Origin of the sequence: Pantoea coffeiphila (genome assembly GCF_016909495.1) — a bacterium.
Classification (GTDB): domain Bacteria; phylum Pseudomonadota; class Gammaproteobacteria; order Enterobacterales; family Enterobacteriaceae; genus Erwinia; species Erwinia coffeiphila.
This window is the reverse complement of record NZ_JAFBFW010000006.1, coordinates 344,224-401,894: the sequence shown is the minus strand read 5'-3', so window position 1 is coordinate 401,894 and position 57,671 is coordinate 344,224. Positions and strand designations below refer to the sequence as shown.

Below are 57,671 nucleotides of genomic sequence, written 5' to 3'. Positions count from 1 at the left end.
ACAGGGTCAATGCGGGGCGCCTTGTGGTGACGATCCCGGTCAGGAAGTTCCCCACCACGCCGGTGATACCATAAACAAGCAGCAGAATACCGATCCACTTCACCTCAAACAGCGCCATATCCAGCAGCAGCGGGCGAACAAAGGTAAAAGCCATAAAATGCCCGGCCACCAGCAGCAGAGTCAGTACCAGACCGGCCCGTACCCGGGGGTTTTGCAGCAGTTGTACAAACTGGCGGAACGAAACGGAATGCGTTACCGGCAACGCCGGAATAAAGATCCAGTGCAGGGTCAGAACTAAAACACTAAACAGCGCCATGCCGCCAAATGCCCAACGCCATCCGACATAATCCCCGATGAATGCGCCAAGCGGAACGCCAAGCACAGAGGCTGCGGCCACACCGCCGAACACAATGGCCGTTGCCAGGCCGACGGATTGTGCGGTAACCAGACGCGAAGATAATCCCCCGGCAATCGCCCAGATCCCTCCCATACAAAATCCCACCAGGGTACGTGCAGCCAGCAGCGAAATGATACCGGACGCCAGCGCCGATGCGATATTGGCAATCGCCAACAGCAGCAATAGCCAGCGTAAAATAATGCGTCTGTCTGTTCCACCGGATGCAATAACGACAAACGGTGCAAACAGGGCGGCAAGCAGAGCGGGCAGTGAAATAGCCATCCCGGCTTTTCCGTTAGAGGTGTTTAAGGATTCTGCCATTGTCGTCAGCAGCCCCACGGGCAGCATTTCTGTGGTAACCACGGCAAACGTTGCCAGGCCAACGCAAATCACCGCCATCCATAAACTGTTTTCCGGGGCTGCCGCAGAGGTATTTAGTTCAGCGCTCATTTTTTTCCTTATTAAAATCAGTCGATTTCGTCGTTAACCCGATCGTAATTATTCACCGGTGACGGCAGGCTCCGGGCGGCGGAAGCCATAAAAAACGACGGTGAGAATCACCCCTGCGGCACCCACCGCTACGCTAAACCCTTGTGAAGGCGTGCCATGATTGAGTACCTGTCCCGCCACTGCCGCGCCGAGTGCGACGCCGATATTCAACCCGGCAAGCAGCCAGGCCATCCCTTCGGTTACACGATGTTCGGGTACGGTTCGCTCAACCAGTGACATCGCGACGATCATCGTTGGGGCGAAAAACAGACCGGAGAGCAGAACCGCCGCGGTCAGGGAAAGGATGCTACCTGCCATTATCAGCGGCAGAGTGGCTAAAGCGGTCCCCAGCCCCCCGAACACCAGCTGTTGATTCAGGGTGGCCCGCAGCTTGAGCGTGCCAAACAGCAGCCCGGCAAAACACGATCCCAACGCATACGCAGACAGAACCAGGCTGGCCAGTGCGGGCTGCCCCTGTTCGGTGGCAAAAGCCACGCTGACGATATCGATGGTGCCAACGATAACGCCCATCGCCATCATTAAAATGGCCAGTAAGCGCACCGTCGGGAGATGGATAAGAGCCTGGCTGCCGCCGTTGATATCCGGTGAGATTCGCGGCGGCTCGGTTACTCGCTGGGCAAGCAGCGCGGCTATGCCGACGATCAGCAGCAACATAGCCACAAGCAAAGCGGCCTGGGGCTGCACAATCACTCCCAGCGCCACCGCCAGCGGCGGGCCCGCGATAAAAGAGAGTTCATCCAGTACCGTTTCCAGTGAATAGGCCGTCTGAAGCAGAGGTCGCCCACGATAGAGAGCCGTCCAGCGGGTGCGGATCATCGCCGAGACCGCAGGCATAAATCCGGTGAGCATTGCGCCAGCGAACATCAGCCATGCCGTATCCTGCCACAGGCTGCTCACTGAGAGCGTTAAAAAACCCAGCGAACTGACTGCCGTGGCAGCAGGCAGCACCCGGCGCTGGCCGTAACGGTCCGCCAGACGGGAAATCTGCGGTGAAATCAACGCATAGGTCAAAACAAAAGTTGCAGATACGGCCCCGGCAAGTGCGTAGCTGCCACCGGACCGCGATAGCATGACGATGATACCAATACCCGTCATCGGCAGCGGAAGCCTTGCTAGTATTCCGGCGAGGGTAAAAGCCCGTGTGCCCGGTGCAGCAAATAACTCACGATAAGTGGCGATCATTTCCTTCTCCATAATGCATCCGCTTGCCACGAAAAACGGCTGCAGACATAATACATACGTGGCGTATGAAAAATCATATATTCATACGCCACGTATGTAAACAATCAAAACTCGTTAGCTGAAGGAGAGGATGATGGTGCGACGTACGCGCGCAGAGATGGAAGAAACCCGTGCTGCGCTGATATCAGCGGCGCGAAAGGTTTTTAGCGAGGTCGGCTATGCTGATACGGTGATGGACGATCTGACCGGACAGGCGGGGCTGACCCGGGGGGCGCTTTATCATCATTTCGGCGATAAAAAGGGACTGCTCGCGGCGGTGGTTGAGCAGATCGATGCAGAAATGGACGCGCGGCTGGAGACGATTTCCAGCACGGCAGAAGACGGCTGGCAGGGGTTCACCCATCGGTGCAATGCCTATCTGACCATGGCGCTGGAGCCGGAGTATCAGCGTATTGTCCTGCGCGATGCCCGTTCCGTGCTGGGTGGGCCGTCTCAGGAATCACAGCGCCACTGCGTTGACGCCATGCAGCGGTTGATTGGCCAACTGATTGCTCAGGGCGTGATAGCCGAAGCGAATCCGCAGGCGCTGGCCTCGCTGATTTACGGCAGCCTGGCCGAAGCCGCATTCTGGATCGCGGAAGGAGAAGATAGTGGCGCCCGCCTGGCGCAGAGTACCGAAGCGCTGGCGCTGCTGCTGCGGGGTTTACTGGCTAAACGTGCCCGCTAATGCGGGCTGTAACAACGATAAAGAATGACAGATGTGGAGCAGGGGAACATGCCCGGCTAATGTGCAGCCAGCTCATCAAAAAAGGCGGGATTTGCCTGAATAGCAGCTAAAACCTTTGCTGCCAGCCCGGTTGGGTTCCGTCGTTTAGACTCCCAGCTTTTAATGGTTTCAACGCTGGTCCCTAATGCTTTCGCCATTTCAGCCTGAGTAACGTTAAGCTGTGCTCTGATTGTACGAACATCTGCAATATCGTATCGGGTAACGGCAGATGGTGCTTTGTTACCTTTTTTTATTTCTACGGCCTCTTCCAGAGAGGTTTTCAGTTCTTCAAAAAAATTCATTTTTTACCTCATCTTTCAGTATTCTGGTCAGCTTTTTCAACTCGGCTTTTTCGGTATCATTCAAACTGTCTTTAACATTTTTTGGGTAAGCCATGACCAGATAAATGACGTCGACTGTGGCAATAAAATAGATAACCCGTACAGAACCACTTTTCCCCTGGCCGGCTGTTGCCATCCTTATTTTTCTCAGCCCGCCGGTTTGTTTAATCAAATCGCCTTTATCAGGTGATCCGATAAGCTCTTTCTGTAACTCCTTGAGTTCATCATCAGTGGCTATCAGTTTTATTTGCCGGGTAAATAGAGAAGTTTCAATAAACGCGATTCCACAACTCATTGTATGACTCTCCTTGTCACGAGCATATTATACACGTGGAGTACAATGTACACCACGCAGTCCAGACAAATCCCTTCATCGGGCATTTTTCGATAAACAGATGACAACCTCAATTGTAATGTTATAACATAACAATTACCCCATAAGGGATACGGTTTAACGCCCGTTCATCTCCGCGTTAACGCACCTGAGGATGTCACTATGTCACAACAACGCATCAACACCGATCGTGATGGTCGCCTGCCGGTTACCGTGCTTTCCGGCTTTCTGGGCGCGGGTAAAACCACGCTGCTCAACCATATTCTCAATAACCGCGAAGGCAGACGCGTCGCGGTTATCGTCAACGATATGTCCGAAGTCAATATCGATGCCGCACTGGTCCGTGATGGCGGAGCCGATCTCTCCCGTACCGATGAGAAACTGGTCGAGATGAGCAACGGCTGTATCTGCTGCACGCTGCGTGAAGACCTGCTGCTGGAGGTCAACCGCCTGGCGCGGGAAAACCGCTTCGACCAGCTGGTGATTGAATCCACCGGCATCTCCGAACCGCTGCCGGTGGCGGAAACCTTTACCTTTGAAGACGACAGCGGCGAAAGCCTGTCGGCGGTGGCACGGCTGGATACCATGGTGACGGTGGTCGATGGTTTTAACTTCCTGCGCGACTATCAATCACGCGACAGCATTGAATCCCGCGGCGAGTCGCTCGGCGAGTTTGACGAACGCTCGGTAGTCGATCTGCTGATTGAACAGATTGAATTCTGTGACGTGCTGATTATCAACAAAACCGATCTGATCAGCGAAAAGCAGCGCGAACAGCTTACCGGTATCCTGCGCAGCCTCAATCCCCGCGCACGTATTGAAATCGCCCGTTTCGGCCAGGTGCCGCTGGATAAAGTATTGAATACCGGCCTGTTTGACTTTGCCGAAGCGTCGCAGGCTCCCGGCTGGATGCAGGAGCTGCGCGGCACCCACGTGCCGGAGACGGAAGAGTACGGGATCAGCAATTTTGTCTGGCGCGCGCGCAGACCGTTCCACCCGCAGCGCTTTTGGGAATTTTTCAGCGGCGAACTGCCGGGGGTTGTGCGCTCCAAAGGCTATTTCTGGCTGGCAAGCAGGCCGGAATTTGCCGGTAGCTGGTCACAGGCCGGTGGTGTGTCGCGCCAGGAGATGGCGGGCCGCTGGTGGGTTGGCGTACCGCGCGATCGCTGGCCGCAGGATGAAGAATCCCTGCGCTGGATTATGCAGCACTGGCAGGATGGGGTGGGCGATGCACGACAGGAACTGGTGTTTATCGGCATGCAGATGGATGAAGGGGAACTGCGCCGCCAGCTGAATGCGGCGCTGCTGACCGACAGCGAACTGGCTGCCGGACCACGTAGCTGGGTTCATTTGCCCGATCCGCTGCCGCACTGGTTTAACTGACCTGCATCCGTCAGGGTAACGAGCCGCTGGCTAAAGGCGGCTCGTCGGGGCCAGATGAATCGCTGGGTCTGGCCCCGGCTTGCTCATTAACTATGATGCGAGCCGCAGAATCACTACGGTAGTTTCCGATCAGCGGCCGTCAAAACCGTCCAGATAGGTTCCCATCGCCTCATTAATAAACAGCGCCCGCTGCTTGTCGCTCAGCGAACTGGTATAGCTGCTGTTAATAAAGGTATGCTGGCTTTCCATCTTTTCTGAGGATTTTTCTTTTCTGAAGTTTTCCGCTTTCAGCAGCGCCTGTTCGCGCGTCATCCCCGCCTGACGATCCTTTACGCCGTCATCATAAAACGTTTTAAAAACAGGCTTCATTAACTGGATAGTGCCGGAAATCTGGGTGGTGTAATTGGGGTCAAAATCGTTTTTGGCTTTAAAAACATAACTTTTGGTGTGGGCGGTGACGCTATCCGTGGACTGACTGCAGGCGGCCAAAGAACCCACTAACATCAGCATAACTCCCTTCAGTACGTAACGACGCATTACAGCTCCTTGAAAAATAACACAGCGATTTTATAAAGATAAAAAATACCGTAGCCGAAAACCGGTCGGTTGAATATGAAAAACCTTACTTTTTTGCAGGTTGTCTGCGGGGCGTAATCGGAGGAGAATCGCCCGCTCATAATATAAGAATTTTCTATGGATTAGTCACCTGCGCTATGAATCAGTCCCCTCCAGATACCTTTATCGCTAAGGTCCGGATCTTCTTCGGTCGCCTGAAACCCCATCCGCTGGCGGTTGCCAGAAAGCAGATGGTTCTTGCCAGTATCGGTGCCGGTATCGGGCTGGCGATCACCAGCCTGTTCAGCCACTGGGTGCTGGGTGAGGTTAACCTATGGTTTGTCGCCCCGGTGGGGGCCTCGGCCGTTTTATTATTTGGCGTACCCAACAGCCCGCTGGCCCAGCCGTGGTCGATCGTTGGCGGTAACTTTGTCTCCGCGCTGACCGGGGTGACCGTCGGGATCTGGATTGATAATCCGGCGATTGCCTGCGGGGTAGCGGCGTGCCTGGCAATTGCACTGATGTTTAAGCTGCGCTGCCTGCATCCGCCCGGTGGAGCCGTGGCGCTGACCGCCGTGCTCGGCGGGCCGGGCATCCACAGCACGGGCTATGAGTTTGCGTTTACCCCGGTCCTGCTGAATTCGGTGTCGCTGGCGCTGCTGGCCATTCTGTTCAACAACCTTGCCGGGCGTCGCTATCCGCACCCGCTGGCCGCTGCGGAACCCGCGCCGCCGCCGGTTGACATCACCGTATCGATCACCCGTGACGACCTGCACGAGGCACTGCTGGCAGGCCAGCTGCTCGATATCGATGAAGGCGATCTGCAGGAAGTGCTGCTGCACGCCGAAAAGATCGCCGAACGTCGGCAGCTAAGCCGCCCCGCTGCGTGACAGAAAGGTATCCCCGCAGTCCGCGGGGATATCCGATCGGACCATCTGTCCGCCACTTTACTGCCAGGCGGGCATCTCACTGCGTACCCCTTCCGATAAACGGCAATACCCTTCTGGTTCACTTTCTAACGCGAAGCGTGAAACCACGGTAATCAGGCTATCGGCAGCAGAATTATCAACCATCACAAAATCTTATTTTCCGGTGACGGGCACTGCCGATGCCGCCCGGTTTTTCAGAATGCGCAGACCACACAGCGCAACAAACGCGCTGTAGCCTGCCAGCAGCCAGAACGGCGTCAGCGGCGGCAGATTTGCCATCACCTGTCCCACAATCAGCGGCCCGGCCACGCCTCCGGCCAGTGCGGCGGTCACGATAATTGAGCCGGTGCGCGGGTCGTTGCCCATTCGCGCCGAACCAAACACAAAGAAGTTCGGGAAGATGCTGCCGATAAAGAAGCCCGCCAGCGGATAGGTCAGCGTCGGGGCGATCCCGCTCCCGGCGCAGGCAAGCAGCACAGCGCCACCGACAAAGCCGCCGATCAGCATCGGCGCGGCCGGCAGACGATGGCCGACAAAGCTCAGCGCAATGCGCCCGCTGAGGAAAAAGACAAAGAACAGTGAAAGCGCGCTGGCCGCCGCCGTGTCGCTGAAATTCCCCGCCACCAGGATCACCGGGCCCAGTCCGATCAGGCAGGCCTCAATCGCCGTACCCGATGCACCTACCAGCAGCGTCGGCACCGAGAGCGTGAAACCGCTGTTGCCCTGAGCCGCTTCTTCTGCCGCGTGCGTTTTTGGAAAACGAAACGACAGCAGCAGCGGCAGGACCAGCCCGACAGCCAGAATGCCGAAGCACAGCTGCGGATTGCGCGCCAGCGCCACAAACACCAGCGGGGCGACAATGGCACCGCCGCCAAACAGGGCGTTGACCAGGCTGACCATCGACGGCCCCTTTTTGCCAAAGGCGTCAAGCAGGCGCGTATTCACCAGCGCCAGGCTGGCACCGTAACCGGCTCCAAACGCCAGCGATCCCAGCAGTGTCAGCGGCCAGTTCAGATGAAACGCCATCAGCGCCGCACCCACCACCAGCAGGGTAAAGGCCAGCGCCGTCCAGTCGCGCTTACCGGCGAAAAACAGTGCGATAACGCCAATTAATGCGCCGACCCACTGAGCAGTCACCACCATGCTGGCTGAAGCAATAGTCAGATCGAACATCTGGCGAAACTCCGGCAGCACCGGCCCCATCAGCGATTGCCCGGCCCCCATCAGTACAAAGGCAATGATGCTTCCGCTCAGCAGCAGCCCGTTATTTTTCACTCTATCCATCATTTCACTCCAAAGTTATGCAGGTTTTCGTTGTTTTTCAGTAGGTAAGAAGAAAAAAACCTGCGGCTGTCGGGTGGTGAAATCCCGCAGGCAGGTGTTTTTTCTTCACATTACTGTTACATCGATATTGACATTAGTCTATCGTTATTGACATATGTAATGCGTACGACGTGTTTAATAATCAAAGTTTCGTGAGGCAGATCGCATGTTGAGTTCTGAAAGTAGGGATCAATCGCAGACTGGCCGTCAGGAAGCCTGGGTAAAGCTGAAAGCGAACCCGGTGCCGGACGTGCTGGTGATTGGTGGGGGTGTCAATGGGGTGGGGTTGCTGCGGGATCTGTCCCTCAACGGCGTTTCGGCAACGCTGATCGACAGCGGGGATTTCTGCGCCGGGGCCAGCAGTGCGTCAAGCCGTATGGCTCACGGCGGACTGCGCTACCTGGAGAACCGCGAGTTCGATCTGGTACGGGAATCGGCGCGGGAGCGTAATATGCTGCTGCACGACGCATCCCATCTGGTGAAACCGCTGGAGGTGGTGGTGCCGGTACGTCACTGGGTGAAAGGGCTGCCGGGCACGGCGCTGCGCTTTTTTGGCTTTTCCCGCAGCCCCGGTCCACTCAGTTTCGTGGCGTTGAAAAGTGGCCTGTTGGCCTATGAACGTTTTGGGGCGATCCGCCGCGCGCTGCCGCATCATAAAGTGGTTCTCAGCGGCAGGAACTTTCCGCCAGGCTTGCCTAAAGCCGTGCGTTCGGTGATCAGCTATTACGACGGGCAAATCACCGGCCCGGAAGCGCTGGTATTTGAAATGCTGGAGGCCGCCAGCCGTATTGAGGGCGTAACCGCAGTGAATCACATCCGCTGGCAATACATGCAGGATGGACGTATTACCGTGACCGATCCGCTGAGCGGCGAGACGGCAGACTTGCGGCCCCGAGTCATTATTAATGCCGCAGGCTCGGCCATTGACCGGGTCAATTCGCAGCTGGGCATCGACGCAACCCGCGTCCGTGGCGTAAAGGGCGCGCATCTGGTGCTGCGTCATCCTCAGCTTCACGGACGTATGGGCGGTCGGTCATTCTATTTTGACGACGGGCGCGGACGGATGGTGGTCTGTATGCCGGTGCAGGACGTCACGCTGATCGGCACCACCGAGGTGGAAACCGACGATCCGCAGGACCGCCAGGTGGTGGATGATGAAGTGAACTATCTGCTGTCGTCACTGAATCACCTGTTTGACGATATCACCCTGACGCGGGAACACATTGTCGCGGTCACCAGCGGCATCCGCCCGTTGCAGGCGGGCAACGGCAGTGCCACACAGGCCGCCCGCGATCATGCTCTCTTTGAAGACCGCGCGGGCAGTACGCCGGTGATCTCGCTGGTCGGGGGAAAATGGACCACCTTCCGCTCGTTTGCCGAAATGGCGGCCAACAGCGTGCTCGATCTGCTGGGGCGGCAGCGAACGGCCAGTACCGCCGATCGCGCCTACCCGGGAGCGGGCGCGCTGGATGTGGTGCAGCTGGCGCAGGATAGCGGACTGACCACCCAGCGAACGAAAGAGCTTTATAGCCGCTACGGCACCGTGGCCCGCGAAGTCGCGGCGTTTTGTGGCCAGCAGGAGGATGCGCCGGTTGCCGATGCGCCGGGCTACTCGCGCCGCGAAATTATCTGGCTGACCCGCAACCGTATGACCCTTAATCTGGAGGATATGATCCTGCGCCGGACAAATATCGTCATGACCGGACGCCTTTCAACCTGCACGCTCGACAACATCGCTGACATTATGGCCGACACGCTGGGCCATGATGATTTATGGGCGCAAACGCAGTCACAGGGCTGCGCCGCCGATCCCCGCATTCTCTGGAATGGAAAATAATAATTATGTCTGCATCCTACTTACCTCTCGTTCTCGCCATCGATGCCGGTGGCACCGCCGTCAAAGTCGCGCTGTTTGACAGTACGGGGCGTCTGGTCAGCCACCGCAACGCCGAAGTGACCACCGAACACTACCCGGATGGCCGGGTAGAACGCGACGGTGATGCGTTCTGGCAGGCCACGCTCACCGCCATCCGCGACGTGCTGGAAGGCGATACCGCCGGACGGGTGGTTGCCGTTGGCTGTACCGGTTTCGGCAACGGCATCTTCCTCGTTGACCAGCACGGACAGCCCACCCGTCCCGGCATTGTCTCGGTGGATCATCGCGCCCAGCCGATCGCCGATCGCACCATTGCCGCAGGGCAGGACCGTGCGTTGAGTGATGAAAACGGCCACCGTCCGTGGGGCGGCCAGACACTGATCCAGCTGGCCGGGCTGGCGGAGAATGAACCGGCGGTGATGGCGAAAACCCGCTGGGGCCTGGCCTGCAAGGATTTCATTCGCTTCTGCCTGACACAGGAGGCGCTGACCGATCCGTCTGATGCCAGCGGCGGCGGACTGATGAATCTCGACAGGCAGGACTATTCCGTGGAGGCATTCGAACTGCTGGGCCATCGACCGCTGACGGAGAAGCTGCCGCCGGTGGTCAACAGCTCCGCCATCGGCGGGCGGATCACCGCCGGGATTGCCCAACTGACCGGGCTGCGCGAGGGCATTCCGGTCGCCGGTAGCATGATGGATGTGTCCTCCTGCGCACTGGGCGCGGGCGTTACTTCGCCGGACCGTATGGTGTTTATTGCCGGTACCTGGGCGATTAACGCCATCGAAGTGCCGCGCCCGATAAGCGAGAACTATCCGCTGCTGAATATGCTCTACCGCGACGGTGCAGCCAGACTGGTCGCCGAAGGCAGCCCGTCATCGGCCGCCAATTTAGGCTGGTATCTCAAACACGCACTGGGCAACCGGATCGGCGTGGACGAAGCGATGAATATCGCAGCAGGCTGCCCGGTTGACACCCAGCGCTGCTTCTTTATGCCGTATATCCACGGCCCCGATCCGTACCAGGGCAGCTTTATGCGCCTGCGCGCCACGGATAACGAGGCTTCGATGATTCGCGCCATCTGCGAAGGTGTGGCGTTTGAGCACCGCCGCCACGCCGAAGCGCTGCTGGTTCACACCGACGGTGCCTGGCCGGAAGCTATCCGTCTGACCGGCGGGGCGGCACGTTCACCGCTGTGGGCGCAGATCTTCGCCGATACCTGTAACCGTCCGGTTGAAGTGGTGGATACGCCAGAGGTCGGCGCGCTGGGCGCGGCGATCTGTGCCGCCGTGGCGGGCGGGATTTATCCCTCGCTGGAGCAGGCTACTGCCGCCATGAGCCGCATTCTGCGCCGCCATGAACCCGTTGCCGAAAATGTGGTGGTACTGCAGGCCCGCTACCGGGAATTCACGCGCCTCGACCAGGGAATCAAAGCGCTGCTTGACGTTCAACCTACCGATTACTGAGAAGGGAAAAAAATGAGTTCGTTACTACCGTTTAAAACCACGCGATTTGCTGGAAAAATCGATCGTATCCGTCGCGGTGAATATCGTTCGGGTGATTTTATGCTGGCCGATGCCAAAGACGGCGATCTGGCCGCAGGCGTTACCGCAATGGGCTATCGCCGCGACGGCAGCGGTGCCGCTGTGGGTTTGCGCACCCGGCCTGAATTCCATCAGCAGATCCGCGATCTGATCCAGCAGGATGCGCTGGATATTATGCTGACCTCCACCGCCACCATGGAGCAGCTGAAGGAAGAGGGCGCTTTCGAGGGCAGCCGGATGCTGGCGGCGTTTCGCGGCAATGAAGCCACGGATGCCTGGGTCGGGCTGCGCGGCGGCCGCTACCGCGAGTTTGCTCCGCTGCCGTATCGCGGCGCGGCGCTGGAGTTTGCCAGCGCGCCGATTTGCCTTTACTCGCTGACGTGGATCAATGATGCACGACACGATGTCGCCTCGCTGGAAGCATACGCACGCTTCCGCGCTGACGCCCGCTCGTACGGGATTATGCACTTCCTGGAGGTGTTTAACCCGAACGTGGATACCGGGCTCAGCGCCCGGGATACTCCAGCGTTTATTAACGACTGCATTATCCGTACGCTGGCCTCGCTGACCCGTGCAGAGCGCCCGGAGTTTCTTAAAGTGGCCTATAACGGCCCGCAGGCGCTGGAAGAGCTGGTCAGCCACGATCCGTCGGTGGTGGTGGGCGTACTCGGCGGCGGGCAGGGGACGCATCGCGATACCTTTGAGCTGCTGGCGCAGGCCGAACGGCGCGGCGGCAGGCTGGCGCTGTTTGGCCGCAAGATCAACGGTGCGGAGCATCAGCCGACCATGGTGAACTGGATGCGCCGGGTGGTGGATCGCGAAGCCACCTCGCTGGAAGCCGTGCGCGGCTATCATGCGGATTTACAACGATTAGGCCTGCGCGCCGATCGTCATCTTGAAACCGATAGCGAGATAACGGAAGATGTGCTCCGGTCAGATTTAACCTAACCAGGAGCAAGGATATCAAGACGCAGCCTAAGAGTACGTCGCCGTCAGACAGGATCATTGCCGAAGCGGCATGGCTCTATTACGTGAAAAACCTGACGCAAAGCGAAATCGCCACCCGCATGAAGCTGTCCCGCCTGACGGTGATTAACTACCTCAGGCTGGCCAAAACGCGGGAGATTGTCTCGGTACGGTTAAGCGGGGAACACTTCCGCACCAACGATCTTGCCGACCGTCTTGCGGAACGTTTCTCTCTGGACGATGCCTTTGTGATCCCCGCTGACGGGCTGTCGGACGAAAGCCGGTTTAACGAAGTCTGCGAAGCGGCTGCGCACGTCCTGCTTGATTTCCTTGAGCCTGGCGATCAGCTCGGCGTGAGCTGGGGCTCAACGCTGAGCCTGATCTCGGATAAGGTGCCGTACTGGCCGATTGAAAATCTGACGGTACGGCAGCTGATTGGGGCGATGTCCAACCCGCTGCTGCCCACCGCCGAACGCTGCTCGATTGAAATAGCCCACCGGCTCAGTGCGTTATGCGTCACTCTCAACGCACCCGCCGTGTGCAGCAACAACGAACTGGCCCGCCTGCTGCGCGAAGAGCCGATTATCGCCGAACAGCTACAGCATCTGACCCGCTGTAATAAAGCCATTTTCACCGTCAGCCCCTGCACCCCGGACGGCCACGTCACCCAGTTTAAAATCGTTACCGAAAAAGAAGTTGAACGCTACGTTGCCCACGGCGCGGCGGGGATTATTGCCGGTCGCTTTATTGACAGTGAAGGGCAGCCGCTGCTCGGCGAGGTGGACGATCGCGTGATCGGTATTGAGCTGGATACCCTGCGCCAGATGAACGGCCTGCTGGTGGCTTCGGGGCTGGATAAGCTTACCGCCATCGTAGCCGCGCTGAAGGGCGGCTTTGCTAACACGCTGGTGATTGATACGCTGCTGGCCGAAGCCATCCTGGCACAGGAGTGAAGCCGTGACGCCACTGCAGGATTTGGATTTAAAGCAGCTGGAAGCCTTCGCCGCGGTGATTTCCGCCGGAAGCGTGACGGCGGCGGCGAAAGCGCTGGATCGTTCACAGCCCGCTGTTTCACGGCTGATTCAGGATCTTGAGCAGTCGCTGGGCTATCCGCTGTTTATCCGCAACGGGCCGCGCATCCACCCCACCTCGGAAGCGCTACAGCTGCATCAGTACGTACAAAAAGCGTTGCTGTCGCTACAGCAGATCCGCCTGCGGGCGCAGGAAATCGGCAGTCAGCAGCATCGTCCGCTGCATATCGCCGCCACGCCCGCCCTGGCGGCGGGGCTGCTGCCGCTGGCGCTGGCCTCGCTGAGCCTGCAAAACAAGGTGCAGATTATCAGTGAATCCGCCGAGCACACGGCGCACGCGGTGATCTCCGGCGAAGCGGACATTGCGCTGTGCAGCCTGCCGCTGGAGCATCACGCGGTGGAGCTGCACTGGATCGGCCAGTCGCGCTGCGCGGTGGCACTGCCGCAGGACGACCCGCTGGCGGCGCAGGCGCAGATCGCGCTTAGCGATCTGGCCGGGCGGCGGCTGATTGCGCCCTGGAATCCGCTGCGCCTGCGCGGCCGCTTTGAAAAAGCGCTTAAAAAGCTGAAAACGCCGCTGCATGAAACCATCGAAACTAACTCCTCCGCCAATATCCTTTCCTGCGTGCGCGCCGGGCTTGGCGTAGCCATTCTGGAGCCGGTTACCGCCTGGGGCATGCCGCTGGCGGGCGTGGCGATTCGCCCGCTTGAGGAAGAAATCCCCTATTTCTTCGGCGTGATCACCCCGCAGGGGCGGCCGCTTTCCAGCGCCGCGCAGTCGCTGGTCAGCGCGCTGGCTGCGGCGGCCGCCACGCTGCTGCCCGGCTTCCAGCAGCTGCCTGCCGCTGAACACCCGCGCGTGATGCGGCTGATCAACCAGGACAGCTGATCGCTACACGGCGCGTCTCCTTCAGGAATGCGCCGCTGCTCTGACCTTGCCAAACCCGCCTATATATCAATTTCGGCATAAGATATAAGAAATCCGTCGTTCGAAATGTAAGCACTTTCTTGACACAAATCATAGCGCGGAGGATTATCCAGCGATTGCGCATGATTATGTGAATATCTAATTCTTACTGCTTAATCATGCTTTTTTTGAATAATAAAAATTGACGCTATCCGGGGTTTTGCAGGCAGGCTGCCCGCCGCTCGGGGAAGATAGCATTCAGGAAAATAACCATGACGCATTATGCTGCATCAGCAACGGCGATCGGCCTTCAGGCTCTGGAAGAGCGGCTTCAATCCGATCTTGAACTGCTTGAGCTTCCGGCAAAATCCTGGGTGCCGCCGCGCACCCTGCACGGTGAAGCCGTGCGCGACGTGGTGGTGATCGGAGCCGGAATGTGCGGCCTGGCGGCCACGGCGAAACTGCTGTTCACCGGCATCAGCAACGTAGTGGCCTATGATGCCGCTCCGGCCGGAGAGGAAGGCCCGTGGATCACCTTCGCCCGCATGGAAACCCTGCGCTCACCAAAAACGCTGCACGGCCCGGCGCTCGGTCTGCCGCAGCTGACGTTCCGCGCCTGGTTTACCGCCCAGTGGGGCACAGAGGCCTGGCAGGAGTTGGATAAAATTCCGAAAGCACAGTGGATGGATTATCTGGTGTGGTATCGCCAGGTGCTGGACCTGCCGGTGCGTAACAACGTTCGTATTACCGCTATCACCCCAATCGACGACCTGATTGCGCTGGACCTCACCGGTGCCGAAACCGGGCGAATTTATACCCGTCGGCTGGTGCTGGCCACCGGACGCTCCGGTCTGGGCGGGGCTGCCGTTCCTGACTTCCTGCAGGGCGTCGATCGCCGCTTCTGGGCGCACTCCGCTGACGATATCGACTTCGCGGCGCTGAGCGGGAAAAGCGTGGCGGTGATCGGTGCGGGCGCATCCTCAATGGATAACGCCGCCACGGCGCTGGAGGCCGGTGCCGCTGCGGTAGATATGCTGATCCGCCGTGCTGAAATGCCGCGCATCAATAAAATGACCGGCATCGGTAGCCAGGGCGTGGTTCACGGTATGCATCGCCTGGCGGACGACTGGAAGTGGAAGTTCGTTGACTACACCTCCGCTTCGCAGACGCCGCCGCCGCGATCCTCCACGCTGCGCGTTTCCCGCCACCCGCAGGCGCACTTCTACCTGAACTGCGGCATCAAGGCGGTGCGGGAAGAAGGTGAAGGCCTGGCGATTACCACCACTCAGGGCGAGAAGCATTACGACTTTTTGATTGCCGCCACCGGTTTTGCCAACGATTTTAACGGCCGGCCTGAGTTCGCCGCCGTTGCCCCGTTTATCCGCAGCTGGTCTGACGGCCGCTACACGCCGGAAATGGGCACCCCGCGCGCCAGCATGCTGGACGCACCCGACCTCGGGCCGGATTTCGAGTTCCGCGAGAAAGTACCGGGAAGCTGCCCGCAGCTTGCCCAGATTTACTGCTTTAACGATGCCGCCATGCTGACGCACGGCAAGGTCTCCGGCGATATTCCGGCGGTCAGCGCCGGGGCCGAGCGGCTGGTGCGCGGGATTACCGCATCGCTGTTTGCCGAAGACATCGCCAGCCATTACGCCAGTTTACAGGCTTACGACACCCCAGAACTGCAGGGCGACGAGTGGGTGGATGCCTCACCTCTGCTGAAAAAGGAGAATGCGTTGTGATCGACGCCATAGATAAAGCCGCCGGTCTGAAGCCGGACGATGCGCTGTTCCACGCCCGTCGCTTCCGTACCGAGTTTGTTGACGGCGCAGAAGCCTGTCGCCGTTCCGTACTGATGCCCGAACACGATCTGGGGCTGAATGCGGCACTGCGCCTGGCGCTGGCCCGCCGCATCGCCGCACTGAATAGCGATAGCCCGCTGATTGCCGAATACGATGCGCTGCTGGCAGAACAGCAACCGGATGGATCGCTGCTGGCGCTGGCCGCCGGGGAGTCTGCGCTGCCTGAACCGCTGGCAACGCTGGGCCGCCACAGCGACCTGATTACCCTGACGCCAGACCGCGCCGACGCCGACGCGATCCGGCGGCTGGAGCAGGCCGGGCTGAACAATCCGCAGATTGTGGCGCTGTCTGAACTGATTGCCTTTGTGAATTTCCAGACGCGCGTCGCCGCAGGTCTGCGTCTGATGAGGTCCGCATGATCCCGTCCGTTACCCTGAAACCGCTGAGCTGGCACCCGTGGATCGCCCCGGTTGAACTGGCCGATGCCACCCCGGAACAGCTGGCCGCGATGCAGGTCACGCCGTCAAACAAGAAGGTGTCGGAGTACGTGCGCACTCTGGCGCACGACCCGGAAAGCTACGTGGCCCGCACGCTGCTGTTTAACGCCATTATGTATGTGGAAGGCGGCCTGGACCGCGCCGACCGCGAGCTGGGTGCGCTGGGCGCATCGCTGGTCAACGGCTGCAAATACTGCGCAGTGGTTCACGCCCGCCGCCACGCACAGCTGCGCAAAGATAACGCGCTGGTCAGCGCCCTGTATTACCACCGCGAAGACCAGCTCGGTCCACGCGATGCGGCAATTTATCGCTTTGCCCGCCGCCTGTCAGTCACGCCGTCTGAAGCCACGCCGGAAGATGTGGCGGCGCTGCGCGAAGTGGGTATGAACGATCGCGAAATTATCGACCTGATCCACGCCACCGCCATTTTTGGCTGGGCGAATCGCCTGATGCACGTCCTCGGCCATGCCGGGGTGGAAAAATAAACCCGTTCTGCGCCCGGCATAGCCGAGAGGACACTGAATTCCATGCTTGAACTTAACGATATTACGCTCTCTTACGGCAGCACCCCGATCCTGAAAGGCGTCAACCTTTCGGTAAATCGTGGCGATGTGGTGTCGATTATCGGCCCGAGCGGCACCGGTAAAACCACGCTGCTGCGCTGCATTAACTATCTGGCGAAACCGTCCTCCGGCACCATCACCTTCGACGATATCCGCATGGATTATCGCGCGGCGGATAAAGCGGCAATTCAGGCTATCCGCCTGCGTACCGCCATGGTGTTCCAGCAGTTCAACGTCTTTAAGAATATGACAGTGCTGGAAAACGTCATGGACCCTCTGATAGTGGTTCAGCGCAAATCGAAGGAGGAAGCGCGGGAAATCGCCCGTCAGGAACTGGATCGGGTTGGCCTGTCGACCAGGCTCGACAATTACCCGTCGCAGCTTTCCGGCGGGCAGCTACAGCGTACCGGCATCGCCCGTGCGCTGGCGGTTCGCCCGGATGTGATTTTGTTTGATGAACCCACCTCATCGCTGGACCCGGAACTGGTGGGTGAAGTGCTGAAGGTGATTAAAGATGTGACGTCTTCCGGCATTACCTCGCTGCTGGTGACGCACGAAATGCAGTTTGCCAAAAATATCTCGAACCGAATTGTATTTATGGATCAGGGCGTGGTGGCCGCAGAAGGCAGCCCGGCGGAGATCTTTGACAACCCGTCAACGCCACGACTTGCGCAATTCCTTAACGCTGAACGCATCATCTAATAATTAAAAGGAAACGAAGACATGCCTGCATTCAAAACTGTTTTACGCCGCCTGGCCCTGCCGGTTGCCGTCACGCTGGCGATGACCGCCGCCGGAGCCAGCTACGCAGAGTCCGTTCGCACCATCAAAATCGCCACCGCCGCAGAATCCAAGCCGCTCTCCTGGGGTGCGATTGGCGTGGAGCCGCAGGGCTACGAGCCGGACGTGCTGAAGGCGGTGAACGCCAGGCTGCCGCAGTACAAGTTTGTGATGGAAGGCGCGGCGGATATTGCGCAGGAAACCGGGCTGGTCACCGGTAAATACGATATGGCCACCGGTGGCTATTACAAAGCGCCCGCGCGCAGCAAGCAGTTCCTGATCCCGGACAACCCGATGGGTGCCAGCCTGATGAAGATCTACAGCCGTAAAGACGACAAGATCGAGGATATGAAAGGGCTGGTCGGCAAGAAAATCGTACCAGTCACCGCCGGTGGCGGCGTGTACAAGTTCATCACCCAGTGGCAGCAGGAAAACCCGGCCGACAAGATTAATATCAAAGCCTCCAGCGCCGGTATCCCTTACCCGGATCGCCTGAAAGAAGTACAGAACGGCAAATACGATGCGCTGATCCTGCCTTCCAACCTCGGCGAGCAGACGGTTATCGACAACCAGAAGCTGAACATCGTGGCCAGCGAGCCGGTGGTGATCAACAACACTTACGCGCTGATCCACAAGTCGGATGAGAACAAAGTTCTGAGCGATGACATCAGCAAGGCGCTGAAAGAGCTGAAGGATGACGGCACGCTGGATAAGCTGTCGGTGAAATGGTTTGGCGAAGACGTCAGCAAGTACATCAAATAACGCCTCCGCTTTAACCCGAGGTTTTCAGCCGGGCATACCGGCTGAAACTGTATTCAGGAGTATTGCAACGTGGATCTCGCTTCCATGATTCCCGAGCTGCTGTCAGCCCTGCCGCTGACACTCGGGATTATGTTCGTCGCCATCATCGTCGGGTTTATCCTCGCGCTGATCGCCACAACCCTTCGGGTTTACCGTATCCCCGTGGTCGGTCAGCTGGCCGATTTGTACGTATCCTATGCGCGCAGCGTACCGGTGGTGCTGCAACTGTTTGTTGCCTTTTACGGGCTGCCGCTGGTGTCATCGCTGCTGGGACTGGGTGATGTGTTCTCCGCCAATATCGCCGCGATGATTGGCCTGAGCCTGTATCACGGAGGCTATCTGTCGGAGGTACTGCGCCCGGCGTATCTGGCCGTTGAGCGCGGACAGCACGATGCGGCGGACAGTCTCGGTTATTCCTTCCGGCAAAAAATATTCCGCGTCATCGGCCCGCAGGCGGTGCACATCGCGCTGCCCGGCTACGGCAACGCGATCATTTACCTGATCCACAACGTGGCACTGGTGATGTATATCGGGGCCGCCGACATTATGGCAACGGCGCATCTGATTATGGAGCGCGACTATAACCAGTATCAGTTCGGCACCTATCTGGTGCTGGCGGTGATCTACTCGCTGCTGTGCCTGGTGGCCTGGCTTATTGTGCGCTTCTTTGAACGCCGCCATGCAAAGTACAGCTCAAAAACGGCCGATTCGAAGGTGAAGTTCACGGCAAGCCTCTGACCGGGAGAGTGTGATGTTTGATATCGATGTATTACTGCCGGACTTCTGGAGCATTCTGGATGCCGTGCCCGTTACGCTGGCGATGGCGGTGCTGATTTTTATCACTTCCACGCTGGTCGGGGGCCTGTTCGCGCTGGTGGAATACCGGCGCATCCCGGTGCTGCGTCAGCTGGTGATCGCCTGGAAGGTGGCCTTCAAAGGGATGCCGATGGTGGTGGTAATTTTCCTCGCCTACTACGGCCTGCCGCCCGCGCTGCACTTTGTTGCCTCGGTGCTGAACGTGGAAGTGAATGCCCATTCCCTGCCGAACTGGGTGATTATCATCGTGGCGCTGACCGCCTGCGTGTCGGCGTTTCAGGCCGAAGTGGTGAAGGGCGCACTGAACGCCTTTGACAGCGGCCAGTCCGATGCCGCGCATGCGCTGGGCTACAGCAACTGGCAGCTGTTCCGCCGGGTGATGTTCCCGCAGATTATCGTCTCGGCAATCCCCGATCTGGCGAACTCGTTTATGGTGATTATGAAGGCGCTGTCGCTGGCCTTTGCGATTGAGGTGGTGGATATCTTCGCCCAGGCGCAGCTGACCGCCGCGCTGAACTTCTACTATCTGGAAGCCTTCGCCATTGCGGTGCTGTTCTATATGGTGATTGCATGGGTGGTGACCAAGGTCGCCGATAAGATCGAAGCCGCGCTGCGGGTCAGGACGTAACGGGTTAGTCGTTCTGCTTAGAAAACACCGCTGGCGTTGTGCTGGCGGTGTTTTTTATCTACACAGTAAAATTCACGACCTCTGGCTGGTGCACCTCAGCAGCAGTTGCATCTGCAACAGTAGCCGTAGCCGTAGCAGAAATTGCTCAGTGAAAAGCCGCCAAAACCGAAAAGATAATCAGCAGCGCCCCACCGGCGATATTCACGGTTTTTTTAATCTTCACAGGATCGGCTTTGCTGGCGGAGAAGATCAGTAAATAGCTGACGGCAATCAGCCATAACACCATCACCGCGATATGCACCGAGGCCAGAACCAGATAATCGGTTATGTCACCCTGCCGCCCGGCAAACTGCGACACCACGGTCAGATAAAACACGATGGCCTTGGGATTCAGCACGTTCGCCAGCCAGGCATTCTTTAGCGTTATCGCTCCTTCAACGCCGCTGAAGTCCATCGCGCCAGCTCGCAGGCCGCTGCGGATCAGCTGCACGCCGAGCCACAGCAGATACAGTGTCCCGGCCACTTTCAGCACGCCGAACATCGCGGGGGAAGCCACCAGAACGGCCGTTACCCCCAGCCCGATAAGTAGCGCGTGGGTATAAATCCCCAGCGCGGTGCCCACCAGCGTGCGAACCAGACCGCTGCGGCCTCCGGCGAGGGCGCTGTTCATCGCCAGCGTAAAGCTGGCTCCGGGGGACAGCGCAACGGGGAGCAGGGCGGGGAGAAAGCCTGCAAGATTAACATCCATCAGAACATCCTGTTATCTCAGGCCACAACCACATTCAGGTGTTTCGGGAACGAGAGCTGCCTGAGTTTACGGTCGGGATCGGTGGTAATCAGCCAGGAAATATCCTTCCACACGGCCACCAGCGCGGTTGCGCGGCTGTTTACCTTATGGCCATCCGCCAGCACCACCGCCTGATTGCTCTGTTTAATCATCTGCCTGGCGATGGCAGCTTCGTTCAGATCCTGGTCCATCACACCGGCTTCCGGGCTGACTGCCCCGGCACCGATAAACGCATAATCGGCGTAGAACGCACTGATGGACTGCAGAGCAATCGGGCCAATGCACTCCATCTTCGACGAACCGAACTCGCCGCCAATCAGAATCAGTTTGATGGTGGCATTATCATGGAACAGGTTGGCGATCACCGGCGAGTTGGTGATCACCGTCAGATTGTTGATTGCGCTAATCTGGCGGGCGAACTCCATGGTGGTGGTGCCAAAGTCGATAAACAGGGAATCTCCCGGCTTCACCAGTTCGGCAGCGCGTGCGGCAATGGATTTTTTCTCTTCCTCCGCCAGCTTTGCCCGTTCCTTAAATTCCAGCTCAAAACCAAACTGCGCGCTGACTGCACCGCCGTGGATCTTCTTGATATAGCGCATTTCTTCAAGCTTGTTGAAGTCGCGACGAATCGTTTCCTGAGAGACGTTGAAGAACTCCGCCAGATCGTTAACAAATACCTGGCCGCTTTCCCTGAGTTTTTCCAGGATGATGTTCCTGCGTTCTGAACCGTTTGAGTGATCCATGTAAATTTCCGGTCGTCCGATCGTAAACAACAATAGTACGCATTCGCTAAATGTCGGACAAGTACGATACCGGACAACAGAAACCACATCTCAATGTTGTTTTCATGTTGTTTTTGTTTGTTGATTTCCCCACCGGCTCGCCGCGATTATCTGTAAATTCCCCCTCAGAACATTTTTCATCTCTGTGAGCGACCGCGCCTCGTTTCCCGTCAGAACCGCGATACTCAAGGGATTGACGGTATCTTTCGCCATCATATGACCCATTTTTATGGCTCGGCTATATCCCTGAAAACTGCTGCAAAATACCCACATGGACATAAGGAAAAAGTATGAGGCATGTCACGTTTGCACAGTGTAATGTGATATTAATGTTGATTTGATGTGTGGTTATGATGCTAAATGGTGGGAAATCGCTTACTGGCAACATTTAAGTAACACATAAGAACTGAGGGTTATATGCTTAACCAACGCTATGCAGCCATTGACCAGGGAACAACAGGAACGCGCGTGGTCGTGTTCAGCGAGGACGGCAAACACTTTTCGCCAGCCGCAATCGCCCACAAACAGCTCACGCCAAACCCGGGATGGGTTGAACACGATCCGATGGAGATCCTGCGTAATATCCGCAACTGCCTGAATCACTGTGGCGTGGTGGATGCTATCGGGCTGGCCCATCAGGGGGAAAGCATTGTTGCCTGGGACGCACGCAGCGGGCTGCCGCTGTGCAATGCGATTATCTGGCAGGATCAGCGCACTGAAGCCACCATTCGTAAACTGCGCGCCGACGGCGTAGAAGAGACGGTGCGTGCGCGCTCCGGACTGCCGCTGGATACCTATTTCTCCGCCAGCAAAATGGGCTGGGTGATGCAGAACGTTGCCGGCGCGCAGGAGCTGCTACGCCGTGGCGATCTGCGGCTCGGGACGATGGATTCCTTCTTTATGTTCCACCTGTGCGGCGTGCATGCCACGGATTACAACTCCGCCTCTCGCACTTCACTGTTCAATATCCACACCCTGCAGTGGGATGAGGAACTGTGCCGCATCTTCGGCGTGCCGATAGAAGCCCTGCCGGAAGTGCGCCACAACATCAGCCACTTTGGCGACGTGCGCTATGAAGGAAATACCACACCGCTGACCGCCTGCATCGTTGACCAGTTTGCCGGAACCTACGGCCACGGCTGTCTGGAACCCGGCCAGATGAAAATCACCTTTGGCACGGGCGCATTTTTACAATCAATTACCGGCGCGGAAGTGCCTGACGCCGCCGGTTCCGGCCTGCTCCCCACGCTGTGCTGGAAGCTGCCGGGTGAAAACCCGCTGTATGGTCTGGACGGCGGCGTCTATAACGCGGCCTCCGCGATCAACTGGGCGGGAAAAATCGGCCTGTACAGCGATCTGGAGGAGTTCTCCGATTTTCCGGACGAACCGGCGATTGCACGCGGCCTGGCGTTTGTTCCGGCGCTTTCCGGGCTGGGGTGCCCACACTGGGATCGCTCGGCGGCAGGCGTCTGGGCCGGGCTGTCGCTGGAAACCGAACGCAAAGACATGCTGCAGTCCATTCTGGAAGGTATTGCCGTGCGCTCCGCCGAAGTGATTCACGCCATGGACAAGGTGCGCAGCATTGGCGACACCATCTCCGTCGATGGCGGGCTGTCCTCCAATGCTTACTTCAAGCAGTTCCTTGCCACCCTGATTCAGAAACGCATTGTCTCACCTTCCAATCGCGAAATTACCGCCCAGGGCGTGGCACTGTTGGCGAGAAGAGGGTTGGGCAATACGCATCCGATGAAAGTCAGAAACCAGCAGTCCATCACTGAGCCACAAAGCAGGGACTTCGCGCCCTATTTTGCACGGTATCAGGACATCATTAATCGCTCACGCAACCTGCGGAACGCATAATAATAAGAGGCTATCATGTCAGAGATTGGAAATATCATTATTTACATCATCATGGCTGGCACGCTGCTAGGAGCAATGGCGTCGATCGTTCGCCCGGAAAGCGGACTGGGGAAAGAATTTGTTAACGGTATTCACTCCATCGGCCCGGTATTTCTGGCGCAGGCGGGGATAATGGCTGCCATTCCGATTATTTCCTACGGTATTACCCATACTATCGGCCCGCTGTTCGAGTCGATGGGGTCGGATGTATCTATTGCCGCACTGTCTATTATTGCCGTGGATATGGGCGGCTACCAGCTGGCGGATGTGATTGCCTCTAACCGCGATCAGTGGATCACCGCGATGCTGATTGGTTACACCTCGGGAGCCAGTATTGTTTATCTGATCCCGGTAGGGTTAATTATGCTGCAAAAGCGCGACCATAAATATCTGGCGCTGGGCGCAATGGCGGGATTAATCAGCATTCCGTTTGGCGTACTGATCTCACTGATGATTATTACCGTAAATAACATCCCGGTACGCGATATCATTTCCACCTCGTCACCGGCCAGTCACTATCTGACGATTGACTTTGTTAATGCACTACAGCTTTTATCACCGCTGTTTGCCTTCTGCTTCCTGCTGGCGCTGGGATTAAAATACCGCACTGAATGGATGGTTCGCGGCTTCCTGATGTTCGGTAAGATCATGGATGCCTTTATTAAGCTGGTACTGGCGGCCTGTATTATTCAGCATTTCACCGGCGTATTTACTAAAGTCTTCGGCGGCTGGGTATTCGACCCGCTGTTCGCCGATGAGAAGGAGCTGTATCGCGCCATTGAGATCGCCGGATATATCGGCATTATGCTGGCCGGAACCTTCCCGATTTGTTATCTGTTCCAGAAGTACTGTCACCGCCCGATGCAGTTTATTGGCCGCCAGCTGAAGCTGACCGAGGCCGGTGCGCTGGGGATTGTGATGGTGCTGGCGAACATTATCGCGGTGTATCATCTCTTTAAAGACATGCGCGCCCGTGACAAAGTGCTTTGCGTGGCCTTCGGGATCTGTGCTCAGGCAACGCTAGGTGACCATCTGGCCTTCACGGCTAACTTCCAGCCGACTCTGGTACTGCCGATTATGGTGGGTAAATTTATGGCCGGGGCCATTGCGGTGGCAATTGCGATATTTATTTCCGTACCAGAAGCGCAGCGAATGGAAAAACGTGATGAATTAAATGAGAGTGAATCATCCGAAACGAAAATGGCCGCGCAGTTAAGCCAGTAACGCGATAGTAAGATAGTCTTCATGAAGTTTACATACTGCCTGTGATGAAAAACGATTAATGGCATCGGATTTTTATCACCCGCGCCATGAGTTGAAGCACTCTTTTAATAAATGAAGTTTTTTCGTGAAGGGTTAAATAACAATCTTTATTCTTTCAGATATTAATTAGCAGGCGGCATTCATCTGGTTGCTACCAGAAAAGGCGCTACCGAATTATTGCAGATGTCCGCTATTTTAAATCAGAGTTAACCGTATTGCTGTCGTAAGCAATCATGGTTTCCCTGTGAATAACTTTTACATTTTTGTTTTTATCAGACTCTTATATTACTGAGGTTTATATGCGTAAAATTTTCCTTGCCTGTCCGTACAGCCACGCAGACGAGAAGGTCGTTCACGAGCGTTTTCTGGCCTGTAATAAAGTCGCCGCGAAAATCGCCGAGTCGGGAAATGTTATTTTCAGCCAGGTCACTATGTCTCATCCGATTAATCTGGTGCTGGAGAAAACGGAGAAAGCGAATATCGGCAAGATGTGGGCGCCGATCGATGCTGTGTTTCTTGATGCCATGAGCGAGTTGATTATTCTGGATCTGGAAGGCTGGGATAAGAGCGCGGGGATTCAGCGCGAGATCGAATTCTATAAAGCAAGAGACCAGCGGGTGAGTTTGTGGTCTGAGGTGGCGGGGGAGTTTAATTAATCCGGTTGGCATAGTGCTTACTCGGGCGGGTGGTGGAGCCTGCGGGCGGTCCTCGCGCCGCTTCGCGGTTCCTTCACTTCGCTCGTCAGCCTCACGGACCGGCACAGACGCGCGTCCTGCGCGGCTGTGCCTTTCGCCCACTTCCCTGTGGGCGAATCCTGGCTTCCTCTCTGCGTTCAGCGCTGTGGATTGCCCGCAGGCTCCGCCACTCGCCCGCGTTTTGATATTTGTGTCATCTGAGAAAACCTTATAAGGCAAAAGTCGATCTGGATTTATGCCCGAATCTGGCTTCCTCTCTGCGTTCAGCGCTGTGGATTGCCCGCAAGCTCCACCACCCGCCCGCGTTTTGATATTTGTGTCATCTGAGAAAACTTTATAAGGCAGAAGTCGATCTGAATTTATGCCCGAATCTGGTTCCCTCTCTCCGTTCGGCGCTACGGATCGACCACACTCCCGTAACTTGCCTGCGTTTTGATAGCTATATCGCTTGAATTTTTCCAAGGGGAACGTCGTGTTAGGCTGATGAACTGAATCGGGATTCCTGACTGTACTCAGCGCTACGGATTATTTTCAGGCAATCTAGCTCGCTCATTTAAGCCCTTGTAGCGTCGAGATAAAAGTCGAGGTGTGGACTAGCAACAGAACACAATTACGAAATCCCCTTTTAAGGTAGCCATAGCGCGTCGGGCAGTTCTGGCAAGTATGGCTTAGCGACTAAACGTATGTGGCAAGAGTAGTCGCATTCACAGGAAAATCAGCAGCTTTGTGGCTGTTCTTTGAAAGAAGCTTATGGCCAGGAGTTCAATACAGCACGCTTCTCACTTCGAATATCATGATGTTTTAACAGCAGGCAGGATCTCTGCAGGCGGCCAGCCTTTGCAGTTGCCGGGTAATTCGCAGCGCGGAGGTGAAGGTAGCAGGACAGGAGACGCCAACAGGGATGTGGGCGTCAGGTGAAGCTGGTGCAGGGAGGCACCATCTTCACCGTTCCGACAGGCCGGATGCCGTAACCGAGGGAACCGCGCAGTCGGCGCGAGGACCGCCCGGCAACTGCAAAGGCTGGCCGCCGTTCACCATTATTCCAGCAACAAAAAAAGCCGCGATCTAATAGACTCGCGGCTTCCTAAACGTTTACTTTGGCTTGAGTCGATAACGACTGCAAACAACCGGCATCGGGTAATAATCAGCGAACAGAGACCGTCAACACGCTCTCCGGCGTCAGCCCCGCCACATCAATATTCTTCAGCAGAACGCGCCGCTCCGGCATACAGCGATGACGTTTACGATAAAGCTCTTTCTGACCATCGCGAATCACAATATCTCCGCTGTACGCTGCGTTGACACGCACGTTCAGCGTCACCGCATCACGGCAGTCCTCACCACAGCGAATCACATTCGGCGCAGAAATACGGAACACCTCGGCCAGTGAAACCGGCACGCTGAAACTTCCTGCATCCTCACTCTTCAGTGAATTCGCTACCGCATGCCCGACCTGCTGCCCTTCCTGATAACACTGATCGCCCATGTCCGCCGGGTGGGTCATATTGCCGACCGCGTAATAGCAGGGATCGGAACAGCGCCCGGACTGGTCGAACAGCGGCCGACCGCTGTTCGGTTCAAAGGCCAGATGGCTTTTACGGATCAGCGTGTACTCGCCGGTGAAGCGCCCGGTGAAGATAATACTGTCACACTCCACTAACTGCGTCCGGCCTTTCGCATCGGTGAACTCCACGCTCTCCACCCGCTCAGCGCCGTTAATTTTGCTGATGTGCGCTCCCAGATGCAGCGGCACCCCCATCAGTTTTGCGTACAGCGCGCTGGGGCGAAACGCCACCGGACGGGAATTCTCATCAATCAGCGCCAGCGCTTTGATTCCGGCGTTGCGCAATGTCCAGATAGTCGAGAAGCTCACCAGTTCGGAACCCACAATCACCGGACGATTGCAGGGTTTCAGCTTCTTCAGATAGATAAACTGTTGCAGCGCACCGGCAGTGAGTACGCCCTGCGGACGAAGTCCGCTGACAAGGCGAGCGTGGCGGGGCGTTTCCCGCACGCCGGTGGCGATAATCACCCGCTTCGCCTTCAGCGTTTCAAAACCGCGATCGGACGACACGTCAACTTCACCGCCGGGCTTAATATTCACCACGGTGGTGCTGGTGCGGATTTCATATTTTCCGGCAACACGTTTGAGAATGCGCGCCGCCCAGTTATGGCCGTTCATCGGACGGAAAAAGGTTTGCATACCGAAAGTAGGATGGCGGCAATGACGGGGAACGCCACCGGCTTCGGCTTCGCGTTCAATCAACAGAACGTTGCGAATGCCGTCCTCATGCAGAGAGCGGGCTGCGGCAAGCCCGGATGGGCCCGCGCCGATAATAATAACTTCATACTGATTGCTCATTCGACTTTCCCGACGACCAGTGTGTTTTCAAAACGATGACCGATGATTTCAGCGACGTTATTACTGCAAAAGAAGCCGTTGCAGCGCCCCATCATTACCCGGGTGCGGCGTCGTAACGCACCAATGCATTCCGGCGGGATGGCGGAGTCAAACGTCGCTTCCAGCTCACGTCGCGTGACCAGTTCGCAGTGGCAGACAATTCCGCCGTTACCCGGGCAGGCGTAATCCCGCTTTTCATACTCTGAGAGCATCGGCATACGTGGCCATTGCAGCTCGGTGGGCGGGTTCAGTGTAAATAACGCCGGGAAGTGCTGCTGATAAAGCGATTCCACGTGGCTGGCGATCCCCAACGCGGCGGTTAACCCGGTGGAACGAATTCCCCCGACGGTGATCCAGGTGTCCTGCGGGTAATGAAAAATGCGGTACTCTTTTTTCTCGGTGGCAGGGCGCAGACCGGCGTAGGTCGCTGTGACCGGATAGTCTGTCAGCGTAGGTAGCATCAGGCTGCCTTTCTCAATCAGCCCCTGCATGACCGTTTCATCCACGTCCGCACGATGACGGTCCTGCTGTTCCTCCGCAGTGGGGCCGAGGATCATGTTGCCAAAAATGGTTTTACACAGCAGTACGCCTTTGGTGGTCGGGGTAGGAACCGGAAGAATAATGGCGTTAATCTGTGATGCCGAAGCCTTGTCATACACCAGGAACTGCCCCTTGCGCGGGCGGATTTCAAATTCCGGGGTGCGCCACATGCCGTCAATCAGATCGCCGTGATTACCGGCGCAGTTGATCACCAGTCGGGTCTGTACACGGCCTCTGCTGGTCGTCAGCTCCCAGCCGTCATCGGTGGATTTCACACGCTGTACTTCACAGTTGAAAGCATATTGACCGCCGTGCATCACCGCCTGAGTCATATAGGCCAGCGGCGAGCTCCACGGATCGATGACGTATTCTCCCGGAACGTAAACGCCGCCGAGTGCGCCTTTTGCCAGGTGCGGCTCGCGGCGATAGACTTCCTCAGAAGAAATCTGTTCGACGTCGAACACGCCATTGTTATGGGCCTGCTGCACAATTCCCGGCAGGGCCTCCAGCTGCTCCTGACTCCAGGCAACGACGATGGCCGTCGTTTTCAGCAGCGGCAAATTCATCTGCTGATGAATGGCCATATATTCTTCGTAGCCAGCCTGCATACATTGCAGCTCCAGGCTCCCGGTAGGGGCGTCAAAGCCCGTGTGGAGGATGGCGCTATTCGCCTTACTGGCACCGGAAAGAATATCTCCCCCTTTTTCCAGCAGCATCGTGCGTGCGCCCATCAGCGTGAAGCGCCGGAATACCGCACATCCGACAACGCCACCGCCGATCACCACCACATCAACATTTTCATTCAACTGTGTCATAAACATCATCCCGGCTTCAGGTTCTGTCATTATCTAAACATAAAAACCACACAACCACAACAACAAAACAATGTATTAGCCACACTAAAACCACATCAAAATTTTCCGGAAAATTGCCCATTAACGGCGGAAACCCACAGGTAACTGGCTGTTATAAAGATAAAATACATCAATTCCCGACCAAAGCAGGCGGCCTTAACGCGACCCATTCGCCTTCCAGGCATCAGAAACCAACATGTGGTTTTAGTGTGAGTTTCATTATGCTGGAGGGATGAGCGGCTCTGCGGGCTCGCGTCGGCTTAAACTTTTAGTGAATTAATATTTTCGCTTGATATATAAAGCGGAAGAAAAATTCCATACAATTTACCGGTATCACGATTCATCCTGGCAGAGAACGAGCGAAAGCCAGCATCGCCGCACCAGCAAAGCAGACATCATTTTTCAACGACTTAAGGACTTAACATGTCGTCACGGCAGGGCCACGCAGATATCTTTTTGGTTTGCACCACTATGATTGCCGCATTTGGCTGGATCTGTTCCAGAGAGGCGGTGTCCGGTATGCCCACCATGGCATTTCTTGGTTTGCGTTTCCTGCTGGCCGGCCTGCTGCTGCTCTGCTTTTGCAAACGTAGCGAATTAAGACAGGCTCTGCATCATCGCTGGCCGGTCCTGATCAGCGGCCTGCTGCTGGCCTGCTGCATGCTGCTGTGGATATATGGCGTCGCCACCACCCGATCGCTGGGGGAGGGGGCGTTTATTATGAGCCTGTCGATGTTGTTTGTTCCGATTGTCGCATGGGTGATTTTACAGGCTCGTCCTTCGGCGTCATTCTGGGTTTCCCTGCCCGTGGGGATGGTGGGTCTGGGCCTGCTGACCCTCAAAAAGAACATTGTGTTTGAGCCAAGCCAGTTCTTTTTCCTCGGCTCGGCCATCCTGCAGGCCATCTACTTTTGCTATAACACCAAATACGCCAGCTTTGTTTCCGTACGTCCGCTGGCTTCCTTCCAGCTGATCTGTACCGGCGTGATTGCTTCCGTACTCTCCCTGCTGCTGGAAACCTGGCCGCCGCAGGTTGCTCTGTCCACATGGGGATGGCTGGCCGCCAGCGTGCTGATCGCCACCAGCCTGCGCTTCTGGCTACAGCTGAAAGGCCAGAGCATGACCAGCGCCGCCAACGCCGCGCTGATTATGCTGCTGGAACCGCTGCTGACCGTGGTCGCCGCCGCGCTGTGGTTTACGGAGATGATGAGCCTGCAGCAGATGCTGGGCTGTGCGCTGATCCTGCTGTCGCTTTTATACTATCGGGTGAGGGCAGGCAAAACAAAATAAGGAAGCCCGGATTCGCCCTCAGGGAAGAGGGCGAACAAGTGAATCAGAGCGCCTTCTCAATAAACAACGGCACCTTGCTCAGCGCAGAAACCTTCTGCAAATAGGCCAAACAGGCCGGGCTGAACGGGAAATCTTTCACAATGCTCAGGCTGTTCAGCACGGGGAAAAGAATAAACTCGGTGGTTGATACCTTACTGAAGTTTTGCAGATAAGGTTCAATCTGAGTCAGCTTTTCCACCGTCTCAGCAATAAACGCCTCGCTCTGCGCCTGCAACTCTTCCAGATTACCGAAAGCGGCGATTTCGCGCTGGGTATAGGCCGCGCGGGCTTCCGGCGTTGCCAGCTCGGCAAAATCAGAGCGGGTGAAGCGGGGAATAGCCAGTTTATAAATCGTACCGGACGCCTGCTTGCTCCACTCAACGATCGCCTGATCCGCTGGCTCTGCCGCCACGCGATCGCCCTGCAGGCCATCAACGTAGTGGACGATATCCATGCTCTCCGGCATATAGGTGCCATCATCTTTCTCAAGGATCGGCACCACTTTTTTACCCACCATCCGCGTTGGCGTTTCCACATCGCCTTCCATAATCACCGAAAGCTCAACGGGCTGATTTTTAAAACCAAAAATCATGCGCGCGCGGTTACAGAAAGGGCAGTGCTGATAGATATGTAGCTTCATCGTGTTTCCCATGTTTGATTCAGAAAAATGTCTGCGGTCCGGTAATTCAACATCACCGCCGCACTGAGCTAAGTTATACGAGGTTCGGGTGGCTGATATAAACCGTTTTTTGATCGTTAACGGCGATTTCTTCCGCAAAGCCTTCACGAACGATCGCTCGTAGATCATTTCTGGCGGTATTATCAGAGATCCCCAACGCCTGGCTCACGTCTGCTGCGGTGTATTCCTTGCCCTCGCTCGACAGCATCACGTTCAGCAGCGTAACCTGCCTTGGGCTGAGGCGGGTTAGCGCACCTGATTGAAAAAGCTGGCGGTCCAATGCCGCAGCGCGCTGGGTCAACTTATCAACGTGCTGCAGCAAATGCTCCAGCGCTCGCGCAATAATACGGGCCTGATACTCAAGGAAATAGGTCAAATCCATGCCGTCAGTCTCACTGTACTGATAGCTCAACGCATATTTTACCGGGGCCGAATGGAGCAGGCTGCTGATCGAGATATATCTGAAGGTGTCGTAATCTGCTTTCAGCATAAACCAGTAAAATAGTGCTCTGCTGGTACGCCCGTTGCCATCCCTGAACGGATGTTCGTGAGCAATCATAAAATGCAGAATGCATGCTTTGATCAACGGATGGATATATACCGCCCTGTCATTAACCCAGTCACAGATGGCTTCAAGGCGTTCCGGCAGCAGAACGGCAGCAGGTGGCTGATGCACAATGTTGCCGTCATAGTCGGCAATGACAATGTCGTCGGTGGTGCGGAATTCACCGGGTTGGTACTTTTCATCATCAATACCCGCCATACCCGTTGCGTGGAAACGCCGAATTAAATCAGGCGTTAAGGGCTCACTTATCCAGTCGGGTATTTCAGCCATCAGGCGGGCATTACCGGCGATCATATGTTCATCAGCAGTACGAGGCTCGCGACCACTTTCCAGCATATTTCGCGCAACCAGCGTAGTGGTGTTCGCGCCTTCCAACTGGCTACTGGTAATAGGTTCATCCAGCCGTAGCTGGCTCAGTTCAGCTCCCGCGCCTTTAAGACGCTGCGTCAGTTCCTTCAGCGCAAGCCGGGTTGCATGCTTATCGACCCTCTCGCACACTGCGGCCATGGCTGGCGTAATAATCAACCCGGCCTGCTGACCGGCTTCATCATGATAGTTAATCCATTGCATTGCAGCGTTACGGGCGCGACGCGTCATCGACCAGGCAAGATCCACGTTAGCGCGGCGCGAAACGCGATGTCGAAATTCATCAAAGGGCAGATAACGGCCTCTTTCATCGACCACCCGGTTATACTGCTGGTAAGCGGCGAAGTCAGCACCGGAGAGCGACTCCAGCGGGATTAATGCAGGCGGTCGTTTAATTGACATAGTGACTACCTCAAAATTATTCAGTTTTGCGATAGTATAGTACAGCTGGTGGAATCTATCTCAAATTAATTTTTTTTTGAGATAGATATAACGATTGATTCTCCAAATCGATAACACGCTGTGCTTAAATAGCAGCAATGACACCGCTCTGAGTGATCTGGTTCTACTACGCACGTCGGGTCGCCAGTGCCGCCGACCACAGCGTATTTTTGCAGCGGGGGCAGGGAGGGCTTTCACCGCCGGTGATTTGCAGAGTTTGTCCGCAGCGGGTGCAGGCATATAACCCCACATCTGGCACCCGGGTAAACGCGGGTCGATGTTCCGGCGGCAGCACGCTGAGGCCGGGTCGCACGTCCCGATCGTCGAAATAATACAGACTCAGCTGCCCGTCCAGTTCAATCAGCGCCAGCCGCACCTGTCCCAGGTGCTCAACCCCACTCTGGCGCAGCTCCATAAAGAATTCATCTTCGGAGATGTTTAGCCCGTCCAGGCTTTTCAGTTCGTAGAGGCCGTTAACGATTAGCGTAATGACTTCGCCCTCGATTAGCTTCGACAGCTTTTCACTGTGGGCAATGCCCCAGGTGGTCAGGCGATACAGCAGCAGCAGAACCAGGAAAACCACCAGTACCGGCAGCACCGGCACGTCGTCATAAAAAGTGACATCACCCGACGCCGAACCCAGGGTTAAAATCACCACCAGCTCGAACAGGGAAAGCTGCTTGATACCTCGTCGGCCGGACACCTTGAGAAAAACAAACACCACCACATAGGCAATCAGCACCCGCAGGCTGACCTCAATCAGGAACGAAAGCGGTTTATCATCAAGAAGGAATCGATGCCAGTCGAAAGCGTCCATTTAGAGTCGTCACTTTGCTGTGTCGGAGTAGGGGGAGTGACATAAGCATAGTTGAGGGAGTGTTCAGCGGTTTATTGCATTAAAAATACACGGCAATTATCGCCGTGTATTTATCGCGATATAAACCCTAGCGGCCGTCGCCATCAGGCCGATGGTGAACGTATTCCACGACCGTGCCATCAGGATGAACGGCATTAAACGCTGCACCGGTCGGCACGACCTGAAGTGGAAAAACGATCGTTGCACCGGCAGCAATCAGTTTGTCGTACCAGGGCTGAACATCGTCTACCAGCAGCGTACCGGTTGTGGACGTGAACGGGGCCAGCGCATCCTCGCTGCCTTCAATCAGCAAAAACGCACCGACCATCGCCAGCCTTAAGCCTGCTTCCGGGAACGGGAATCCGCCATCCGCTCGGGTTGATTGCAGATGCTCGTAAAAGGTCACGCTGCTTTCCAGTTCACCGGGTTTAACAAAAACCCGGATCAGCACGCGCGGCGTTTTAAGTGCAGAGGTGTCGTTGCGGTCACGCCAGAGATGATTGAAATCACGTAGTGTCGTCATCGATTTTTTTCCACCTTAGCCGCTCATCGCCGCCGTATAACCCTGGGCGACGACCCGGCCATCAGAAGTTTTTATCCAGCGAAATACTGATATTGCGCTGATGGTAGTCGTAAAAATCGATGTTACTGTTTACCCGTTTATAGGTGAAATTCAACTTTGGCATAAGACCAAACAGGTCGAGATCGCGGTGCCAGACGGCCAGGCTGTAATACTGCTCGTTGTCCCTGCGCCGAAGGGAAAAGATATCGCTGTCCGCCTCGTACTGACGGCGGGAAAACGCCCCCATCGCGGAGAAAGAGAGTTTCCAGGGCAGATCAACCTGGGCGCCGGTGCGCAGCCCGATGCGGCGGTTATTTTCGCTCTGCGTCAGCGTTTGCTGATCCAGCAAATCCACCCCGCCAAACAGGGAAACCCGCGAATTCAGCGCATGGGAAAGCGTGGTGGAGGAAAGCCGGTTATGCCCGCGCAGGAACGCATAGTCGCCGTTGTCATAGCCGAGTTTCTGATACTCCAGCGCCTGGCTTATCTGCCAGCGGGGAGAGAGCAGATAACTGTATTCCGCCCGCACGCCGGGGCCAGAGGAGTAGCTTTCGGTGCCGTACCAGCGCTGCTCATAGAACGGTAGAACGGCAAACTGCTGACGGAAATCCCGCCACTGATAGCCGGCGTAAACGCGGCCAGTGACGTCATCAAAGCGGTGGTTGTTCCAGTAGCTTTTGCCATACACCGTGCCGAGGAAGCGCAGGCCGTGCTGGTTATACAGCTGCACGTCTTTTTGCAGCGCGCCGCTGAACTGCACGCCCTCACCGCGCTGCGGCAGGCTGTCTTTATTGCGGATAAACAGGCGATCGCCGATGCGCACGGTGTCGCCCGACGAGGCGTTATTCACGTTGCTGTCGTTAAGATAGCTGAGGCTGAAACTCCCGGTGAGCGGGCTGCCGCGGTGAATACGGTCCAGGTACTGCGCGATAATCTGCTGAACATTCTCCGGCGGATTGCTGCTCAGTACCCGGCGGAACTGATATTCCGCGGCGTCGGTTTGCCGGTTTTCATACATTGCCCGCGCCAGTTCCAGCCGCACCGCAGCAAAATCGGGGTGGGCACTGAGTATCGCGCGATAGTGTTTTATCGCCCGATCGTAATGGCCTTCGCTGCGGGCCAGACCGGCGCGGGCAAAGTGAATCAGTATCTCGTCCGGCTGCGGGGAAGCGGCGTAAACCGGTAAAATCGCGCGCACGATCGGCCACTGGCCTTCACTGACGGCACGGTCCAGCATCGCTTTGGCCAACTCAGGCTGCGCCGCAAGATCGCTATTGTTAATGTGCTGCGTACGGCGGCTGTCGCCGGTGGCGGTCGGCTGTTCAAGCCGGTCTAAATGACTGGCGGCGGGAAGATACTGGGTTTCAGGTGGTGCAGCAAAAAGCGTGCTGACCGGGCACAATAATCCCAGTACAGCTAAAGCCCGGACTTTCATAGACATTACCATTGCAGGAAAACCGGCCAGGCTGGCTGGCCGGAAAGGGATTATTTTTTCGTCGCACCAAACGAGGTGTTCTTGGTGCTATCGCTGAACTGCGCGATGCCACCCAGCTCTTCGGCTGCCGGGCCGTTGAAGTGGCCGATAAAGGTGCCGTTCTCGCCGCCGGACTGGGCGTCACCGCTGAAGCCACCGTTGCTGATCTTGCCCTGCATGGCGACCGCACTGCCGTAATCGTCACCAGCGGCGATACTGCCGTTAATGGTTTTCGCCGCGAAATCCACGTTGAAGGTGGCGTCGCTGCGGGTACTTTCGCGCATGCCGCTACCGGCATAGGTCGCCGTGCCCTGAGTCGGTACGTTGGCCGCCAGCGTGGCATCGCCGGTGTAGAACACGTCATGCGTGCCCTTTTCAAAATGCGTCCAGGTGCCGTAGGTGGTGTAGCTCATCGTGCCGCAGCACCAGGACGTGGCGGAAACCTGGGTGCCGTCGGTGCGGGTCAGCATCTGGGTGAATACGCCAGTCACGACAAGGCCCGGTTGGCGCATGGTGTATTTACTGCCGTCCGGCGTGGTGTAGGTGTAGCCGGAAACAGTCCCGCCGGTGGCGTAGCTGGCTGCCGGTGACGTGGGCAGCGTTGGAGTGGTGCCGCCGTTATTCTCGCCGCCGCTGCCGCTGCCGCCGTCGGTTTCGCCCGGCGAGGTGGTGACCGGCGGTGCGCTGTCGTCGCCACCGCCACCGCCGCCTCCACCGCAGGCAGTCAGTGCAATAACGGAAAGTAACAAGGTCGTTTTAAAGTTGAACATTAATGAAAGCCCTTTGTTTGTAATAATCCATGTCTTTTTGCGTATTTTTGTATACATAAAGTTACACGGAAAAATTAAGCGCCCTCTATAAATAATCCTTACCTGACAGCATTATGAGAATTATCCGAACCAACATTCGTGGTTAATTCGTCAGAGGTCCGATAATTAAAGAAAAAGTGAATGAGTTGATGATGTTGAAGATAAATACAAGTCAGGAATAATCTTATTTCCTGTTTAATAAAATAAACAATTCCGCCGGGGAAGATATATTATCCATAACCTTCAGAAATCAATTTCCCATTCCGCTTCACCCGCCAGCCGCGAAGAAACACCGCCTTCAGCTCCTTAATCCCGACAGTTTGTGACGGATTGTAATCATCTTGACACCCGGTCCACGCGCGCCCTAGACTGCGCCTTGTTCCAAGGGGTGCCCTGTCAGGGGGCTGAGATTCCACCCGTTTGATGCGTTCAAACAGCGTGGTGACCCTCCGAACCTGATCCGGCTAATACCGGCGTAGGGATGCGGGACAATGGGTGCCCACACGCCCTTTTTCCATCTTTGTGCTTTGCAGCGGACAGATCTCGCTCTCCATGCGTTACCGGGGAGCCGTTGCACAATACCTCGATGGAAACGGACATGACCGAAGCGGCAATCATTTCAGCCTTACTGACCTTTCTGCAGCGCGACGATACCACCGACGCCGACTTCAACCGGCTGGCGCTGGAGATATTCGCTTATCAGTTTGAACACAATCTTTCCTATCGCCGCTTCGCCATCCAGCGAGGGCGCACCCCGCTGACGGTAAAAAGCTGGCAGAAAATTCCCGCCGTGCCGATCACCGCCTTTAAGGATCTGACGCTCAGCTGCCGCCCGGTGGAGGAGATCTCCGCGGTGTTTATGACCAGCGGCACCACTGGCAGCGTGCGGGGCCGCAGCTACCATCCCACGCTGGACGTGTGGAAGCAGTCAATGCGCCTGAACTTCCGCCGCCGTTTTATGGCCGGAACGGAACGCATCCGCATGGGTATCCTTTTCCCCGATAACCGCGCGCTGCCCAACTCTTCGCTGGCGCACTATCTGACCCTGGCGGTGGCGGAATTTGGCACAGCGAACAGCGAGGTGCTGGTCAGCGCCGACAGCGGGCTGGAACTGCCGCGCCTGTTCGCCGCGCTGGAACATGCGGAAAGCACCGGCGAACCCTATGCGCTGCTGGGGGCCAGCTACAGCTTTGTCCACCTGCTGGATGAGATGCAGCGCCAGCAGCGCCGCTTCCGCCTGCCCGCAGGCAGCCGAATTCTCGATACCGGCGGGTTTAAAGGCCAGTCGCGGGAAATTCAGCCGGATGAATTCTACGATGCGCTGACGGACATGCTGGGCGTACCGCGCAGCCGCTGCATCAATATGTACGGCATGACCGAGCTGAGCAGCCAGTACTACGATGACGGCAACGCCGTCTGCCCGCCGGTGAAATCCGGCCCGCACTGGGTCCGATCGCGGGTGGTCAATCCGCTGACCGGAGAGGATGTCCCGGAAGGGGAGGTCGGCGTGCTGGTGCATCACGATCTGGCGCACTTTAACTGCGCGGCCGCCATCCTGACCGAAGATGCGGGCGTGAGAGTGGAGGGCGGTTTCCGGCTGCTGGGCCGGGTGGCCGGCGCGGATGCCCGGGGTTGTTCGCTGGCGATGGAAGATTTTCTCCGCGCGGCGCAGGTGACGCAGTGAGGGAAGTCGCCGGTTATCTGCCGGGCATGGACCCCAGAGAAGTGCAGTGGCGCAGCCTGCACTTCCGCCGCGATGGCGAAAGCCTGGAGGTCTGCGTACCGGAGCTGACCGAAACGCAGATTGAGGCGCTGTCCACGCACATCCGCCGCCATGCCCGCGACTACCTCAGCACGCTCAGCGTGGTGCAGATCGTGAGCATCATCGACCGGGCGGTGGCGAAGCTGCTGGACCGCAGCCATCCGCTGCGTATCCGTGCCGAACGGCTGCTGCCGCTGGTTACCGGCTATGACGCGGAGACGATCCGGCTCGGGCTGACCGGCTATCTGAAAACCTTTCGCCAGCCGCAGCTGAAGCGGTTTCTGGCCGAGGATTTTGCCGATCCGCAAATGCTCGACGATTTCCAGCCACGGCCGAAAGGCGGCTTTGCCCGCGCGTACGGCCCACCGCTGCTGCTGCATATCTGGGCCGGAAATATTCCGGGCCTGCCGCTGTGGAGCCTGATCGGCGGCCTGCTGGTCAAGGCCGGAACCCTCGGTAAGCTGCCCGGCAGCGAGCCGCTGATGGCGGGATGGTTCGCGCAGCTGCTGGCGGAAGTCGACCCGAAACTCGGCGAGTGCCTGGCGGTAGCCTGGTGGAAGGGCGGCGAAACGGCCACGGAAAATGCCTGGCTGCGTCAGGCGGATACCGTACTTGCCTACGGCAGCAACCCGACCCTGGCGGCCATCCGGCAGCGGCTGCCGGTCACCACGCGATTCTTGCCCCACGGTCACAAAATCAGCTTCGGGCTGGTTTCACGCTCGGCGCTGGACAGCCGTAAAGGCCCGGATCTGGCCCGCCGCGCAGCTTTTGATGTGATGCGCTACGACCAGGCAGGCTGTTATTCCCCGCAGATGCTGTTCGTGGAGCGCGGAGGCACGCTGTCGCCCGAAGAATTTGCTGCCCGTGTCGCCCATGCGCTGTCCGCGCTGGAGCGCAAATACCCGCGTGGCGCACTGACGCTGGCTGAACAGAACGCCGTCGCCGCCTGGCGCAGCGCGGAGGAAATGCGCGCGCTGAGCGGCGACCGCACGCTGTTTGGCGATCCGGCCGACGGCTGGGCGGTGGTGTATGCCCATCAGGCTGAACCGCTGTCGCCCTCTGCACTCGCCCGCACGGTGAAAATCGTGCCTGTTGACTCGCTGGATGAGGTGACGGGCCTGATCGCCCCGCAGCGCCGATTTTTGCAGACTGCAGGCGTGGCAGCCTCGCCGGAGGAGCTGTTCACTATTGCCTGGCGGCTGGGGCAGGCTGGCGTTACCCGCATCGCCGCGCTGGGTGCCATGACCTCGCCGGAGGCGGGCTGGCATCACGATGGCCGTTTCAGCCTGCTCGACCTGGTCACCTTCACCGAGATCGACGGGGCCGCCGACGCTGCCAGCGAGGAGTACGCCGCCTATGCCGACTGAAGCTGACGCTGCGCCATTTGTCACGATTGACGAGGTGCATTTTTCCCACGGCAGGGCGCAGCCGGTAGTCGATCGGGTCAGCTGGCGCATCCCGCGCGGTGCCTTTCACTGCCTGGTTGGCCGCAGCGGCTGCGGCAAAACGACGCTGCTGAAACTGGCGGCCGGGCTGCTTTCGCCGGACGATGGCCGTATCCGCGTGGACGGACGGACGCTGTACGGACCCGATCCCGCAACCGGCTTTGTGTTTCAGTCACCGACACTGCTGTCGTGGCTGAGCGTGCTGGACAACGTGCTGCTGCCGCTGGCCCTTAAACGGCAGCAGAAGCAGGGGGGTGAGAAGGCCAGAGAACTGCTGAACCTGCTGGGTATTGGCGAACTGGCCGAGCGCTTCCCACACCAGCTGTCCGGCGGGCAGCAAAGCCGGGTTGCCATCGCCCGCGCGCTGATCGGCGACCCTCACCTGCTGTTGCTGGATGAGCCGTTTGCCGCGCTGGATGCCCTGACCCGCGAACAGCTGCAGGACGACCTGCTGGTGCTCTGCAACAGGCAGCAGATCACCGCGCTGTTTGTCACGCACGATATTGGCGAAGCGGTGTATATGGCGGACCGCGTTGCCGTGATGGACGAGGGGCGGGTGATCGACATGCTGGATATCGACCTGCCGAGGCCGCGCACTGGCGATATTCGCTACGGTCAGCCCTTTAACGCTCTGAGCCGACAGCTGCGGCACGCCATGGACAGTCTGCGATGAGGGCCAGGCTCTGTGCGATCCTGCTGCTGCTGATCCTGCTGGCGGGCTGGGAACTGGCCTGTCGCGTGGGTGGGATCTCCCCGCTGGTGGTCCCCGCCCCCGGCCAGGTTTTCCAGACCCTGTGGCAGGAACTCGCCAGCGGACGGCTGTGGCCGCATATTTTCACCACCGCGCTGGAGATGTCCTTCGGCCTGGCGCTGGGCTGCGCCATCGGCCTGCCGGTCGGTATCGTGCTGGCTGAGGTTGGCTTTCTGCGGCGGCTGCTGCACCCGTATATCGTCGCCTGCCAGGTGATCCCCAAACTGGCGCTCGGCCCGCTGTTTATCATCTGGTTCGGCTTTGGCATGACCTCAACGGTGGTGATTACCGCTCTGATCTGCTTCTTCCCGCTGATGGAAAACACCATTGCTGGCCTGACGCGGGTCGATCCCGCCCGCCTTGAACTGTTCCGCATGCTCGGTGCTACGCGCCTGCAAACGCTCTGGCGGCTGAAGCTACCCACCGCGCTGCCGGTGATTCTCGCCGGTCTGCGGGTGTCGGTCGTGCTGGCGCTGGTCGGGGCCGTCGTCGGTGAATTTATCGGCGGCCGCGCCGGGCTGGGAGCATCCATCATTGCCGCACAGGGGGTGATGGATTCGGCGCTGATGTTTGCCCTGCTGGTCGTTATTACCCTTCTCGGAATGCTTTTTTATCACGCCGCGCTGACGCTGGAACGCGTTCTGCTGCGCCATCACAGGAATCATTAAAATGTCCCGATCGTTCTGCCGTCTTTGTTCGTCGATCCCCCTCGTTTTAGCCCTGCTGTTCGGCAGCCTGCCCGCGCTGGCGCACGGCGAAGAAACCGTCACCGTGGCGGGCTGGAGCCAGCCGATTAGCGAAATCACCAATCTGCTGGCCGAGCCGGATAAAGAGTTCTTTAAAAAGCAGGGCATCGCACTGGACTACGTGCCCGGCACCGGCGGTGCTTCGGCCATCCAGACCATGCTGACCGGCAGGGCGGACGTTGCCTTCACCGATCCGGCCTCTTTCTATCACGCGCTGGATAAAGGGGAGAAACTGATCGCGATCTACAACATCTATCCGCAGAACGTGTTTAACGTGGTGGCACCGAAAGCGTCCGGCATCACTAAGCCTGCCGATCTGAAGGGCAAGCGGATTGGCGTTTACAGCCTGTCCAGCGGCACGCGGCAGAACCTGCAGGTGCTGCTGAACCAGGCGGGAATGAGCGAAGCCGACGTGAAGCTGGAAGTCACCGGGCTGCTGAACTTCGCGCCGCTGATCCAGGGGCAGGTGGATGCCACCGCCGCCACCGATACTGGCCTGCTGATGGGCCGCCTCAAGGGGTTGCCGGAAGTGAATGTGATCGAAGTGAAAGACTACCTTAACGTGCCCAGCGATATTTTTGTGGTCACCGAGCAGACATGGCGGACGAAAAAACCGCTGCTGACGCGCTTTCTGAGTGCGTATCGCGACAGCGCCGCGTGGATGATTGCCGAACCGCAGGAAGCGGCAAAAGTTGCCGTAACGCGGGCGATAAACGGACGGGATGAGGCGGTAAACCTCGAGGTGATTAAGCTGCGCAACCTCTCCAGCGTTTCCGCCACCACGCAAAAAGCGGGGCTGGGGCATTTCGATATGGCGCTGATGCAGCAGGGTGCGGATGCCTTTACCCGCCTGGGAATCATTTCACGCTCGCTGGATATGAGTCAGGTGGTGAAATCAGACCTGATCCCGAACGGAGCCGCCCAGTGAAATTTGCCAACCGTACCGTACTGGTCACTGGTGCCAGCCGGGGAATAGGCGCGGCGATTGCCAAAGCCTTTGCCGCCGAAGGGGCGCTGGTGGTGGTGAACTACCTGCGTAATGAAGCCGCCGCCGGACACGTGGTGGCAGAATGCCGGGCGCTGGGCGGGGAAGCGCTGGCCGTCCAGGCCGATGTCACCTCGGCGGAACAGGTGGCCGCGCTGATGGATCGCATCGCCACGTCTTGCGGCCGCCTGGATGCGGTGGTCAATAACGCCTTTGCGCCTTACGTTTTCGATACCGATAACCGCCCGCGCTTCTGGGAAACGCCGTGGTCCAACTGGCAGACGCAGTTCGACGGCGCGGTCGGCGCGGCGTATCAGGTTTGCCAGGCGGCGCTGCCGCTGATGCGGCCCCGCGCGCGCGGCAGCATCGTCAATCTGGTCAGTGATCTGGTCGCCCGCCCGTCCGTTCCCTATCACGACTACATCACCGCCAAGGCGGCGCTGATCGGCTTCAGCCGCACGCTGGCTGCCGAGCTGGGTCCGCTGGGTATTCGCGTCAACTGCGTGGCACCCGGGCTGGTCTACCCGACAGATGCCAGCCGCACCACGCGTCAGGACGTTCGCGCAGCGCTGGAGGCACAAACCCCGCTCGGGCGAGTGGCAGGTGTGGAGGATATTACCGGCCCGGTGCTGTTCCTGGCGTCGGACTGGAGCGAATTTGTTACCGGACAAACGCTGAATGTGGATGGCGGGCTGGTGATGAATTGAAGAGAAAGCACGCGGCAGAACGCCGCGTGCGGGGGGCTTTAGATATCCGGGAAGGTCAGGTTGTTGCCCGGCGCTTCGCGGTTGAGGTGGATAAAGTTCAGGTGACGCTCGTACTGATCGAGAATATCAATAATCACCTGTTCCTTGCTGTAATCCATCAGGTCGTTGCCCTGACTGCCCTCCAGCAGGAAGGTTTCCAGGCGGAAGTAGCTGGATTTCCCGCTGCGGGCGCGGTAGGTGAAGCCCGGCACCGAGTATTTCTGCGGCCACACCTGATAGACGAAGTCCTGCTCGTCGCCCAGATGCACGCGAAGCTCCAGATGGCCGAGATCTTCCCCTTCCTGGGCCGGCAGGCTTTCCAGCATCACTTTGCCGCCGCGCAGCTCCAGCTCCTTCGCCACATCCTGCATCGCCGGATAAACCACCGTCTGCATCATCTGCTCGGTATAGCGCGAACCAGGATAGTTCATCAGGCGCGACAGGCGTTTCTTCCAACTTAACCGATCGTGTGCGCTGGCCAGATACGGGGCGGTATCGCGGTTGGCGCTCACCCGGCGGTAATCTTCAACCTTCAGCGATTTATACAGACCGGCCATCACAAAGAAGATCACAAAGCTGAACGGCAGCCCCATAATCACCGTCGCGTTTTGCAGCGCGGAAATGCCGTTGGTCATCAGCATACCGAGCGTCAGCAGACCGATGGTGACCGACCAGAAAATACGTATCCAGTTCGGCGCATCACTGTTGATGTCCTTCAGTTTGCAGGTGAAATTACCCAACACCAGCGATCCCGAATCCGCCGAGGTGACGTAGAACAGCATACCGGTAATGGTGGCAACCGAAGCGCTGAATTTAAAGGCCGGATACTGTGCCAGCAGGCTGTAGAAACCGCGCTCGGCATGGCTCATCACTTCCTGCGCGAACCCTGCATCGCCGTGAATGATTTCATACAGTGCGGCATTACCAAACACCGACAGCCACAGCAGGGTAAAGGTGAAGGGGATAATCAGCGTGCCGAGCACGAATTCACGAATGGTACGGCCGCGTGAGATACGCGCGAGGAACAGTCCGACAAACGGCGACCAGGCCACCCACCACGCCCAGAAAAACAGCGTCCAGCTGTTCATCCACTCAACGGGGCGATCGAAGGCAAAGGTGTTGAGCGTCATGCCGGTAAAGCGGTTGATATAGTCACCGACGTTCAGCACCAGCGCGTTCAGTAAGAATTCAGTGTTGCCGAAGAACAGCACGAACAGGATCAGGAACAGCGCCAGCGCCACATTCAGCTCGGATAAAATACGGATGCCTTTATCGACGCCGGAGGTAACGGAAATCGTGGCAATCACGACCGACAGCACGATTAACGCCGTCTGGGCACCCAGCCCTTCCGGGATATCAAACAGCACCTTCAGCCCGTAATTCAGCTGAACCACGCCGATACCCAGCGTGGTAGCGATGCCGAAGATGGTGCCGATAACGGCGGCGATATCCACGGTGTGGCCGATGGGGCCGTTAATGCGTTTACCAAAGATGGGATACAGTGCGGAGCGAATGGTCAGCGGCAGGTTGTAGCGGTAACTGAAGTAGCCCAGCGCGATGCCCATCAGGGCGTACATCGACCAGCCGGTCAGGCCATAATGGAACAGCGTCCAGACCATCGCCTGACGGGCCGCTTCGAACGTTTGCCCCTGGCCTTCCGGTGGCTGCATATACTGCGTTACCGGTTCAGCAACGGAGAAGAACATCAGATCGATACCGATGCCTGCGGCGAACAGCATCGCCGCCCAGCTCAGGATACTGAACTCCGGTTTCGACTGCTCGGGCCCGAGTTTGATCGCGCCAAATCGCGAACAGGCCATAAAAATCACAAACACCACATACAACGTGGCAGCCAGCATGTAATACCAGCCAAATGTGGCGGAAACCCAGTTAACGGCGCGCAGTATCCAGCTCGCCATGAGGTCGCTGTAGAGAATCGTCATCAGGGAAAACAACAAAATCAGCCCGGCGGACGTGTAAAACACCACGGGATTGATTTTGTCCTTTTCACTGGCAGGTGGATTATTCATCAATTACCTCAGGTTTTGACTCAACAAAAGAATTAACAACAATTACTTGCGGTTCGTAACGAATCGCCTGCAACACATACATACTAGCAACAAAACATTTTATATTGAACGTTCAATCAATAAAAAGTTACACTAGCGTCTCGTTTTACTCGTGGAGTTGAGGTTATGCCAAAGGTAGGGATGCAGCCAATCAGGCGGAGACAGTTAATAGATGCCACGCTGAACACCATCAATGAAGTCGGCATTAACGATGCGACCATTGTGCAGATTGCCAGGCGGGCTGGCGTGTCTACCGGCATCATCAGCCATTACTTCAAAGACAAGAACGGTCTGCTGGAAGCGACCATGCGCGATGTCACCCGTCAGCTGCGCGACGCCGTCGCGTCGCGGTTGGAAAAACTGATCGATGCCGGGGCAGAAGCCCGCTTGTGCGCGATCGTTGAAGGGAATTTCGATAAAACGCAGGTCCACAGCGCCGCCATGAAGGCCTGGCTGGATTTCTGGTCCAGCAGCATGCATCAGCCTTCTTTACACCGCCTGGAGCGGGTCAGCAGCGGCCGACTGTTCAGCATGTTAGTGGTGGAATTTCGCAGGGAACTGCCGCGAGAAGCGGCGCGCATTGCCGGGCACGGACTGGCCTCGCTGATTGATGGCCTCTGGCTACGTGCCGCGCTCAGCGGCAAACCGTTTGATGAAGATCTGGCGCTGGCGCTGACCCGCCAGTTTATTCGTCAACAGCTTGCACGAACCGAATAACCTGAGAAAGGAGATACCATGTCACGATTCCCGGAGCAGAAACTCTATATTGATGGCGGCTACGTCGCAGCAGAAAGCGGTGAGCGTTTCGACACCATCAACCCCGCGAACGGTGAAGTGCTGGCCCAGGTTCACGCCGCCGGTGCCGCCGACGTCAACCGCGCCGTCGAATCCGCGCGCAAAGGCCAGAAGATCTGGGCCGCGATGACCGCCATGGAACGCTCACGTATTTTACGCCGTGCGGTCGACATCCTGCGCGAGCGCAACGACGCGCTGGCAGAATTAGAAACGCTGGATACCGGTAAACCGCTGAGCGAAACCGCCAGCGTTGATATCGTCACCGGTGCGGACGTGCTGGAGTATTACGCCGGGCTGGCACCTTCACTGGAAGGTCAGCAGATCCCGCTGCGCGAAACGTCCTTCGTTTACACCCGCCGCGAGCCGCTGGGCGTGGTGGCCGGTATCGGCGCGTGGAACTACCCAATCCAGATCGCCCTGTGGAAATCCGCTCCGGCGCTGGCCGCCGGTAATGCGATGATCTTCAAACCGAGCGAAGTCACCCCACTGACCGCGCTGAAGCTGGCTGAAATCTACACCGAGGCGGGCGTGCCGGACGGCGTGTTTAACGTACTGCCTGGCATCGGTGCGGTCACCGGACAGCTGCTGACCGAGCATCCGGGTATCGACAAAGTCTCCTTTACCGGTGGCGTCGTGAGCGGCAAGAAGGTGATGGCCAACGCCGCAGGCTCAACGTTGAAAGAAGTGACGATGGAGCTGGGCGGTAAATCGCCGCTGATTATCTTCGACGATGCCGATCTGGATCTGGCAGCGGATATCGCCATGATGGCCAACTTCTACAGCTCCGGCCAGGTCTGTACCAACGGCACCCGGGTGTTTATTCCGTCGGCGCTGAAGAGCGCGTTTGAAGCCAAAATCCGCTTCCGCGTTTCCCGTATTCGCGCCGGTGACCTCAACGATCCGCAAACCAACTTCGGCCCGCTGGTCAGCTTCGCCCACCGCGACAACGTGATGCGTTTTATCGACAGCGGCAAAGCCGAAGGCGCACGCGTGCTGTGCGGCGGTGAGCGCTTAACCGGCGAAGGCTTCGACAACGGTGCGTGGGTGGCACCAACGGTGTTTACCGACTGCCACGACGAGATGACCATCGTCCGCGAAGAGATCTTCGGCCCGGTGATGTCGATCCTCAGTTACGACGATGAAGAAGAAGTGATTCGCCGCGCCAACAACACCGAGTTCGGCCTGGCCGCCGGTGTGGTCACCCGCGACCTGAACCGCGCGCACCGCGTGATCCACCAGCTTGAGGCCGGTATCTGCTGGATTAATACCTGGGGCGAATCCGCCGCTGAAATGCCGGTGGGCGGCTACAAGCATTCAGGCATCGGCCGCGAAAACGGCGTGATGACGCTGCAAAACTACACGCAGTTGAAGTCAGTACAGATTGAGATGGCCACCTTCCAGTCGGTGTTTTAATCCCAGCTTAAAGGAGCAACTCATGGAATTTGATTACATTATTATCGGTGCGGGTTCGGCAGGTAACGTGCTGGCCACCCGCCTGACCGAAGACGCCAACATTAACGTGCTGCTGCTGGAAGCGGGCGGCCCGGACTATCGCTTTGATTTCCGTACGCAGATGCCGGCGGCGCTGGCCTTCCCGCTACAGGGAAAACGCTATAACTGGGCGTATGAAACCGACCCTGAGCCGCACATGAACAACCGCCGTATGGAGTGCGGGCGCGGTAAAGGCCTGGGCGGTTCTTCACTGATTAACGGCATGTGCTATATCCGCGGCAACGCGCTGGATCTCGACGGCTGGGCGCAGCAGCCCGGCCTGGAGAACTGGAGCTACCTGGACTGCCTGCCGTACTACCGCAAGCTGGAAAACCGCGACACCGGTGCCAACGACTGGCATGGCGCAGATGGCCCGGTGAGCATCACCACGCCGAAAGCGGGCAATAATCCGCTGTTCGCGGCAATGGTGGAAGCGGGGGTGCAGGCAGGCTATCCGCGCACCGACGATCTGAACGGCTATCAGCAGGAAGGGTTCGGCCCGATGGATCGCTTCGTGACGCCGAAAGGCCGCCGCTCCAGCACCGCACGCGGCTACCTGGACCAGGCCAAACCGCGCCCGAACCTAAAAATCATCACTCACGCGCTGACCAACCGCATTGTGTTTGAAGGCAAGCGCGCCGTGGGCGTGGAATATCTGGTGGGTGACGGCGATACGCTGCATCGCGCCAGCGCCCGCAAAGAGGTGTTGCTCTCCGCCGGGGCGATTGCCTCGCCGCAGATCCTCCAGCGCTCTGGCGTGGGCCCGGCCGAGCTGTTAAAGCAGTTTGATATCCCGCTGGTGCACGACCTGCCCGGCGTGGGTGAGAACTTGCAGGATCACCTGGAAATGTACCTGCAGTACGAGTGTAAAGAACCGGTTTCGCTTTACCCGGCGCTCAAATGGTGGAACCAGCCGAAAATCGGCGCGGAGTGGCTGTTCAACGGCACCGGTATTGGTGCCAGCAACCAGTTTGAAGCCGGTGGCTTTATCCGCAGCGATGCCGCGTTTGCCTGGCCGAATATTCAGTATCACTTCCTGCCGGTGGCGATTAACTACAACGGCTCCAACGCGGTAGAAGCTCACGGCTTCCAGTGCCACGTCGGTTCAATGCGCTCCAAAAGCCGGGGCCGCGTGCAGCTGAAATCCCGCGATCCGCGCCAGCATCCGAGCATTCTGTTTAACTACATGGCAGATGAAGAGGACTGGATTGAGTTCCGTGCGGCAATCCGCATCACCCGTGAGATTATCAATCAGCCTGCGCTGGATGCCTTCCGTGGCAAAGAGATCAGCCCCGGTGACGCGTACCAGACGGACGAAGAGCTGGATGAGTTTGTGCGCAATCACGGCGAAACGGCGTATCACCCGTGCGGCACCTGTAAAATGGGCACCGACGAGATGGCGGTGGTCGACGGAGAAGGGCGCGTGCACGGCCTGGACGGCCTGCGCGTAGTGGATGCCTCGATTATGCCGCTGATTATCACCGGTAATCTGAATGCCACCACCATTATGATCGGTGAAAAGATTGCCGACTCCGTTCGCGGCCGCGCGCCGCTGCCGCGCAGCACCGCCGACTACTACGTGGCGGGCGATGCGCCGGTTCGCGGCAAGCCTTTGCGTTAATTCTCTTCCGTTCATACTCCGGATGGCGTGGAGCAGGGATGCTACGCCACGGGGTTTACTCGCTAAACGACTATCTCAAACTTAAAAACGCTCGATGCGGTTTCTGCCGTTACCCTTCGCGGTGTACAACGCGGCATCAGCGTTTTTCAATAACAGGTTATAGTCAGGATGGCCGTTATGGATCGCATAGCCGATACTGACGGTGATCTGGATAGTTTCCCCCGGCAGCACTTCAAACGGTGTACTGGTGATCGTTCTTCTTATCCGCTCCAGCGAGGTGCGGGCGTCGAACTCGCCGGCCTCTACCAGGATCAGCAAAAACTCTTCGCCGCCGTAGCGGAACAGATAATCGCTTGAGCGGATATTATCGCCCAGCAGCCCGGCAATATGCATCAGCGCACGGTCGCCAACCGGATGACCCCATTTATCATTTATTTTCTTAAAGTAGTCGGCGTCAATTATCGCCACGCTGAGCGGCAATTTATTTTCAATTGCCAGGCTCACCTCGTGTTTTAATATTGTTGGCAGATAGCGTTTGTTGAGCAGATTAGTCAGCGCATCTTTACCGTCCTTCATATTAGAAGCATCGCTGAATAACATCTCCAGATTCATATGTATCTGCTGGCAGTTGGAATGAATAACGCGTAACAGTTCCTGCGTTTTTTTCACTTCCAGCTCCACGCTGGTATCAATAGCCAGTATTTCCCGGTCGATAACATCGATTAACTGGCGAATTTCACTAACCTTACGATCTTCACCGAAATTCTTAACGCATTTATGCCGAAACCACAGGCCAAATCCGGAACTGGACAGGCTGATTAACGATTCCGTCTTCCTGGCTCCGCTCACCAGGTCGTACATCACGGTGTTTTCCCAGCTGGACAGGGCCGCCTGCTGCTTGCCCTGCTCCAGGTCAGAATTGTTCATCAGCACGTGCAGACGATAGGACTCCTCGTTCTGCGTAGCGCGGTGATGCGACATCGCATAAGCATGACTCATGAGTTCTATCGCCATATCAATAGCCATTGATGAGTAATGCTTCACTTCAAAAATGACCGCACGATCGGCGTCATACTCTTTCAGATAGTGGTAGATGCCGTATTTAATCTGGCGGGAGCCGCGCTGAACAAACTGGATGGGAATGCCGATTCGCGCATGCACGCCGCCGATGTGGTACTGCTGTTTAGCCAGCGGTTCCAGCTCATCGGTCTTCACGCAAAGTACGGCTTTTAGCCATTTGATCAGTGAGCGACTCAGCTGCACCTGAACCAGTTCATAAGAAAGATGCGAGGCGGTATCAGGATCTTTCAGCATGCTGTCGTAGAATTTGCTGGTCAGTTTTTCCGACTCGCATTCAGCTATCTGAGATAATAACGCCACGGTATCTTCGCGTAGGCTCTTTCTTAAAGGAATCCATTCATTAAGAATGACTGATATGTACTGATCGATCTCATGTTGCATAATTCTACACCAGTGGGAATACAGACGATTTTAACAACAACTTTATCATGGCTTTAGCAGAAAACACTAATGAATATCATTCATTTCACGGGGTAGAATTTATGATAATAACGTTAAATTAAGGTCATAAAATCTAATTTCCAGTCAGAAAACTGACATAATAATTACCTGGTAATGTCGTTTGGCAAATTAAAATTATTACCCCGAAAATATATAGCAATCGTAAACAGGGATTTATTTATCCAGCGCTGTCCTTTGTCATAAACGGACGATCTCTCTGCGAGTTTTTAGATCTTTGTGGCCGACATGGCGCAAACCACCCATGCGATCGTAGGGGCGAAATCGAGCAGCAGGTGCAGGGGCACCAACTACGGCATGATTTGCGCGAATGCCTGATGAGGCTATTCGGTACTTTTCTGATGACATTGCCGCCTGTTAACGCAGGCGGCTTTCTGAATCGGACGAATGGTCATCAGAAGGCAATCCATCGGCGGATCGCCCGGCGGTTATTTCACCTTAAACTTTCCCTGCTTCCACTGTTTTACCGTATTGGCTTTTGCTGCCGGGCTTTGAATATAACCAATCCCCCATGAGCCCACGCCATACTGGTAAATCTGGTTTTTATACGCGCCCTCAGCACTGGCTTCTTTCGCATAGGGTGCCACGGTATCCTGGAATGCCATAATACCTTCATTGGTGCCAAAATCGGGCCAGTCGGTAATAAACTTTTTAATATCCGCTGCGCCTTTCTTGCAGGCTTCAATCAGGTCGTTATAGGGGGTTTTTGCCTCTTCTTTGATTAAAGACTTGGCATTGTAATCGCAGTTATATTCAATATAGGCACTGACCGCTTTATCGTAATCCGTTTCGGCAAGGACGGGCTGGGACAGCATCGCTGTGGCGATAAAAACCCTGTATTTCATCTGGTTACCTCTCCATAAACCTGTCATAACGCACGCTAAGTTGCGTTTCCATGTTCCTAACCTGCGTAACATTCAGGCTCTGCCTGACGCGTTCAGATTGAGGATATCCACCGTTCTGCTTATTAAGATATCGGTGTCTGATAATTATCAAGTGTGACGACACATCCTGACATCAGGTTATTTTTAACACAACATGAAAGTTATTCATTGGAAAAATAAACTCAGTGACAAATTTCATTACGCGAAATAAGACGGTGGATTTTTAAAATCAACTACGAATCATCCCATCACCATATCACCCGCATGATTCCGATTTCAACTTAATAGAATCCTTACACTTGCTTTACAATTTGTCATGTTTTAATCTGCGCGCGCAGTTTAAGGATTAATATAATTACCCACAGGAAATATAATGAAAAAAAGTATTATCTGCATGATGGTGATGGCTGGGATTTCCGGAACGGCTTCCGCTGAGTCTTCACAATATATACCGAATTTATCCTCTGACAGCCTCAGCGTTTCCACCTCCGTGGGCCTGCTGAGCGGCAAATCAACCGAGCTGGTTTATGACGAAACGACCGGCCGTAAACTCAGCCAGCTGGACTGGAAAATCAAAAATGTGGCGATCCTGAAAGCGGATTTCTCCTGGGATGCCTACTCATTCCTGACGCTGAACGCGCGCGGCTGGACATCGCTGGCATCCGGTTCCGGTCATATGGATGATTACGACTGGGACAACAGCAATCAGTCAGGCTGGACCGACCATTCGTCTCACCCGAGCACCGACGTCAACTACGCCAACGAGTATGACCTGAACGTGAAGGGCTGGCTGCTGCGTGGCGAGGACTACAAAGCCGGGATCGTGGCCGGTTATCAGGAAACGCGCTTTAGCTGGACAGCGACCGGCGGGTCTTACAACTACGATAACGGCAGTACCGTGGGTAACTTCCCGAATGATCAGGTCGGCATTGGCTACAGCCAGCGCTTCACCCTGCCGTATATCGGTCTGGTGGGTCAGTACCGCTTCAATGACTTTGAATTCAATACTCAGTTCAAATTCAGCGACTGGGTCCGCGCGCACGATAACGACGAACACTATGTTCGCGAACTGACCTTCCGTGAGAAGACGTCCGGCTCCCGTTATTACGGCGTGTCCGTTGATGCCGGTTACTACGTGACGCCGAACGCCAAAGTCTTCGCTGAATTCAGCTACAGCAAATACGAAGAAGGTAAGGGCGGCACGCAGATTATCGACAACAGCACCGGTGAGTCTGGCTCAATCGGCGGTGATGCGGCCGGTATTGCTAACAAAAACTACACCGTGACCGCGGGTCTGCAGTATCGCTTCTGATCCTGACATCGCGAGAGGGAAGCCGTCAGCGACGGCTTCCCACATCCCTTACTGCTTCTCCAGCCAGACCTGCGAAAGATTCCCCTCCACGCCGTCGGCGGTCACCGAATGATCGTGAACCTTGCGGTTGTAGATAGTAATAAACTGCGGTGATATCAGATTAATATCGGGCAGTTCCTGTTCAACGATTTTCTGGAAGGCTTTAAACTCCTCAACGCGCTTCTGCGGATCGTTTTCCACCTGAGCGGCTTCCAGCAGACGGTCAACTTCCGGGTTGTGATAATCCGATGCATTAGAGAACGGCACGCCCTTGCGGAAGTTTTTCGACCAGTACACGCGCTGCACGCCCACCGTCGGGTCGTACAGATTGCTGTGCCCGTTTATGGTGAAAGAGAAGTCCCTGTCGGTATAGATGCGGCGCACAAAGCTGGAGAGATCCTGAGCGCGCAGTGTGACTTTAATACCGATTTTCGCCAGCGCCGAGCGGGTGTATTCCGCCGTTTTGCGCAGATCCTCTGAGATTGGGTTGTAATCCAGCGTCACGCTAAACCGCGTACCGTCGCTGCCTTTGGCAAAGCCCGCCTGATCTAACAGCGCATTGGCTTTCTTGATATCAAAGTCATAAGGAGACGGAGAAGGGTCGTGATACGCCTTAATCCCCGGCGCAATCGGTGACGCTGTCACCTGGCCCAGACCAAAGTAGGCCACCTGCAAAATCACATTACGGTTAATGGCATGGGCGACGGCCTGCCGCACCCGCAAATCTTTGAAATGCGCATCGTCGAGGTTGAACTGTAACGAACTGACGTTGTAGGAGTAGCTGTTGCCCTTTGTTTCAAAGCCCAGCTGCGGCAGCGTTTTCAGCCGCGCCACATCATTCAGCGCCACCGGGGTACGATAGCCCAGATCCGCATCACCGGTTTCAAACGCCACCGAGCGCGCTGCCGCATCGGGAATAAACTTCACCACCAGCTGATCCAGGTACGGGCGATTGTTATCCCAGTAGTGAGGATTCCGCTTATAGAGGATGTAGCTGCCACGCACCCACTTGTCGAAGACATACGGACCGGTGCCAATCGGTGCGTTGTTGTGCGGATTGGTCAGTGCGTCAGTACCGTCGTAAATGTGTTTGGGCACAATCGGTGACTCGGCGGCGGCAAACGCTTTAATCAGATAGGGGGCGGGTTTCGACAGCACCAGCACCGCCGTCAGCGGGTCGGGCGTCTCCACTTTCGTGACGTTGGCGAAGGTACTGGAGGCACGCGGATGCACCTTTTTCAGCAGCTCAATGGAAAACGCCACATCGGCAGAGGTGAAATCCTGCCCGTCGTGCCACTTCACGCCAGGGCGCAGATGGAAGGTGTATCGCGTGCCGTCCGGGCTGACCTCCCAGCTCGTTGCCAGCTGGGGTTGAGGATTGAGCTCATAATCATAGCTCAGCAGCCCTTCGGTAACCTTGGCGCTGACGCTGAGCGCAGGCGTGGCGACCGTGGTCAGCGCAATCAGTGCGGGTGGCTCATAGTTCAGCACCAGATTTAACGTACCGCCCTTTTGCGGCTCGGCGGCCTGCGCGCCACCGCCGATCAGGCTGGCTCCTAATGCCAGCGCCAGCAGCGAGCGGCGAAATGTCTCAAGCATGTTTTACTCCGTTTTATTCGTTGATTGAGCCGAATGGCCGTACGCTGTCGCAGCGGCCTGGGGGCTGATAAGCTGGTGGGTGAGGTCGCGGGCAACGCTGGCGACATGGCGTTCGCGGGGATTCCCCAGCCCGCCGCCGCCGGGCGTTTCCACAATCAGATGACTGCCCGGCGGCACAATCTGCCGACCTTTACCGGACAGCGTCTCGCCGGTGGAGAGCGTCACCCGGCCCGGTGCACCGGCCAGACCGCCCTCGGCACCCTGTGCAGGGAAGTGGATGCGATCCCAGGCAGCACCCAGCTCCATGGGCAGATCCTGGCCGTGAGACAGTTCGATCACCTGGCCCAGACCGCCGCGCTGCTGGCCCGCTCCGCCGGAATCCTGACGGTATTCTTTGCGCCAGAACACCACCGGGCTGATCGACTCCAGGATCTCCAGCGACACGTTACGTACCCCGCTGGGGAACGACGTGGTGGACAGCCCGTCAAGCCGGGGACGCGCGCCGGTGCCGCCGGTTGAAAAACTGGTGATGGAAAAACGAGGCTGCGTCAGGGTATTAACGGCATCGTACTCCGGCAAAATATGGCCGCCGGAGAGCTGAATATTCCACAGGCAGGATGCCCCCTCGGCCGGGACTTCGCCCGGACGCGCCTGCCGCAGACAGTTGAACACCACATCGGGCAGCATCTGGCCAATAATATGGCGAGAGGTGACCGCCGCCGGATAAGGCGCATTGAGTATCGACCCCTCCGGCGCATCAATTTTAATCACGCCGAGAGAACCGGCATTATTGGGAATATCGGCACCGATCAGGCAACGAATGCCGAAGGAGGTATAGGCGTCGGTATAGGCCTTGACGACGTTAATCCCTTTAGCAACGAAGCCCGCACTGCCGGCGAAATCAACGTGAATGCCGTCGTGGCCGAGGGTCAGTTTCGCCTGTAGCCGCAGCGGCTGGTCGTAGCCGTCAACCCACAGTTCACTTTCCCAGCTGCCGGCAGGCCAGCTTCTGACCGCTTCCAGCATCGCCTGCTCGGAGCGCGTTAAAATATACTCGCCCACCTCCAGCAGATCGGTCAGGGCAAACTCGTCCAGCAGCGTCAGCAGACGGCGGGCACCCACATCGTTACAGGCCACCAGCGCCAGAAAATCGCCCTCCACCTGCGCCGGTTCCCGAACGTTGGCCTTCACGATATTCAGCACGGTCTGGTCGAGCCGTCCGGCATGGATAAATTTGAGGATCGGCAGGAATAATCCCTCATGCCAGATCTGCTGACCGTCCGGCCCCGGGCCTAACCCGCCGATATCAATCACGTGCAGCGTAGAGGCAAACAGCGCCACCGGGCGCTGGTGATGAAATACCGGCGTAACCATGGTGATATCGTACAGGTGTCCGGTGCCTTTCCAGGGGTCGTTGGTCAGCAGCACATCCCCAGGCTGTAGGGTATCCAGCGGGAATTCACGCAGGAAATGCTTAACCGACTCCGCCATCGAATTGACGTGCCCCGGCGTGCCGGTAACCGCCTGAGCGATCATCCGCCCGTCGGGTAAAAATACCCCGGCGGACAGATCGCCCGCTTCGCGCGTGGCAGTACCGAATGCGGTGCGGATCAGCGCCTGCGCCTGCTCTTCTACCACCGAAATCAAACGATTCCAGATCACCTGAGACTGAATAACCTGTTGGCTCATTGTGCCGCTCCTGACAGGGGTTGACGTTCCAGCAGCAGATGGCCTTCGCGGGTGCTGCTGACCGTAAAGCGTTCATCCACCAGCGTGGTGGTTTCGGGATCGACCACGACCAGTGGACCGGGACGTTGGCCCGTTTGCTCAATATCGGCACGGGTCACGACCGGCACCTGAATTCGCTGCTGCTGTTGCAGGGAGTAGATCGTGCGTTCGGCCGCACCGGCAGTCGGCACGGTCGGTTCGCCGGGAGCAGGGAAGGCAATTTCCGGCGCGGCCGTGGTGGCGGTGACCGTCCAGCTGATGGCTTCCACCGCTACGTGATCGAGGCTGCGGCCGTAGAGCTGGCGATAGGTCCGGGTGAAGCGTTCATGCAGTGCGGTCAGCTCCTGCTCATCAACGTGCTGCCCCTCAAGCGGTATCGCCACCTCATGTCCCTGACCGGCATAGCGCAGATAAACGCTGCGCTGCAGCGTAACTTCCGCCGTTTCATCGGCCTGCTGAACGATGCGGTGGGCCTGCTCGCTCAGTGTTTCCAGTAGCGTATTGACGGCAGGATAGTCGGGGTTATCCAGTCGCTGATAAAAGCTGCGCACGGCCTGATAGGACGCCGGTGCCCACAGAAAACCGAGCGCCGACCCCACGCCTGCGGCATGCGGGATCACCACGCGATCGATGCCCAGCTTGCCGGCCAGTCGGGCGGCGTGCAGCGGTGCCGCACCGCCAAAGGCAATCAGCGTGTAGCTGTCCACCTGCTTACCGGATTCCGTGGCGTGAACACGCGCAGCGTTAGCCATGTTCTCGGCAATAATTTCAGTGACCGCCAGTGCGGCTTCATCCGTTGCCAGCCCCAGCGGTTTGCCGATCTGCTGCGTCAGCGCCGCAGCCGCTTTACCGACGTTCAGCTCCACTTTACCCCCGGCAAAACTGGCCGGATCGAGTAGCCCCAGCTGCGCATTGGCATCGGTAATCGTGACCAGTTCACCACCAAGGTTGTAGCTGACCGGGCCGGGGGCAGAACCGGCGCTGTCTGGCCCCACCTGCAGGCGCTGCAAATGATCGATGCGGGCAATCGATCCCCCTCCGGCACCGATTTCCACCAGGTCGATCACCGGAATACGAATCGGTAAGCCGGAGCCTTTCTGATGACGATGCACGCGGCCAAACTCGAAGCTGCGGGAGATTTGCGGCTGGAAACGATCGATAAAGCAAATTTTGGCCGTTGTACCGCCCATATCGAATGACAGAACCTTTTGCAGACCGAGCTGGCTGGCGATATTACTCGCCAGAATCGCACCGCCCGCCGGGCCGGATTCCACCAGACGGACCGGCTCGCGGATGCCGTTTTCCAGGGTGGTAATGCCGCCGCCGGAGGTCATCAGATAGGGCGGAACCCGCAGACCGCGCGTTGCCAATTGCTGTTGCAGGCGGTGCAGATAACCCGCGACCAGCGGCTGCACGTAGGCATTGGCTGAAACCGTTGACAGCCGCTCGTACTCACGGATTTCAGGGCAGACCTCGCTGGAAAGTGACACGGTCACACCGGGCAGCAAATCACGCAGGATCTCAGCCGTGCGCTGCTCATGCTGCGGATTGATAAAGCTCTGCAGATAGCCAATCGCCACGCTCTCGAACTGCTGCGCTCGCAGCTCTGCCGCCAGCGCGACAACCTGCTCTTCGTTTAGCGGAATGCGCACCTGTCCCTGGGCATCGATGCGTTCTTCTACGGTGAAGCGCCATTCGCGCTCAACCAGCGGCCGGGGCTTTTGCAGAAAGACGTCATACTGGGCAAAGCGGTCTTCCTGGCCGATTTCGACCAGGTCGCGGAATCCGGCGGTGGTAATCAATGCCGTACGCGCGCCTTTGCGTTCAATCAGCGCATTGGTGGCTAGTGTTGTCCCCAGAATCAGCGCATCGATATCGTTGAAGGTTAATTTCGCCTGATCCAACACGTCGCTGATGCCGGTAATC

Annotated in this window: 52 protein-coding genes and 1 riboswitch (2 of these 53 only partly in view); of the genes, 29 read left to right on the top strand and 23 right to left on the bottom strand. The window is 57.3% G+C overall.

Going from position 1 to position 57,671, the window contains the following annotated elements:
- A protein-coding gene (locus JOE09_RS20605; protein WP_205067086.1) for an MFS transporter crosses the window boundary here: on the bottom strand, window positions 1-847 show its 5' portion. The gene continues 362 nt to the left of window position 1, outside the view; only the first 847 of its 1,209 coding nucleotides appear in the window; its start codon is at window positions 845-847; its stop codon lies off the left edge, out of view.
- A gap of 48 nt (window positions 848-895) precedes the next feature.
- Entirely contained in the window at window positions 896-2,089 is a 1,194-nt protein-coding gene (locus tag JOE09_RS20600; protein ID WP_205067085.1) for an MFS transporter, read from the bottom strand.
- A gap of 133 nt (window positions 2,090-2,222) precedes the next feature.
- Between JOE09_RS20600 and JOE09_RS20595 the strand changes: the two genes are divergently transcribed.
- On the top strand, window positions 2,223-2,816 hold the full coding sequence (locus tag JOE09_RS20595) for a TetR/AcrR family transcriptional regulator (protein ID WP_205067149.1): 594 nt from the start codon (window positions 2,223-2,225) through the stop codon (window positions 2,814-2,816).
- A gap of 56 nt (window positions 2,817-2,872) precedes the next feature.
- Here the strand turns inward: JOE09_RS20595 and nadS are convergent, their stop codons facing one another.
- A complete protein-coding gene (gene nadS, locus JOE09_RS20590; RefSeq protein WP_205067084.1) occupies window positions 2,873-3,157 on the bottom strand; it encodes a NadS family protein in 285 nt (94 codons plus the stop codon).
- Window positions 3,144-3,491: a type II toxin-antitoxin system RelE/ParE family toxin gene (locus JOE09_RS20585; RefSeq protein WP_205067083.1), complete on the bottom strand. Its 348-nt coding sequence runs from the start codon at window positions 3,489-3,491 to the stop codon at window positions 3,144-3,146. Before JOE09_RS20585 ends, nadS begins: the two co-directional genes overlap by 14 nt.
- Before the next feature lie 201 nt (window positions 3,492-3,692).
- Between JOE09_RS20585 and zigA the strand changes: the two genes are divergently transcribed.
- Window positions 3,693-4,913, top strand: coding sequence for a zinc metallochaperone GTPase ZigA (zigA, locus tag JOE09_RS20580; RefSeq protein WP_205067082.1), 1,221 nt, complete (start codon window positions 3,693-3,695; stop codon window positions 4,911-4,913).
- A 129-nt stretch (window positions 4,914-5,042) separates the two neighbouring features.
- On the opposite strand, the gene JOE09_RS20575 is transcribed toward zigA, so the two are convergent.
- Complete coding sequence (locus JOE09_RS20575) at window positions 5,043-5,450, bottom strand: Exc2 family lipoprotein (protein ID WP_205067081.1); 408 nt, start codon at window positions 5,448-5,450, stop codon at window positions 5,043-5,045.
- Between the two features lie 176 nt (window positions 5,451-5,626).
- Here JOE09_RS20575 and JOE09_RS20570 point away from each other — a divergent pair, with 176 nt between their 5' ends.
- Entirely contained in the window at window positions 5,627-6,358 is a 732-nt protein-coding gene (locus JOE09_RS20570; protein ID WP_205067080.1) for an HPP family protein, read from the top strand.
- Window positions 6,359-6,415: 57 nt separating this feature from the next.
- Here the strand turns inward: JOE09_RS20570 and JOE09_RS26345 are convergent, their stop codons facing one another.
- On the bottom strand, window positions 6,416-6,544 hold the full coding sequence (locus tag JOE09_RS26345) for a hypothetical protein (RefSeq protein WP_275584441.1): 129 nt from the start codon (window positions 6,542-6,544) through the stop codon (window positions 6,416-6,418).
- A gap of 6 nt (window positions 6,545-6,550) precedes the next feature.
- Window positions 6,551-7,684, bottom strand: a complete 1,134-nt coding sequence (locus JOE09_RS20565) for an MFS transporter (protein WP_205067079.1) — start codon at window positions 7,682-7,684, stop codon at window positions 6,551-6,553.
- A gap of 202 nt (window positions 7,685-7,886) precedes the next feature.
- Between JOE09_RS20565 and JOE09_RS20560 the strand changes: the two genes are divergently transcribed.
- The 12 genes from JOE09_RS20560 (at window position 7,887) to JOE09_RS20505 (ending at window position 19,931) form a co-directional block, all read left to right on the top strand.
- Window positions 7,887-9,557: a glycerol-3-phosphate dehydrogenase/oxidase gene (locus tag JOE09_RS20560; protein WP_205067078.1), complete on the top strand. Its 1,671-nt coding sequence runs from the start codon at window positions 7,887-7,889 to the stop codon at window positions 9,555-9,557.
- A 5-nt stretch (window positions 9,558-9,562) separates the two neighbouring features.
- The gene (locus JOE09_RS20555) at window positions 9,563-11,062 is read left to right on the top strand and encodes an FGGY-family carbohydrate kinase (RefSeq protein WP_205067077.1); all 1,500 of its coding nucleotides are present in this window, start codon (window positions 9,563-9,565) and stop codon (window positions 11,060-11,062) included.
- A 12-nt stretch (window positions 11,063-11,074) separates the two neighbouring features.
- Window positions 11,075-12,088 carry a hypothetical protein gene (locus JOE09_RS20550; RefSeq protein WP_205067076.1) on the top strand — a complete coding sequence of 338 codons (1,014 nt, stop codon included), beginning with the start codon at window positions 11,075-11,077 and terminating at the stop codon, window positions 12,086-12,088.
- A gap of 83 nt (window positions 12,089-12,171) precedes the next feature.
- Window positions 12,172-13,059 carry a sugar-binding transcriptional regulator gene (locus tag JOE09_RS20545; RefSeq protein WP_200544953.1) on the top strand — a complete coding sequence of 296 codons (888 nt, stop codon included), beginning with the start codon at window positions 12,172-12,174 and terminating at the stop codon, window positions 13,057-13,059.
- A 4-nt stretch (window positions 13,060-13,063) separates the two neighbouring features.
- Window positions 13,064-14,026 (top strand): LysR substrate-binding domain-containing protein, encoded by a 963-nt coding sequence (locus JOE09_RS20540; protein ID WP_205067075.1) that lies wholly within the window; start codon window positions 13,064-13,066, stop codon window positions 14,024-14,026.
- A gap of 290 nt (window positions 14,027-14,316) precedes the next feature.
- Entirely contained in the window at window positions 14,317-15,786 is a 1,470-nt protein-coding gene (locus JOE09_RS20535; protein WP_205067074.1) for an NAD(P)-binding domain-containing protein, read from the top strand.
- Window positions 15,783-16,265, top strand: a complete 483-nt coding sequence (locus JOE09_RS20530; RefSeq protein ID WP_205067073.1) for a hypothetical protein — start codon at window positions 15,783-15,785, stop codon at window positions 16,263-16,265. The genes JOE09_RS20535 and JOE09_RS20530 overlap by 4 nt, the downstream gene beginning before the upstream one ends.
- Window positions 16,262-16,828, top strand: a complete 567-nt coding sequence (locus tag JOE09_RS20525) for a peroxidase-related enzyme (protein WP_105591740.1) — start codon at window positions 16,262-16,264, stop codon at window positions 16,826-16,828. The genes JOE09_RS20530 and JOE09_RS20525 overlap by 4 nt, the downstream gene beginning before the upstream one ends.
- A gap of 42 nt (window positions 16,829-16,870) precedes the next feature.
- Window positions 16,871-17,608, top strand: a complete 738-nt coding sequence (locus JOE09_RS20520) for an amino acid ABC transporter ATP-binding protein (RefSeq protein ID WP_105591741.1) — start codon at window positions 16,871-16,873, stop codon at window positions 17,606-17,608.
- 21 nt (window positions 17,609-17,629) lie between these two features.
- Window positions 17,630-18,448 carry a transporter substrate-binding domain-containing protein gene (locus JOE09_RS20515; protein WP_205067072.1) on the top strand — a complete coding sequence of 273 codons (819 nt, stop codon included), beginning with the start codon at window positions 17,630-17,632 and terminating at the stop codon, window positions 18,446-18,448.
- 84 nt (window positions 18,449-18,532) lie between these two features.
- Window positions 18,533-19,225 (top strand): amino acid ABC transporter permease, encoded by a 693-nt coding sequence (locus JOE09_RS20510; protein ID WP_205067148.1) that lies wholly within the window; start codon window positions 18,533-18,535, stop codon window positions 19,223-19,225.
- Window positions 19,226-19,238: 13 nt separating this feature from the next.
- A complete protein-coding gene (locus tag JOE09_RS20505) occupies window positions 19,239-19,931 on the top strand; it encodes an amino acid ABC transporter permease (RefSeq protein WP_105591744.1) in 693 nt (230 codons plus the stop codon).
- Between the two features lie 145 nt (window positions 19,932-20,076).
- Here JOE09_RS20505 and JOE09_RS20500 read toward each other — a convergent pair whose 3' ends face one another.
- Together JOE09_RS20500 and JOE09_RS20495 are read right to left on the bottom strand one after the other, a co-directional pair.
- Complete coding sequence (locus JOE09_RS20500; protein ID WP_205067071.1) at window positions 20,077-20,679, bottom strand: LysE family translocator; 603 nt, start codon at window positions 20,677-20,679, stop codon at window positions 20,077-20,079.
- Between the two features lie 17 nt (window positions 20,680-20,696).
- Window positions 20,697-21,461: a DeoR/GlpR family DNA-binding transcription regulator gene (locus JOE09_RS20495; protein ID WP_200559021.1), complete on the bottom strand. Its 765-nt coding sequence runs from the start codon at window positions 21,459-21,461 to the stop codon at window positions 20,697-20,699.
- 456 nt (window positions 21,462-21,917) lie between these two features.
- Here JOE09_RS20495 and JOE09_RS20490 point away from each other — a divergent pair, with 456 nt between their 5' ends.
- The 3 genes from JOE09_RS20490 (at window position 21,918) to JOE09_RS20480 (ending at window position 25,318) form a co-directional block, all read left to right on the top strand.
- The gene (locus JOE09_RS20490; protein WP_205067070.1) at window positions 21,918-23,360 is read left to right on the top strand and encodes a glycerol kinase; all 1,443 of its coding nucleotides are present in this window, start codon (window positions 21,918-21,920) and stop codon (window positions 23,358-23,360) included.
- Between the two features lie 15 nt (window positions 23,361-23,375).
- Window positions 23,376-24,623 carry an ethanolamine utilization protein EutH gene (gene eutH / locus JOE09_RS20485; RefSeq protein WP_105591747.1) on the top strand — a complete coding sequence of 416 codons (1,248 nt, stop codon included), beginning with the start codon at window positions 23,376-23,378 and terminating at the stop codon, window positions 24,621-24,623.
- A gap of 338 nt (window positions 24,624-24,961) precedes the next feature.
- Window positions 24,962-25,318, top strand: coding sequence for a DUF1937 family protein (locus JOE09_RS20480; protein ID WP_205067069.1), 357 nt, complete (start codon window positions 24,962-24,964; stop codon window positions 25,316-25,318).
- Between the two features lie 1,183 nt (window positions 25,319-26,501).
- On the opposite strand, the gene JOE09_RS20475 is transcribed toward JOE09_RS20480, so the two are convergent.
- Together JOE09_RS20475 and JOE09_RS20470 are read right to left on the bottom strand one after the other, a co-directional pair.
- The gene (locus JOE09_RS20475) at window positions 26,502-27,719 is read right to left on the bottom strand and encodes an NAD(P)/FAD-dependent oxidoreductase (RefSeq protein WP_205067068.1); all 1,218 of its coding nucleotides are present in this window, start codon (window positions 27,717-27,719) and stop codon (window positions 26,502-26,504) included.
- On the bottom strand, window positions 27,716-29,113 hold the full coding sequence (locus tag JOE09_RS20470) for an NAD(P)/FAD-dependent oxidoreductase (RefSeq protein ID WP_205067067.1): 1,398 nt from the start codon (window positions 29,111-29,113) through the stop codon (window positions 27,716-27,718). The genes JOE09_RS20475 and JOE09_RS20470 overlap by 4 nt, the downstream gene beginning before the upstream one ends.
- A gap of 462 nt (window positions 29,114-29,575) precedes the next feature.
- Here JOE09_RS20470 and JOE09_RS20465 point away from each other — a divergent pair, with 462 nt between their 5' ends.
- Window positions 29,576-30,442, top strand: a complete 867-nt coding sequence (locus tag JOE09_RS20465) for a DMT family transporter (RefSeq protein ID WP_205067066.1) — start codon at window positions 29,576-29,578, stop codon at window positions 30,440-30,442.
- 43 nt (window positions 30,443-30,485) lie between these two features.
- On the opposite strand, the gene grxB is transcribed toward JOE09_RS20465, so the two are convergent.
- The 6 genes from grxB to JOE09_RS20435 form a co-directional block, all read right to left on the bottom strand.
- A complete protein-coding gene (gene grxB / locus JOE09_RS20460; RefSeq protein ID WP_205067065.1) occupies window positions 30,486-31,121 on the bottom strand; it encodes a glutaredoxin 2 in 636 nt (211 codons plus the stop codon).
- 73 nt (window positions 31,122-31,194) lie between these two features.
- The gene (locus tag JOE09_RS20455) at window positions 31,195-32,493 is read right to left on the bottom strand and encodes a Fic family protein (protein WP_205067064.1); all 1,299 of its coding nucleotides are present in this window, start codon (window positions 32,491-32,493) and stop codon (window positions 31,195-31,197) included.
- 166 nt (window positions 32,494-32,659) lie between these two features.
- Window positions 32,660-33,349, bottom strand: coding sequence for a DUF421 domain-containing protein (locus JOE09_RS20450; protein WP_205067063.1), 690 nt, complete (start codon window positions 33,347-33,349; stop codon window positions 32,660-32,662).
- 127 nt (window positions 33,350-33,476) lie between these two features.
- The gene (locus JOE09_RS20445) at window positions 33,477-33,911 is read right to left on the bottom strand and encodes a VOC family protein (protein WP_205067062.1); all 435 of its coding nucleotides are present in this window, start codon (window positions 33,909-33,911) and stop codon (window positions 33,477-33,479) included.
- Between the two features lie 61 nt (window positions 33,912-33,972).
- Window positions 33,973-35,391: a porin family protein gene (locus tag JOE09_RS20440; RefSeq protein ID WP_205067061.1), complete on the bottom strand. Its 1,419-nt coding sequence runs from the start codon at window positions 35,389-35,391 to the stop codon at window positions 33,973-33,975.
- Between the two features lie 44 nt (window positions 35,392-35,435).
- The gene (locus JOE09_RS20435; RefSeq protein WP_205067060.1) at window positions 35,436-36,194 is read right to left on the bottom strand and encodes a Slam-dependent surface lipoprotein; all 759 of its coding nucleotides are present in this window, start codon (window positions 36,192-36,194) and stop codon (window positions 35,436-35,438) included.
- Window positions 36,195-36,607: 413 nt separating this feature from the next.
- Window positions 36,608-36,732, top strand: a riboswitch (TPP riboswitch).
- A gap of 99 nt (window positions 36,733-36,831) precedes the next feature.
- On the opposite strand from JOE09_RS20435, the gene JOE09_RS20430 reads away from it, so the two are divergent.
- From JOE09_RS20430 to JOE09_RS20405, 6 genes are read left to right on the top strand one after another with little or no spacing between them, the layout of a single operon-like run.
- Window positions 36,832-37,917: a LuxE/PaaK family acyltransferase gene (locus JOE09_RS20430; RefSeq protein WP_205067059.1), complete on the top strand. Its 1,086-nt coding sequence runs from the start codon at window positions 36,832-36,834 to the stop codon at window positions 37,915-37,917.
- Complete coding sequence (locus JOE09_RS20425) at window positions 37,914-39,362, top strand: acyl-CoA reductase (protein WP_205067058.1); 1,449 nt, start codon at window positions 37,914-37,916, stop codon at window positions 39,360-39,362. Before JOE09_RS20430 ends, JOE09_RS20425 begins: the two co-directional genes overlap by 4 nt.
- A complete protein-coding gene (locus JOE09_RS20420) occupies window positions 39,352-40,113 on the top strand; it encodes an ABC transporter ATP-binding protein (RefSeq protein ID WP_205067057.1) in 762 nt (253 codons plus the stop codon). Before JOE09_RS20425 ends, JOE09_RS20420 begins: the two co-directional genes overlap by 11 nt.
- Entirely contained in the window at window positions 40,110-40,859 is a 750-nt protein-coding gene (locus JOE09_RS20415; protein WP_205067056.1) for an ABC transporter permease, read from the top strand. Before JOE09_RS20420 ends, JOE09_RS20415 begins: the two co-directional genes overlap by 4 nt.
- Before the next feature lies 1 nt (window position 40,860).
- Window positions 40,861-41,865 (top strand): ABC transporter substrate-binding protein, encoded by a 1,005-nt coding sequence (locus JOE09_RS20410; RefSeq protein ID WP_205067055.1) that lies wholly within the window; start codon window positions 40,861-40,863, stop codon window positions 41,863-41,865.
- Window positions 41,862-42,629 carry an SDR family oxidoreductase gene (locus JOE09_RS20405; protein WP_205067054.1) on the top strand — a complete coding sequence of 256 codons (768 nt, stop codon included), beginning with the start codon at window positions 41,862-41,864 and terminating at the stop codon, window positions 42,627-42,629. Before JOE09_RS20410 ends, JOE09_RS20405 begins: the two co-directional genes overlap by 4 nt.
- Before the next feature lie 38 nt (window positions 42,630-42,667).
- Here the strand turns inward: JOE09_RS20405 and JOE09_RS20400 are convergent, their stop codons facing one another.
- Window positions 42,668-44,698 carry a choline transporter gene (locus tag JOE09_RS20400; RefSeq protein WP_105591758.1) on the bottom strand — a complete coding sequence of 677 codons (2,031 nt, stop codon included), beginning with the start codon at window positions 44,696-44,698 and terminating at the stop codon, window positions 42,668-42,670.
- 165 nt (window positions 44,699-44,863) lie between these two features.
- Between JOE09_RS20400 and betI the strand changes: the two genes are divergently transcribed.
- From betI to betA, 3 genes are read left to right on the top strand one after another with little or no spacing between them, the layout of a single operon-like run.
- Complete coding sequence (gene betI, locus JOE09_RS20395) at window positions 44,864-45,454, top strand: transcriptional regulator BetI (protein ID WP_205067053.1); 591 nt, start codon at window positions 44,864-44,866, stop codon at window positions 45,452-45,454.
- A gap of 18 nt (window positions 45,455-45,472) precedes the next feature.
- Window positions 45,473-46,945 (top strand): betaine-aldehyde dehydrogenase, encoded by a 1,473-nt coding sequence (gene betB / locus JOE09_RS20390; protein WP_205067052.1) that lies wholly within the window; start codon window positions 45,473-45,475, stop codon window positions 46,943-46,945.
- Between the two features lie 22 nt (window positions 46,946-46,967).
- Window positions 46,968-48,644: a choline dehydrogenase gene (betA, locus tag JOE09_RS20385; protein WP_205067051.1), complete on the top strand. Its 1,677-nt coding sequence runs from the start codon at window positions 46,968-46,970 to the stop codon at window positions 48,642-48,644.
- Window positions 48,645-48,725: 81 nt separating this feature from the next.
- Here the strand turns inward: betA and JOE09_RS20380 are convergent, their stop codons facing one another.
- Window positions 48,726-50,105, bottom strand: coding sequence for a GGDEF domain-containing protein (locus tag JOE09_RS20380; protein ID WP_205067050.1), 1,380 nt, complete (start codon window positions 50,103-50,105; stop codon window positions 48,726-48,728).
- A gap of 506 nt (window positions 50,106-50,611) precedes the next feature.
- Entirely contained in the window at window positions 50,612-51,028 is a 417-nt protein-coding gene (locus tag JOE09_RS20375; protein WP_205067049.1) for a hypothetical protein, read from the bottom strand.
- Between the two features lie 412 nt (window positions 51,029-51,440).
- Between JOE09_RS20375 and JOE09_RS20370 the strand changes: the two genes are divergently transcribed.
- Window positions 51,441-52,379 carry an omptin family outer membrane protease gene (locus tag JOE09_RS20370; protein ID WP_105591765.1) on the top strand — a complete coding sequence of 313 codons (939 nt, stop codon included), beginning with the start codon at window positions 51,441-51,443 and terminating at the stop codon, window positions 52,377-52,379.
- Window positions 52,380-52,427: 48 nt separating this feature from the next.
- Here the strand turns inward: JOE09_RS20370 and JOE09_RS20365 are convergent, their stop codons facing one another.
- The 3 genes in view from JOE09_RS20365 to JOE09_RS20355 are tightly spaced (at most 3 nt apart) and all read right to left on the bottom strand, a layout consistent with a single transcriptional unit that may run on beyond the window.
- The gene (locus JOE09_RS20365) at window positions 52,428-54,017 is read right to left on the bottom strand and encodes an ABC transporter substrate-binding protein (RefSeq protein ID WP_205067048.1); all 1,590 of its coding nucleotides are present in this window, start codon (window positions 54,015-54,017) and stop codon (window positions 52,428-52,430) included.
- A 3-nt stretch (window positions 54,018-54,020) separates the two neighbouring features.
- Window positions 54,021-55,706: a hydantoinase B/oxoprolinase family protein gene (locus JOE09_RS20360; RefSeq protein ID WP_205067047.1), complete on the bottom strand. Its 1,686-nt coding sequence runs from the start codon at window positions 55,704-55,706 to the stop codon at window positions 54,021-54,023.
- Window positions 55,703-57,671, bottom strand: partial view of a hydantoinase/oxoprolinase family protein gene (locus JOE09_RS20355; RefSeq protein ID WP_205067046.1) — the 3' portion only. 143 nt of this gene lie beyond the right edge of the window; only the last 1,969 of its 2,112 coding nucleotides appear in the window; its start codon lies beyond the right edge, outside the window — the gene reads right to left on this strand; the stop codon is at window positions 55,703-55,705. Before JOE09_RS20355 ends, JOE09_RS20360 begins: the two co-directional genes overlap by 4 nt.

Excerpts from the sequence above, each read along its gene's own strand:
- JOE09_RS20515 (WP_205067072.1), top strand. The coding sequence starts at position 17,630 with ATGCCTGCATTCAAAACTGTTTTACGCCGCCTGGCCCTGCCGGTTGCC.
- JOE09_RS20430 (WP_205067059.1), top strand. The coding sequence starts at position 36,832 with ATGACCGAAGCGGCAATCATTTCAGCCTTACTGACCTTTCTGCAGCGC.
- JOE09_RS20410 (WP_205067055.1), top strand. The coding sequence starts at position 40,861 with ATGTCCCGATCGTTCTGCCGTCTTTGTTCGTCGATCCCCCTCGTTTTA.
- betI (WP_205067053.1), top strand. The coding sequence starts at position 44,864 with ATGCCAAAGGTAGGGATGCAGCCAATCAGGCGGAGACAGTTAATAGAT.
- zigA (WP_205067082.1), top strand. The coding sequence starts at position 3,693 with ATGTCACAACAACGCATCAACACCGATCGTGATGGTCGCCTGCCGGTT.
- JOE09_RS20595 (WP_205067149.1), top strand. The coding sequence starts at position 2,223 with ATGGTGCGACGTACGCGCGCAGAGATGGAAGAAACCCGTGCTGCGCTG.
- JOE09_RS20525 (WP_105591740.1), top strand. The coding sequence starts at position 16,262 with ATGATCCCGTCCGTTACCCTGAAACCGCTGAGCTGGCACCCGTGGATC.
- JOE09_RS20520 (WP_105591741.1), top strand. The coding sequence starts at position 16,871 with ATGCTTGAACTTAACGATATTACGCTCTCTTACGGCAGCACCCCGATC.
- JOE09_RS20510 (WP_205067148.1), top strand. The coding sequence starts at position 18,533 with ATGATTCCCGAGCTGCTGTCAGCCCTGCCGCTGACACTCGGGATTATG.
- JOE09_RS20480 (WP_205067069.1), top strand. The coding sequence starts at position 24,962 with ATGCGTAAAATTTTCCTTGCCTGTCCGTACAGCCACGCAGACGAGAAG.
- JOE09_RS20470 (WP_205067067.1), bottom strand. The coding sequence starts at position 29,113 with ATGACACAGTTGAATGAAAATGTTGATGTGGTGGTGATCGGCGGTGGC.
- JOE09_RS20400 (WP_105591758.1), bottom strand. The coding sequence starts at position 44,698 with ATGAATAATCCACCTGCCAGTGAAAAGGACAAAATCAATCCCGTGGTG.
- JOE09_RS20555 (WP_205067077.1), top strand. The coding sequence starts at position 9,563 with ATGTCTGCATCCTACTTACCTCTCGTTCTCGCCATCGATGCCGGTGGC.
- JOE09_RS20600 (WP_205067085.1), bottom strand. The coding sequence starts at position 2,089 with ATGATCGCCACTTATCGTGAGTTATTTGCTGCACCGGGCACACGGGCT.
- JOE09_RS20435 (WP_205067060.1), bottom strand. The coding sequence starts at position 36,194 with ATGTTCAACTTTAAAACGACCTTGTTACTTTCCGTTATTGCACTGACT.
- JOE09_RS20495 (WP_200559021.1), bottom strand. The coding sequence starts at position 21,461 with ATGGATCACTCAAACGGTTCAGAACGCAGGAACATCATCCTGGAAAAA.
- JOE09_RS20585 (WP_205067083.1), bottom strand. The coding sequence starts at position 3,491 with ATGAGTTGTGGAATCGCGTTTATTGAAACTTCTCTATTTACCCGGCAA.
- eutH (WP_105591747.1), top strand. The coding sequence starts at position 23,376 with ATGTCAGAGATTGGAAATATCATTATTTACATCATCATGGCTGGCACG.
- JOE09_RS20535 (WP_205067074.1), top strand. The coding sequence starts at position 14,317 with ATGACGCATTATGCTGCATCAGCAACGGCGATCGGCCTTCAGGCTCTG.
- JOE09_RS20475 (WP_205067068.1), bottom strand. The coding sequence starts at position 27,719 with ATGAGCAATCAGTATGAAGTTATTATTATCGGCGCGGGCCCATCCGGG.
- JOE09_RS20375 (WP_205067049.1), bottom strand. The coding sequence starts at position 51,028 with ATGAAATACAGGGTTTTTATCGCCACAGCGATGCTGTCCCAGCCCGTC.
- JOE09_RS20440 (WP_205067061.1), bottom strand. The coding sequence starts at position 35,391 with ATGTCTATGAAAGTCCGGGCTTTAGCTGTACTGGGATTATTGTGCCCG.
- grxB (WP_205067065.1), bottom strand. The coding sequence starts at position 31,121 with ATGAAGCTACATATCTATCAGCACTGCCCTTTCTGTAACCGCGCGCGC.
- nadS (WP_205067084.1), bottom strand. The coding sequence starts at position 3,157 with ATGAATTTTTTTGAAGAACTGAAAACCTCTCTGGAAGAGGCCGTAGAA.
- JOE09_RS20370 (WP_105591765.1), top strand. The coding sequence starts at position 51,441 with ATGAAAAAAAGTATTATCTGCATGATGGTGATGGCTGGGATTTCCGGA.
- betA (WP_205067051.1), top strand. The coding sequence starts at position 46,968 with ATGGAATTTGATTACATTATTATCGGTGCGGGTTCGGCAGGTAACGTG.
- JOE09_RS20360 (WP_205067047.1), bottom strand. The coding sequence starts at position 55,706 with ATGAGCCAACAGGTTATTCAGTCTCAGGTGATCTGGAATCGTTTGATT.
- JOE09_RS20445 (WP_205067062.1), bottom strand. The coding sequence starts at position 33,911 with ATGACGACACTACGTGATTTCAATCATCTCTGGCGTGACCGCAACGAC.
- betB (WP_205067052.1), top strand. The coding sequence starts at position 45,473 with ATGTCACGATTCCCGGAGCAGAAACTCTATATTGATGGCGGCTACGTC.
- JOE09_RS20455 (WP_205067064.1), bottom strand. The coding sequence starts at position 32,493 with ATGTCAATTAAACGACCGCCTGCATTAATCCCGCTGGAGTCGCTCTCC.
- JOE09_RS20380 (WP_205067050.1), bottom strand. The coding sequence starts at position 50,105 with ATGCAACATGAGATCGATCAGTACATATCAGTCATTCTTAATGAATGG.
- JOE09_RS20415 (WP_205067056.1), top strand. The coding sequence starts at position 40,110 with ATGAGGGCCAGGCTCTGTGCGATCCTGCTGCTGCTGATCCTGCTGGCG.
- JOE09_RS20490 (WP_205067070.1), top strand. The coding sequence starts at position 21,918 with ATGCTTAACCAACGCTATGCAGCCATTGACCAGGGAACAACAGGAACG.
- JOE09_RS20565 (WP_205067079.1), bottom strand. The coding sequence starts at position 7,684 with ATGATGGATAGAGTGAAAAATAACGGGCTGCTGCTGAGCGGAAGCATC.
- JOE09_RS20365 (WP_205067048.1), bottom strand. The coding sequence starts at position 54,017 with ATGCTTGAGACATTTCGCCGCTCGCTGCTGGCGCTGGCATTAGGAGCC.
- JOE09_RS20550 (WP_205067076.1), top strand. The coding sequence starts at position 11,075 with ATGAGTTCGTTACTACCGTTTAAAACCACGCGATTTGCTGGAAAAATC.
- JOE09_RS20420 (WP_205067057.1), top strand. The coding sequence starts at position 39,352 with ATGCCGACTGAAGCTGACGCTGCGCCATTTGTCACGATTGACGAGGTG.
- JOE09_RS20500 (WP_205067071.1), bottom strand. The coding sequence starts at position 20,679 with ATGGATGTTAATCTTGCAGGCTTTCTCCCCGCCCTGCTCCCCGTTGCG.
- JOE09_RS20575 (WP_205067081.1), bottom strand. The coding sequence starts at position 5,450 with ATGCGTCGTTACGTACTGAAGGGAGTTATGCTGATGTTAGTGGGTTCT.
- JOE09_RS20560 (WP_205067078.1), top strand. The coding sequence starts at position 7,887 with ATGTTGAGTTCTGAAAGTAGGGATCAATCGCAGACTGGCCGTCAGGAA.
- JOE09_RS20505 (WP_105591744.1), top strand. The coding sequence starts at position 19,239 with ATGTTTGATATCGATGTATTACTGCCGGACTTCTGGAGCATTCTGGAT.
- JOE09_RS20465 (WP_205067066.1), top strand. The coding sequence starts at position 29,576 with ATGTCGTCACGGCAGGGCCACGCAGATATCTTTTTGGTTTGCACCACT.
- JOE09_RS20450 (WP_205067063.1), bottom strand. The coding sequence starts at position 33,349 with ATGGACGCTTTCGACTGGCATCGATTCCTTCTTGATGATAAACCGCTT.
- JOE09_RS20570 (WP_205067080.1), top strand. The coding sequence starts at position 5,627 with ATGAATCAGTCCCCTCCAGATACCTTTATCGCTAAGGTCCGGATCTTC.